Below are 56,992 nucleotides of genomic sequence, written 5' to 3'. Positions count from 1 at the left end.
GGCTCGTCACTGGTGGAAGGCCGCCAGAACGGGCTTGGCTATGACACGTCCAGCCTGTCGGCGCTTCGCTCCAACACCGGTATCGCGGGGCTGGAGCGGGCGGACGTGATCCTGCTTGCAGGCACGAATCTTCGCTGGGAAGCGTCGCTGCTGAACACGCGCGTGCGCAAAGCGATCCGGCGCGGCAAGGCGAAGGTCTTCGCGATCGGGCGGGAAGTGGACCTGACCTACAAGGCGACATGGCTCGGCAACGACCTGGGCCTTCTCGCCAGCCTCCCCGCCGAAGCCGCCGATGCGCTGAAAAATGCCGAACAGCCTGTGCTGCTGGTTGGCGAGACGGTACTTGGCGCAGAGGGCGGGTTCGCCGCCGCGCTGAAGCTGGCGGCCGATCTCAAACTCGTGCGAGACGACTGGAACGGCTTCAACATCGTCCACACCGCCGCAAGCCGCATGGGCGCGCTGATGCTTGGCTTTGCAACGCCGGGCGGCCTGCCCGCAATTGCCGCCAAGGCGGAAAGCCTTAAGGCGCTGTTCGTGCTTGGCGCGGACGAGGCCGATCTTTCGGCATTCGAGGGCACGTTCAAGATCTATGTCGGCCATCATGGGGATCGCGCAGCGCACAGCGCCGATGTGATTCTGCCGGGGGCGGCCTATACCGAAAAGCCCGGAACCTGGGTGAACCTTGAAGGCCGTGTCCAGTTCAGCGAGCGCGCCGTCTTCCCGCCCGGAGACGCGCGGGAAGACTGGACGATCTTCCGCGCGCTGTCCGAAGTGCTTGGCGCAAAGCTGCCGTTCGACAGCCCCGGCCAGCTTCGCGCTGCAATCGCTGCCGATCATCCGGCGCTTGCCGAAGAAGGGGTGCAGCCGCTCGACTGGTCGCCGCCCAAGCTCGATGGCGCCGCGCCAAAGGGCGAAATCCGCTATCCGATCGAGGATTTCTACCTCACCAACGCCGTTTGCAGGGCAAGCTACACCATGGAGCGCTGCTCGGCCGAGATCATCCACAAGCAGCCGATGCTGGAGGCCGCCGAATGACGCCGTGGTTCCAGAATCTGCTGGGCGAGGGGTTTGGCTGGTTCGTCGCGACGACGATCCTGATCCTGCTGATCGTCCTGCCGCTGCTGTTGGCCGTTGCCTTTTCGGTCTATGCCGACCGCAAGATCTGGGCCGCGATGCAGATGCGGCGCGGGCCAAACGTCGTCGGACCCTGGGGCCTGCTCCAGAGCTTCGCCGACGGCGCAAAGCTGTTCCTCAAGGAAACGATCATCCCGTCGGGCGCGAACCGCGTCATCTTCCTCATTGCGCCGATGATCACCTTCAGCCTTGCCCTGGTGGGCTGGGCGGTCATCCCGTTCGATGCGGGCGTGGTGCTGGCCGACATCAATATCGGCGTGCTCTATCTGTTCGCCATCTCCTCGCTTGGCGTTTACGGCATCATCATGTCGGGCTGGGCGTCCAACTCGAAATATCCGTTTCTGGCCGCCCTGCGCTCCGCCGCGCAGATGGTGAGCTATGAGGTGTCGATCGGCTTCGTCATCGTATGCGTGGTGATGTGGGCGTCGAGCTTCAACCTGTCGGAGATCGTGACAAGCCAGGTCGGCTACGCCTTTGGCCTGCTGAACGGCAATGTCTTCAATCCGCTGCTGTTTCCGATGGCGGTGGTGTTCTTCATCTCGGCCCTTGCCGAGACGAACCGCCCGCCGTTCGACCTTGCCGAGGCGGAGTCGGAGCTGGTCGCCGGCTACCAGACCGAATATTCATCCATGGCGTTCGCGCTGTTCTTCCTCGGCGAATACGCCAACATCCTGCTGATGTGCGCGATGACTGCGATACTGTTCTTCGGCGGCTGGCTGCCCCCGGTGAACTGGGAACCGCTCTATGCAGTGCCGGGCTTCATCTGGCTGCTCCTCAAGATCGCGTTCTTCTTCTTCGTCTTCGCCTGGGTGAAGGCGACGGTGCCGAGGTATCGCTATGACCAGCTCATGCGTCTGGGCTGGAAGGTGTTCCTGCCGCTGTCGCTTGCGTGGGTTGTCCTTGTCTCCGGGTGGCTGATGCTGACCCGCTATAAGGTGCTCGGATCATGAGTGTCGCGTCTGTCGTCAAATCCTTCTTTCTCATAGAGTTTGTGAAGGCGCACTGGCTGACCTTGAAGTATTTCTTCAAGCCCAAGGCGACGATCAACTACCCCTATGAGAAGAACCCGGTGTCCCCCCGTTTCCGGGGCGAGCATGCGCTGCGCCGCTATCCCAACGGGGAGGAGCGCTGCATCGCGTGCAAGCTGTGCGAAGCCGTGTGCCCCGCGCTGGCGATAACGATCGAAGCCGAACCGCGCGAGGACGGCAGCCGCCGCACCACGCGCTACGACATCGACATGACCAAGTGCATCTACTGCGGCTTCTGCCAGGAAGCCTGCCCGGTGGATGCGATCGTCGAGGGGCCAAACTTCGAATTTGCCACCGAGACCCGCGAGGAACTGATCTACGACAAGGACAAGCTGCTGGCGAACGGCGATCGATGGGAGCGGGCGATTGCGCAGAACCTTGCCGCCGACGCCCCCTATCGTTAAGCGCCACAGCCGAGTGAGCGGGGAACGTCGCAAGTGATCCAGGCCATAGCCTTTTATCTGTTCGCGGGCATTGTCATCGCATCGGGCGCGCTGACCATCCTCGCCCGCAATCCGGTGCATTCGGTGCTGTGGTTGATTCTCGCCTTCTTCAACGCCGCCGGGTTGTTCCTGCTGCTGGGGGCGGAGTTTCTGGCGGCGCTGCTGGTGATCGTCTATGTCGGCGCGGTCGCGGTGCTTTTCCTCTTCGTCGTGATGATGCTGGATATCGATTTCAGCGAGCTGCGCGCCGGTTTCGCGCGCTATCTGCCGTTCAGCCTGCTGCTGGCCGCCGTGCTGGGCGCCGAGCTGATCTTCGCTGTCGGCGCATGGAACGCCGGGCTGATAGAACCGGCCGCGCGCGCCGCCGTGCCCAGCCCGCATATGAGCAATACCGAGGCGCTGGGTTCGGTGATCTACACCCGCTACGCCTATGTGTTCGAGGCAGCCGGCCTGGTGCTGCTCGTCGCGATGATCGGCGCGATCGTGCTGACGCACCGCCAACGGGGCGGCGTGCGGCGGCAGAACATCGGCAAGCAGGTCGCGCGCCGTCCGGAAGACGCGGTGCGGCTTGAAAAGCCGGAAACGGGGCAGGGGGTTACGCTGTGACGATCGGACTGGGCCATTATCTGGCCGTCGGCGCGATCCTGTTCGTGCTTGGCGTGCTGGGCATCTTCATCAACCGCAAGAACGTCATCATCATCCTGATGTCGATCGAGCTGATCCTGCTGTCGGTGAACATCAACCTCGTCGCCTTTTCCAGCTATCTGGGCGATCTCGTGGGCCAGGTGTTCGCGATGTTCGTGCTGACGGTGGCGGCGGGCGAGGCCGCCATCGGCCTTGCAATCCTTGTCGCCTATTTCCGCAACCGTGGGACCATCGCGGTTGAAGATATCAACATGATGAAGGGCTGACCGCCCAATGATCCAGGCACTCGTCTTCCTGCCGCTTGTCGCGGCGCTTATCGCCGGGCTGGGCAATCGCGCGATCGGCAATGTTCCCGCCAAGCTGCTGACCACCGGCGCGCTGTTCATCTCCTGCGCGCTGGCCTGGGGCATCTTCCTGCCGATGATGGGGGGGCAGACGCAGCCCTATGTCGCGCATGTGCTGGACTTCATTCATTCGGGCGACCTTAATGTCGCCTGGTCGCTGCGCGTGGACATGCTTACGGCGGTGATGCTGGTGGTGGTCACCACCGTGTCCGCGCTCGTCCATCTCTATAGCTGGGGCTATATGGCCGAAGATCCGGACCAGCCCCGCTTCTTCGCCTATCTCTCGCTGTTCACCTTCGCGATGCTGATGCTGGTGACGGCGGACAATCTCGTCCAGATGTTCTTCGGCTGGGAAGGCGTGGGGCTCGCCTCCTATCTGCTGATCGGCTTCTGGTATCACAAGCCCAGCGCCAATGCGGCGGCGATCAAGGCGTTCGTCGTCAACCGCGTCGGCGATTTCGGCTTTTCGCTGGGCATCTTCGGCACCTTCCTGGTGTTCGGCACCGTATCGATCCCGGCCATTCTCGCAGCCGCGCCGGACATGGCGGGCTCGACCATCGGCTTTCTGGGCATGCGGATGGACACGATGACGCTGCTCTGCCTGCTGCTGTTCATCGGCGCGATGGGCAAATCGGCGCAGCTTGGGCTCCACACCTGGCTGCCGGACGCGATGGAAGGCCCCACACCAGTGTCGGCGCTGATCCATGCGGCGACGATGGTGACGGCAGGCGTGTTCATGGTCTGCCGCCTGTCGCCGATGTTCGAGACGAGCGTGACCGCGACCAACGTCGTCATCTATGTCGGGGCGGCGACCGCTCTGTTCGCCGCGACGGTGGGCACGGTGCAGAACGACATCAAGCGCGTGATCGCCTATTCCACCTGCTCGCAGCTTGGCTACATGTTCTTCGCGGCGGGCGTCGGCGCATATAGCGCAGCGATGTTCCACCTGTTCACCCACGCCTTCTTCAAGGCGCTGCTGTTCCTGGGCGCAGGCTCGGTCATCCACGCGATGCATCACGAGCAGGACATGCGCTTTTACGGCGGGCTTCGCAGGCACATTCCGCTCACCTTCTGGGCGATGACGGCGGGCACGCTCGCCATCACCGGCGTCGGCGTCATTGGCGTGTTCGGCTTTGCCGGCTTCTATTCGAAGGACGCGATCATCGAGGCGGCCTTCGCGGCGGGCGGGCAGGCGGGATATGCCGCCTTTGCGGTTGGTGTGTTCGCGGCGCTCCTTACCAGCTTCTACTCATGGCGACTGGTGTTCCTGACCTTCTTCGGCCAGCCGCGCTGGGCGGCGTCGGAGCATATCCAGCACGCGGTCCATGGCGATCATCACGATCACCCCGACGCCGAGGACGCGGGCCAGGAGACGGAAGCGCACAGCCACGGCCATCATGTCCATCCAGCCAAGGGAACGGCGGGCTATCATCCGCACGAAAGCCCGTGGACGATGCTCGTTCCGCTGGGCGTGCTGGCGCTTGGCGCGGTGTTTGCCGGCTTCATCTTCCACCACGGCTTCATTGACGTGGAGGGGAACTTCTGGAACGGCTCGATCGCATTCGACGCGCATCTGATGCACGCGATGCACGAGGTGCCCTTGTGGGTGAAGCTTTCGCCCGCTGCCGTGATGCTGCTGGGCCTGTTCCTGGCCTGGAACAGCTATATCCGCAATCCGGCGCTGCCGGGCGCGTTCGTCGCGCAGTTCCGGGGGCTTTACGCCTTCCTGCTGAACAAATGGTATTTCGACGAGCTGTACAACGTGCTGTTCGTGCGGCCGGCGCTCGCCATCGGCCGGTTCTTCTGGAAGAAGGGCGACGTCGGCACGATCGACCGCTTCGGCCCCGACGGCATGGCCGCCGTGGTGGCGGGCGGCAGCGTCGCGGCCCGGCGGCTCCAGACCGGCTATGTCTATACCTATGCGCTGGTGATGCTGCTTGGCATTGCCGCTGCCGCAACCTGGGCGATGGTACGATAAAGATATGAACGCGCTCGGCTTTCCGATCCTCTCCGTCCTGCTTGCGGTGCCGCTGGCCGCAGCGCTGTGGATATTGTTCGCACCCGGCAGCGAAGCAGGCCGTGCACAGAATGCGCGGGTGATCGCGCTTGGCGCGACGCTGATCGACTTTGCGCTGGGCATTCTGCTGTGGCTCAACTTCGACAGCAGCACCGCCGCCTTCCAGTTTCAGGAAGACGTGCCGCTGTTCGCGCCCTGGTTCTCGTGGAAGCTCGGGATAGACGGCATTGCGCTGATGCTGATCCAGCTCAGCGTTTTTCTGATGCCGATCTGCATCCTCGCCTCGTGGCGCTCCATCGAGAGGCGCGTGCCTGAATATATGGCCGCCTTCCTGCTGATGGAAACGCTGATGCTGGGCGTGTTCGCGGCGCAGGATCTCTTCCTGTTCTACATCTTCTTCGAGGCCGGCCTCATCCCGATGTATCTCATCATCGGCATCTGGGGCGGCGCGCGGCGCATCTACGCCAGCTACAAGTTCTTCCTCTATACGCTGCTCGGCTCGGTGCTGATGCTGATCGCGATGCTGTGGATGGTGAACCAGGCGGGCACCACCGACATCCCGACGCTGATGGGCCATGATTTCCCGGTCGGCGCGCAGACATGGCTGTGGCTTGCGTTCTTCGCATCGTTCGCGGTCAAGATGCCGATGTGGCCGGTCCATACCTGGCTGCCCGACGCGCATGTCGAAGCGCCGACCGCAGGCTCGGTGATCCTGGCGGGCGTGCTGCTGAAGCTGGGCGGCTATGGCTTCATCCGCTTTTCGCTGCCGATGTTCCCGGAAGCCTCGGCGCAACTCGTCTGGCTGGTCTATGGCCTGTCGATGGTCGCGGTGGTCTATACCTCGCTCGTCGCGCTCGTGCAGACCGACATGAAGAAGCTGATTGCCTATTCGTCCGTCGCGCACATGGCGTTCGTCACCATCGGCCTGTTCGCCTTCAACACCCAGGGCATCGAAGGCGCGATGATCGTGATGCTCAGCCACGGGCTGGTGTCGGGCGCGCTGTTCCTTTGCGTGGGCGTGATCTACGACCGGCTGCACACCCGAGAGATCGCCCGCTATGGCGGCCTTTCCGACAATATGCCGCGCTATGCGCTGCTGTTTCTGCTGTTCACCATGGCCTCCGTCGGCCTGCCGGGGACCAGCGGCTTCGTCGGCGAGTTCCTGGTGCTGCTGGGTGCTTATGAGGCGCATAGCTGGGTGGCGTTTGTGGCCACCACCGGCATCATCCTTGGCGCGGCCTATATGCTCTACCTCTATCGCCGCATCGCCTATGGCAAGCTCGACAAGCCCGATGTCGCGGCGATGCCCGATCTGTCGGCGCGCGAACTCTGGCTGCTTGCGCCGATCGCGGCGGTGGTGCTGTGGATGGGCGTCTACCCCGAAAGCTTCCTGAAGCCGATGCGGGTGTCGATCGCCAGCCTTGTCGAACGTGTCGAGGGCGCAGCGCCCGAGGGCGACGCCCATCTCGCCGCCGGTGAGCCCGCACCTGCCGCCGCCCAATCAGCCGAGGCCCATCACTGATGCAATCGTTCACCCAATCCCTCGCGCTTTCGCTGCCCGAAGCCATTCTGGCGGTGGGCGCGCTCGTCCTGCTGCTGATCGGCGCGTTTCGTGGCGACCGTTCGCTGGGGCTGCTGAGCTGGCTGTGCGTCGGCCTTTATGCAGCGGCGGGGCTGGCGCTGCTGGGGCCTGAGGGCGTGGGCTATGACGGGCTTTATGTGGCCGACGGCTTTTCCACCTTTCTGAAGGCGCTGATCTTCCTGTCGGCAGCGGCCGCGACCATATTGGCGCTGCCCTATATGAAGCGCAGCCACTCCGCGCGCTTTGAATATCCGGTGCTGCTGCTGCTTGGTGCGACCGGCATGGGCATGATGGTGTCGGCCAGCGACATGCTGTCGCTCTATGTCGGGCTGGAGCTGCAATCGCTTGCCGCCTATGTGCTTGCCGCCTTCCATCGCGGCGAGGTGCGTTCGTCCGAGGCGGGCCTCAAATATTTCGTCCTCGGCGCGCTTGCGTCGGGCGTGCTGCTTTACGGCGTGTCGCTGGTCTATGGGTTTACCGGCACGACGTCCTTCCAGGGCATCGCATCCGCAGTCGCGGCCGAGGGACGCTCGGTGGGCGTGCTGTTCGGCCTCACCTTTGTGCTGGCGGGTCTTGCGTTCAAGATTTCGGCCGTGCCGTTCCACATGTGGACGCCCGATGTCTATGAGGGCGCGCCGACCCCGGTAGCGACCTTCTTCGCCACCGCGCCGAAGGTGGCCGCGATGGGCCTTTTCGTGCGCGTCGCGGTAGAGGCGTTCGGCGGTGCGGTCGCCGACTGGCGGCAGATCGTGATCTTCTCCTCGCTTGCATCCATCGTGCTTGGCGCGGTGGGCGCGATCGGCCAGTCCAGCATCAAGCGGCTGCTCGCCTATTCGTCGATCAACAACATCGGTTTCGCGCTGATCGGCCTTGCCGCCGCCTCGCCCGAGGGTGTGGCCGCCGTGCTGTTCTACATGACGGTCTATGTCGCTATGACGATGGGATCGTTCATCTGCGTGCTCCAGATGCGTGATCTCGACGGTCGGCCGGTGGAGACGATCGCCTCGCTTTCCGGCCTGTCGCGCACGCGGCCGGGGCTGGCGGCGGCGCTGGCGGTGTTCATGTTCTCGCTGGCCGGTATCCCGCCGCTGTTCGGCTTCTGGCCGAAGTTCCTTGTCTTCAACGCAGCCGTCGCGGCCGATCTTGTGCCGCTGGCGGTGATCGGCATCGCCGCCTCGGTCATCGGCGCCTTCTATTATCTGAAGGTGGTGAAGACGATGTACTTCGACGAGCCCGCCGAAGCCTATGGACCGGCAGACAGCCGCATCAACATGGCGATGGTGGCGGCAACTGGGCTGTTCGTCTCCCCGCTGGGTTATCTGGCGATCCCGCTTCTGTCGGCGGCGACCGCCAACGCGGCGAGGGCGCTGTTCTGACCGGGGACACGCGCTTTCGGGCCTTTGCCGAGCTTGGCTCGACCAACGACTGGCTGGCCGACGCTGCCCGCCAGGGTGCTCCCGAAGGGCAATGGGTCCGCGCGGACCGGCAGACGGGAGGGCGCGGACGCAGGGGGCGGACCTGGGTGTCGGAGCCGGGCAATCTTTATGCAAGCACGCTCATCCGCTTGCGCGAAGACGATCCGCCAGCCCAGGAGCTTGGCTTCGTCGCGGCACTTGCCCTTCACCGGGCGCTTTCCGCCTGGGTCGCGTCGGCAAGGCTATCGCTCAAATGGCCCAACGACCTGCTGATGGACGGCGCGAAGCTGAGCGGCATTCTGCTGGAGCGGGAAGGCGACGCGGTGATCGCGGGTTTCGGCGTCAATCTCGCGCATCATCCGGGGAATGTCGAACGCCCGGCTATATCACTTTCCGCCGCCGGGATCGCAGCGCCATCCCCGGACTCCCTGATGCAGGCGCTGGCGGAGTGCTGGGAAAAGGAAGTCGCCGGCTGGCGGTCGCAGGGCTTTGCCACCGTGCGCGAAGCCTGGATGGCGCGGGCGCACGCGCCGGGCACGCTGCTCGCCGCCCGTTTGGCCAATGGCGAAGACTGTCAGGGGCGCTATGATGGCCTGGATGCCGATGGGGCGTTGCTGCTGCGGATGACGGACGGTTCGGTTCGTGTCATCCATGCAGGCGATGTCTTCCAGCTCTAACGCGGGCGAGGCGATCATGAGGGACAGGGCCGATGCTGCTCGCGATTGATGCCGGAAACACCAATGTCGTCTTCGCGCTGGTTGAAGGCGACGAGATCCGCCAGCGCTGGCGGATCGCGACCGACCCGCGCCGCACCGGCGACGAATATGCCGTCTGGCTGTTCCAGCTGCTTGAAATCGCCGGGCTGGACCGGAGCGTCATCGACGCCGTAGTGATCGCGACGGTGGTGCCGCGCGCGCTCCACAATCTGGAGGTGCTGGCCAGCAAATATTTCGGGCAGCAGCCCGTCATCGTTGGCACGCCCGGCGTCGACCTGGGCATGCGGATCGATCTGCCCGCGCCGGAGGAAGTGGGCGCGGACCGCATCGTCAACGCGCTTGCCGCGCACCATCTCTATGGCGGCGATCTGGTGGTCGTCGATTTCGGCACGGCGACGACATTCGACGTGGTCGATTTCGCAGGGGCCTATAAGGGTGGAATCATCGCGCCGGGAATCAACCTGTCGCTCGATGCGCTGGCGGCGGCCGCCGCCCGGTTGCCGAAGATCGTCATAGAAGCGCCGGAACAGGGCCAGCCGGTGATCGGCCGCACCACGGTGGACGCGATGCACAGCGGCGTCTATTGGGGCTATATCGGCCTGATCGAAGGGCTGATCGGCCGCATCCGCGCGGAAGTGGGGCGGCCCGCCAAGGTCGTCGCCACCGGAGGCCTCGCGCTTCTGTTCGAAAAGCACACCGCCATCTTCGATCATGTCGATGGCGATCTCACAATCAAGGGGCTGGCGCTGATCCATCGGCGCAATACCTCCAGCTAAGAGTTTGCAAATCATGGTTCCTGGTGACGAGCTGATCTTCCTGCCGCTCGGCGGGTCGGGCGAGATCGGAATGAACGTCAATCTATACGGTTGTCGCGGCAAGTGGCTGATGGTGGATCTGGGCCTTACATTCGGTGATCCGACCGTGCCGGGCATCGATCTGGTTTTGCCCGATCTCGCCTTCATAGAGGAACGGCGCAACGACCTGCTGGGCGTGGTGCTGACCCATGGCCATGAAGATCACATCGGCGCGATTCCCTATCTGGTGGAGGATCTGGGCGATGTGCCGCTTTACGCCACGCCCTTCACGGCCTCTCTCATCCGGTCCAAGCTGGAGGAAGAGGGCATCGCCAACCGGGTGAAGCTGAACATCATCGAGCTTGGCGGGACTGTGAACCTGGGGCCGTTCTCGTGCCGCTATGTCGCGCTTGCCCATTCGATTCCGGAGGGCAATGCGCTGTTGATCGACACGCCCTTCGGCAAGGTGTTCCACACCGGTGACTGGAAGCTGGACGAGGATCCGGTGCTCGGCTCCCCCTCCACCGCCGCGGAGTTGACCGCCATCGGCGCGGAAGGCGTGCTTGCGGTGATCGGCGACTCCACCAACGTCTTCAATCCCGAGGCGTCCGGATCGGAGAGCGATGTGCGCGCCGATCTGGACCAGATCATCGCGGATGCGCCGGGCCGGGTGGTGGTGACCACCTTTGCGTCGAACGCGGCCCGCCTTCACACGCTGGGCCAGGTCGCCCGCGACACCGGTCGCGAGCTTGCGATCGCCGGTCGTTCGCTGGAGCGGATCACGAAGGCGGCAAAAAGCGTCGGCTACCTCACCGACTTTCCCGAAACGATCGACTTCGACACGGCGATGAACCTGCCGCGCGATCAGGTGATGATCATCGCGACCGGCGGGCAGGGGGAGCCGATGGCCGCGCTTGGCCGGATTGCGGGCAACAACCATCCGATCAAGCTGACGGCGGGCGATACGGTCGTCTTTTCGTCAAAGCAGATACCGGGCAATGAAATCGCCATCGGGCGCATCCAGAACCAGCTGGCCGAGGCGGGCGTGCAGATGGTGACGGACCGCCAGGCCCTGATCCATGTGTCGGGCCATCCGGGCCGTCCGGAGCTTGCCGCCATGTACGGCTGGCTGAAGCCGCATATCGTCGTGCCGGTGCATGGCGAGATGCGGCATATGGTGGAACATGCCCGTCTTGCGCTGGCGCAGGGCGTCCCGGAAACGGTGGTGCCGAAGAACGGTTCCGTGATCCGTCTCGCGCCAGGCGCTCCCCAGGTGATCAGCCATGAGAAGGTGGGTCGACTGGTGCTGGACGGCGACGTCATCCTGCCCGCCGATGGTGCGACGATCAACGCCCGCCGCCGCATTTCCGTGCACGGCTATATGGCGGTCACGGTCGTGCTTGGCCGCAACGGCAAACTGGCGGCCGCCCCCGTGGTGACGGCGCAAGGCGTCCCCGTGGAGGAGGATCGGGACGCCTTTCTTGAGGAAGTGCGCGAGAAACTCGCCGCTACCGTCAAATCCGATGGCGACAAGAGCGACGACAGGTTCCGCGAGGCGTTGCGCCTTGCCGCCCGCCGCACCGCCACCGCATGGACCGGCAAGAAGCCGATCATGGAAGTCAGCATCGTCAGGCTGGACTGACCGCCGATGAAGCTCACCTCCATCCTCGCCATCTACGCGCTGTTCTGGACGCTGTCGCTGTTCGTCATCCTGCCGATCGGGGTGAAAACCAGCGAGGAGATGGGGGAAGAGCGCGGCAAGGGCCATGCGGACAGCGCACCCCATCGGCACGATCTGAAACGCAAGGTCGTGTGGACGACGCTGCTGGCGAGCGCGCTGTTCGCGGTGTTCTACGCCAATTACGTCTACGGCTGGGTGACGCTCGGCACATTTCCGGTTCCCGAGCCGGCAGGGTTCAACACGGCCGATTGACCATGCCGATCGGCAAGGGGAGCTGTCAGTTCGCCCGCAGCCGCTCGATCGCCTGGGCGAGCGCCACATAAAGCTTGCCCACGTCGGAAGAAAGCATCGCCACCGCCATGGGGCCGCCGTCACGCTCGGCCAGGACGCGGCGGATCACCGCCTCGAAATCGTGGATATAGCGGTTCACCTGGTCGCGGAACTCGGGCTCTTCCTCATAATGCCGCAGGATGGCCTTGGCTTCGCCGCTGTCCAGCAGGCGGACGGCGCGCCGCGCGAAGACGCTGCGATCGCCCTTCAGATAGGCGGCCCAAGTCGTGTCCGTCACCTCGTTCGACATGATCTTGGCGATGTCGATCGCGGTGGAATTGAGCGATTCGATGAGCAGGGCGGAACGGCGGGAAAACTCCTCCTTGTTCTGTTCTTCGACCTGCGTGTTCACCTCGGCGATGCGCGCCTCGACGCTGGCGGTGGTGTCGGCGATCGTCAGCATCTGCCGCGCTAGCCGCTCGGCCGCGCCCTGCGCCGCCGCCACAGCTTCCTCGCTCGCGGTCTTGAGGTCGGCGAGCCGCGACACGACCGCTTCATCAAGCACGGACTTCAGGCTTTCCTCGTTCGAGCGCGCGAAGGCAGCCTGCGCCTCTTCGGCGACGCCAGCGAACACAGCGCGCGCGTGATCGGCAGCCTGGCTGGCAGCCTCGCGGGCGCGGCCGATCGCCTCGATCAGCGTCGACGCCGCCTTGAAGCCGACATCCTCGGATTCGCTTTCTATCGCGGTCAGGCGGCTGCGGCTCTCCTCCAGCCCGGCCGTGAGCGCGGCCAGTCGCTCCGCCGCGCCAGCGACGCCGCTGTCGAGCACGCCGAGGCTGTCGCGGGAGACGTCCCGCATCGCGTCGGCGGCGCTGCGCAACTGCATGAGCCTTGCGTCGACCTCGGCAATCTCGGCCTGCGCGTCGGCAAGCGCCGCGCGCGTCTGTGCGGCCACATCATTGGCGGCGACCAGATTCTGCGGAAGACTGCCGTTCGCGATCTCGTTCACCTCCCCAAGCGTCGTCCGCATCTGGCCTATGCGCTCGATCAGGCGACTGGTTCCGGTATCGCTTTCGGATAGCGGCTGCGAGATGCTGTTCAGCGCCTCCTTCAGCTGCGAGACCGACACGCCGAGTTGTTCGGTCTGCACGACGCCCGCGTCGCCCAGCGCCGCAACCTGGGCCTCCACCTCGGCCAGCCCGGTGCTCAGATGGGAGATCATCGTCCGGACGCGGCTGTCCTGTTCGTCGACAAGCCGCTCAAGTCCGGCGAACTGGACGGAAAGCTGCTCGACATTCCCCGCCAGCTTCCGCGACGCCTCGTCGCCGATCTCCGCCAGGGTGAGCCTTGCCGATTCCACCGCGCCAAGCATTGCTTCGGACTGCAGATTGACGCTGTTGCGCGTTGCTTCCACGGCCTCGGCGGTGCGGACGAGTGCACTGTCGACATTCTCGTTCAGCCGGGCGGTCAGCGTTTCGATCTGGTTGCCGGTCCGTTCGGTGGCCAGCTCGATCTGCGTCACCTGCGTGGTGATGCGCTGCGTCGCGATCGCCGACGCTTCCTGTGCCGCACTTGATTCCTGAGCAAGCCGGCTCAATCCGACTTCCAGATCGCCGGCCTGGGTGCGCGCCTCGCTTCCCAGCGTCCGAATGGTTTCGCCGACCGAGCGAGCCAGCGTCTCCACCCGGGGAAGATCGGCAATGACGACGCCCATGTCGGCCTTGGCCTGGGCGGCGCTCTGATCCAGCGCCTCGGCCACTTTCAGCAGCCTGTCCGTCTCGCCGGAAAGATGGCCCGTGGTCTGGCTCATCTGTTGCGAAAAGCCGTCGCCTGCGGCCAGAAGCTTCTGCGCCTGCTGATCCACCTCTGCCCGGCGTCCCGCAATTTCATTGTGCATGGTGGCAAGCGCGGTGCGCAGGCTGTCGATCTCGGCATGCATGGAGGAACTGGCGTTGTCGAACAGCGCCTGGGCATGGCCGACAAGCAATGCGCCGCGCGCCGCGTCGATCCTGAGCCCCACCATCACAGCAACACCGATCAGCGCCAGCGGCCCGCAGACGGCAGCGATGACGGCCGCCCATTCGACCAGGTCAAGGCGGCTTGCCGGGCTGTCGAAATTCAGCAGGTAGAGCGCCGCCGTGGCCAGCGCCAGCCACAGAAAGCCGGCCACCGCGCCAAGCTTCAATATGGTGCCGGTCAACGACCGTGGCGGCGGCAAATGAAGGGTGCTTCGCCCATAGCCGGAGTTGTAATCATCCGCATCCATCTCCCTCAGGCTATGAATGTCGACGGGTGCGCTGCCTTGCGCGTTGCGCCCGAGTGCTTGTTTTCCAGCCCCGCTCATATAGAATGTTTACCATCATTGGTGCGACATTCCAGCCCATTTGGCCGAATTATCATGCGGTTCCACGCAAGATTTCAGTCGCGAACCCGATTTTCGGCCCATCTGTGCCAGAAAATCGCGAGGATAGCGACCAGGGTCAGCGGCCCGATCTGGAACCACCAGAACAGGCGCGGATCGCCCGCGACGGCCGCCAGAAAGACGGTGAACGCCCGCGCATTGGAGCTTAACAGCGACATCAGCTTCATCGGCGGCCGCGCCGCTTCGCGGTAATGACGGGCAAGCCCCGGAGGATCGGCGCTGGCGGCCATTCGCCTGTCGAAAGGGGCGGCCCAGCGGTCCAGCGCGTGAAAGACCTTGTCGTAAAGGCCCACTCCGGTGACTTGCGGTTTGATACGGTCGGGAGCCCCGACGCCCGCCCTGATCCGCCGGTGATAGCGCGCCCGCTCGCTTTCATAGAGGCTTGACTGAATTGCGTGGAACAAGCCCGCGACGGCGGCGAGCCAGGCCCATGAGGCAAAGCCCAGCGAAAACGCCAGCGAGACATAGATGCAGATGAACACGCCGTGGTCGCATATGCCGTCCAGCACCCGGCCCGCAGCGCTGCTGGTGCCGGTGGCGCGGGCGATCATCCCGTCGAGGCCGTCCGCCACCAGCCAGCCGAGCGAAAGCAGCAGGCCTGCCGCAGCCCAGAGCGGGTTTTGCCAGTGAAAATAGGCGAGGGCGGAGGCAATCCCCAGCAGCAACCCCGCGATCGACACCATATTGGCAGAAACGCCACGCCTCAGCGCCCAGCCCAGCCCTGCGCGCGAGAGCGGGTGGATAAGCCACAGATTGCTGACGGACTCGATCGCGGGATCGCGGGAGCCATCGGATGCCAGTGCAGTCATCATCACCGCTTTTTCTTCCCCGCGGGCCATGACAGATCAAGTCAATGCTTGGCAATCCTCATCAGAGGCGACTAGGAAGTCGCTCATTCTTTCCATCTGGGCAAGGAGGCGGCGTTGCCGCTGACGGCGCTTCTGTTCGCACATCATGAAATGCCGGAAAATCGGACCCCCGCCGGGCTCCTTCCGCTTGCCGGATGGACCGTGGTGGAACGGCAGGCGCGCCTCGCCGCGCGCGCAGGCGCTGAACATCTCGTGATCTGCGCCGACCGCGCCTCGCCCGAGCTGAATTCTGCGCTCGCCCGGCTTCGCGGCGAGGGGATCAATCCCGAAATCGCACGCAACGTCGCAGAGGCGGGAGATCTGATCCAGCCTGACTGCATGGTCGTGGTGTTCGCCGAAGGGCTGGTCTGCGACGACCGGCTGCTGACGCGGCTGGTCGAGGAATCGGGCGCACCGGTGCTGATGGTGCGCGAGGATGACGGCGACGAGGGGTTCGAGCGGATTGATGCAACCGCCCGCTGGGCGGGCCTGGCGCTGCTTCCCGGAACGATGGTTCGAGAGGTGTCGCGCCGCTTCGGCGATTGGGACCTGCAATCCACGCTGCTGCGCACCGCCGTGCAGTCGGGGGCTGCGCGCATGCCCTGGGACGACGTTCCCCTTTACGTGCCCAACCGCCGGCGCGAAGTGCCGCTGGTGCTTGAGATGCCGCGCAACCGGGCAGAGTCGGCGGCGTGCGGCGATGCGCTGCTCGCACAGGCGCAGAAGGGCTGCCTGGACTGGCCGGCGCGCTTCATCCATCCGCCCATCGAGAACATGATGGTCCGGCTTTTGCTGCCGACGCCGATCACGCCCAATATGGTTACGCTGATAACGGCGGTCGTGGGTTTTGCCTCGATTGCCGCATTTGCGACGGGCTGGCTCTGGACAGGGCTGCTCCTGATGCTGTTCCTTGGTCCGCTGGATGGCGTGGACGGAAAGCTGGCGCGCACGCGGCTGCAATATTCGCGCTGGGGGGATCTGGAGCATGTCGCCGACAAGATCGTCGAATATGGGGCCTTCATCGCGCTTGGCGGCTATTTATCCAGCACGGCGGGCCATTACGGGCCGTGGGTGCTTGCCGGGATCACCATCGCCTTTGCGCTTGCCGAAGCCGTGCAGGGCGAGTTCTTCAACCGTTATACCGGGCGTCAGCTCGACGATGCGGGCGTCTGGCAGCGCCGTGTCCGGCTGGTCGCCGGAAGGCGGAACACCTTCTTTTGGCTGCTCGTTCCCTTCGCCGTGTTCGGCGCGTGGGAATCGGGCTTTATTGCAATCGCCGTTTACAGCGCCGTGACATTTTTTATTGCGCAGGGATTCTTCTTTTCCACTATGCGCAGCTATGCGCTAGAGCACCTGCCGCCTGTCGCGGAAAATTTCAGGAAGTCCAGATACGCGTTCCTGCCAAAGCAGGAACGACCCGTTAACTAAAAAGCGTGTCACGGTCTGACGTGTGGTGAATGGAAATCGGTTCATGGGAATAAAGGTAGCAATCGTCGGTGTCGGCAACTGTGCCAGTTCGCTCGTTCAGGGCGTCGCGCACTATTCCAATGGCGGGGCAAACGAAGCTATCGGCCTCATCCACTGGGATATGGCCGGATACCGGCCGCGCGATATCGATATCGTCGCGGCGTGGGACGTCGACAGGCGCAAGGTCGGCAAGGACGTGTCCGAGGCGATTTTCGCCCGTCCGAACTGCACGACTGTGTTTTGCGACCATGTTCCGCCCACCGGAACCACCGTGCTGATGGGCCGCATCCTTGATGGCGTGGCCGACCATATGGAGGATTATCCGATCGACCGCACGTTCGACGTCGCGGACGCTCCGGAACCCGACAGGGCGGAGGTCGTGCGCGTGCTGAGGGAAAGCGGGGCCGAGGTTCTGATGAACTATCTGCCGGTCGGAAGCCAGGAAGCGACCGAGTTTTACGCGGAATGCGCGCTGGAGGCTGGCGTCGCATTCGTGAACAACATCCCCGTCTTCATCGCCAGCGATCCGGTATGGGCGAAGCGTTTCACCGAGGCCGGCGTTCCGATCATCGGCGACGACATCAAGGCGCAGCTTGGCGCGACGATCGTCCACCGGGTGCTGACCGACCTGTTCAACAAGCGCGGCGTGCGTCTGGACCGGACCTATCAGCTCAACACCGGCGGCAACACCGACTTCCTCAACATGACCAACCGCAAGCGGCTGGCGTCGAAGAAAAAGTCAAAGACGGAGGCCGTGCAATCGGTCGCCGAACAGCGGCTGGAGGACGAGAATATCCATGTCGGCCCATCCGACTATGTCGCATGGCAGAACGACAACAAGGTCTGCTTCCTGCGAATGGAAGGCCGTATGTTCGGCGGCGTGCCGCTGAACCTGGAACTTCGCCTGTCGGTGGAAGACAGCCCCAATTCTGCCGGAGTGGCGATCGATATGATCCGCTGCGCCAAGATTGCCCGCGACCGGGGCCTTGGCGGACCGATCCTCGCGCCCGCCGCCTATTTCTGCAAGCATCCGCCTGAACAAATGCCCGACGACAAGGCGTTCAACGCGGTCGAAGCGTTCATCGCCGACGCCGCCGCGTGATCCGGACTGCGATCCTGCTGGCGGCCGGAGAGGGAAGCCGGCTTCGGGAGGCAGGCCCTTCCAAGCCACTTTGCCCGGTGGGCGGCGTGGCCCTGCTGGACCATGCGCTGAAAGGGCTGGCCCAGGCGGGGCTTGGCCGCGCGATCGTGGTGACCGGCTATAGGGCGGATGACGTCGAGGCGCATCTGGCGGGGCGGAACACGCCCCTCCCGGTCGAAACGGTCCGGACGCCCGACTGGCGCTTGCCGAACGGCGTGTCCGCCCGTGCCGCGAGCGCTCTTGTGGGCGGCCAGCCCGCGCTGCTCGCCATGTGCGACCATCTGGTCGATCCGGCGCTCTACCGGCGCATGGCGGAAGCGGGGGCGGGGCAGGGGCTGCGCCTTGGTGTCGACCGCCGCCTCGGGCATCCGTGGATCGACCCGGACGACGTCACCTGCGTGGAGACGGACGGCACGCGCATCGTCGCGATCGGCAAGGGTATCGAGCCGCATAATGCTTATGACACCGGCGTTTTCGCAGTGACGACGCCGTTCTTCGACGTGCTGGAGCGTCTGGAATCGCCGTCCATCAGCATGGCGGTTGACGTTCTTGCGGAATATCGCCGCGCGGAAACGGTCGATTGCAGCGATCTTGACTGGATCGACGTTGACGATCCACGGGCGATGGCGCAGGCCGCTGCGTGGCTTTCAGGTCAGGATCAGGCCGGCCAGGGTCATGCCGTACTGAGAAAAGCCGGTTAAAAAGGGGGTTTAGATGCGTTGGTCCTTGTTGATGGCGGCCGCCATGCTGTCTGTTTCCGCGCCCGCTCTGGCAGGTCCGTGGATCGAGCCCGGCGACGTCCAGGTGCGCGAGGATGTGGAGCGGTTGAAGGCCGCGCGGATCATCAACGGCCCGACCAATGCCTGGCCCTTGCCCTGGGCCGTCATGTCCGACCTCGCCCGCGCGGCGGACGACGCACAGCTTCCGCCTGATCTGCGCGCCGCCGCGCAAAGGCTGCAGCGCGTCGCCGAACTTGCCGACCAGCCGAATGGCGGCGAAGCGACCGTGACCTATACCGACCGTCCGGCGCTGATTCGCGACTTCGGCGCAGGCGCGCGCGAGGATTTTGACGGCGAACTGCGCGTGACCCAGCAGCTCGGCAACCTCTACATCAGCCTGGGCGGCGGCTATCGGCGACATCAGCTTGGGAACGACTGGCATCTGGACCAGACCTACGCCGCCTACAAGCTGGGCAACTGGGCGGTCTATGGCGGGTTCGTGGAGCATTGGTGGGGGCCGGGCAACAGCGGTTCGCTGCTTTTCTCCACCTCGGCCCGGCCATTCCCCAAGATCGGTTTCAAGCGGCTGGCGGCGCATCCCATCGACTTTCCGGTGCTGCGCTGGCTCGGGCCGTGGCGGTTCGACATGTTCGTGGGCGACCTTGGCAACCGGCGCGATTTCGACAATGCTAAGGTGATCGCAATGCGCTTTGATTTCGCGCCCGCGCCGGGCCTCGAAATCGGTCTCAACCGTGCGCTTCAGCTGTGCGGCGATAACCGGCCTTGCGGGTTCAACACCATCGGCAAGGCGCTGACCGGGTTCGGTAATGCCGACAACACGGGCACCCCGAACGAGCCGGGCAACCAGATCGCCGGGTTCGACCTGAGCTACACCACCCGCATCGGCCCCGTCACTGCGCGCCTTTATGGCGAGATGGAGGCGGAGGATGAGGACAACATCATCATCGACAAGTTCGCGCGCATGGCGGGTGCGAAATTCTCCGGCCCGCTGGGCGGCGGCGGCGCAAGCTGGGAACTGGGCGGCGAATGGACCGACACCTATGCATGGGAACTGACGACCGGCGATCGCAAACCGGGCATCGTCTATCGCAACTTCATCTATTTCGACGGCTTCACCTACCGCGACCAGCCGATCGGAAATTCGGTCGACACCGACTCGGAACTGCTGAGCTTTGACGCGGCAGTCACCGACACCGCCAACCGGCGCTATTACGGGTCGTTCCGCAAGGCGAAGCTCAACATCACCGCGCGCGCGGATCACCGGCTTTCGGCCAATCCCGAGAATATCAGCATCGGCACGCTTGGCGTCATGGTGCCAACGCAATTCGGCGATCTGCGACTGGAAGGCCGCTATATGAACGACTTGCCAGGCACGCCGGGGCGTTCACCCAACGCCATCGATTTCGAGGCAAGCTGGCGCACCCGCTTCTAGCTCTTGAGAGGGCGCACCGGGCCATTGGTATCTACCCTTCAGGGTTAGGCTCGCTTTAACGCAATTGCGAGTAAACATTTGCCTCGTTGGACAATTTCGACGGGTGAATGGCGAAGAAACTGGGCGATACGGTGAATGTCGACCGGCTGCTGGATCTGGCGGCCGACCGTTCGCGCGCGGCCAAGACAGAACTGACCAATGCGATCGTCGATCTGTTCCTTCCCGAGCGCCATCGCCTGTCCGATCACCAGCGCGCGATGATGACCGATGTGCTTCGCAAGCTCATCGGATCGCTTGAGATCGAGGTTCGGCAGTATCTGGTCGAGGCGTTGCTGCGCGGGCCGGACCCGCTGCCCGAGCTTCAGTCCGTGCTCGCCAATGACGAGATCGAGGTCGCCCAGGCGGTGCTGGAACGAAGCAAGGTGCTTCAGGACCAGGACCTGATCGACGTTGTGCTGCGCCGGGCGGAAGAGCACCGCATGGCGATTGCGCTTCGCAACGACGTGTCCGCCGCCGTGGCCGAGGCGCTGGTCGAAAAGGCGGGACCGGATGTGATCGAGGCGCTGATCCGCAATCCCGACGCCACGCTATCGCGCCGGGCGATGGAGATGCTGGTCGCCGAAAGCAAGCGTTTCGACCGCTTTCAGGAACCGCTGCTCTCCCGTGCCGACCTGCCGCCGGAGCTTGCCTATCGCATGTACTGGTGGGTCTCGGCGGCGCTGCGCGATTATATTCTGAAGCGGTTCGAGATCGACCCGGGCAAGATCGACGCCCTCATCCAGTCCGCCGCCCGTCGCGGCATCGCCGCCCATGAGATCGACAACAAGCTTGAAGAACGGGCCATGCGGCTGGCCGAGCGACTGCACGAACTGGACGATCTGACCGACGATTTCATCCGCGCGTCGCTCCGCCAGTCGCGCATCAGCCTGTTCGTCGCCGGACTCGCGGTTCGCGCCAAAATAGATTTCGCCACCAGCTGGGCGATCGTTTCCGATCCGGGCGTCGATTCCATGGTGGTGTTGCTCCGCGCCATCGACATGCCGCGCGACATGGCGGCTTCGATATTGATGCTGATGCAGCGGCTGCGCGACGGCACGCATCCGCAACCGCCAGAGGCGCTGGTGATCGCGATGGAAGCGTTCGACCGGATGGAGATTGCCGGCGCCCGTTCCGTTCTCCAGCTCTGGCGGCTTGACCGGCAATATCGGACGGCAATTGACGAAGTTGCGGCGGGGGCGAACTGATGGCCACCGCGACGATCGAAGCCCCTGCCATATATTCGGGCCGTTTCCACGCCGATGGACGGGCCGTCACGGTCACGCCGGAGCTGCTCGCCCTGCATCGCCGCTGTGGAGGCGGGGAGGGGGATCCGATCGCGCTGCCCGGCCTGCCGTCGCTGATCCGCCGCGCGGTGGCACTTTCCATGCCCCTGAGCGCGCCGGTGCTTCTGGCGGACGGGCCGAACAACGTCACCTATTGGGCGCGCGTGATTCCCGACGGCGAAGAGGCCGATCTGCAGCTGTTCGACTGGAACGGCACCGGCGGAGCGATGGAACATGCGCTTGAGGGTGCGGTCCGGGAGCAGGATTTTCTGCGCGCTTCGGCCGATTGGCTGTGGGAAGCGGACGCCAGCCTGTGTTTCACCTCGCTGTCGGAAACGGTGACTGCGGTGTTCGGCCAGCCTGCGGCGATCCTTGTCGGAAGGCCCATGGCGGCGCTGTTGTGGCCTTTTCCCGCCACGGCGGACGGAGATACGGATTTCCGGTCATCGGCAGACCCGGCCGAGTGGTTCAGCAATCGCATCGTCGAGGTAAAGGACCATGCGCCAGCCCGCTTCTATCGGCTGAACGCCCGGCCCGTTTTTGACGGGGAGGAGCTGGCGGGCTTTCGCGGCACCGCCGTGGAGGTGGAGCGCCCTGTCGCCCCGCCGGCCGCTTCGAAAACACGAGCGGCGCCGTCACCCATGGCAGAGGGCGAGGCCGAACCCGACGGCGCGTTCCCCATGACGGACGTGCTTCGCGCACCGCTGGAGAAGATCACGCGGCAGGCCGAGGCGATCCGCTCCCAAAGCTTCGGCCATCTGAAAAGCGTATATACGGACTATGCGGGTGACATTACGACCGCCGCGCGCCATCTGCGGACGTTGATCGACGATGTTTTCGATGTCGCAGCGATCGAGTCCGGCACGGTTTCATTGCTGATCGAGAATGTCGATCTGACGACCCTGGCGGAAGAGGCGCGGGCGATCGTTTCCCAACGCGCGGCTGCAAGCGGCTCCAGCATCATATGGCGCTCACCCCCGGTGTCGGTGATCGTAAGGGCCGATCGCGGCCGCGCGCTCCAGATACTCATCAACCTCATCCAGAACGCGGTGAAGTTTGCGGGCGACGCCGGTCCTGTCCGGCTGGCTCTGGAGGTGGGGGAAGGTGAGGCGAGAATATCGGTCGACGATCAGGGCGGCGGCGTGGCCGAAGCCGACCGGGAGCGGGTTTTCACCAAGTTCGAGCGGCTCCGCCAGAATGCGGAAGGCAGCGGGCTGGGGCTCTACATTTCCCGCGCGCTCGCCCGCGCGTTGGGGGGCGACATTCTGGTGACGGAATCGCCCGAAAGCGGCGCGCGGTTCACCCTGAGGTTGCCGCGCGCCTGAGCCGTTTCTAGCGCTTGTCGACGGGCACATAGTCCCGCTGCGTATGGCCGGTGTAGAGCTGACGCGGGCGGCCGATCTTCTGCGCCGGGTCCTCGATCATCTCGTTCCACTGCGCGACCCAGCCCACGGTGCGGGCCAGCGCGAACAGCACGGTGAACATGGTGGTCGGGAAGCCGATCGCCGACAGGATGATGCCCGAATAGAAATCGACGTTCGGATAGAGCTTCTTGTCGATGAAATAGGGGTCGTTGAGCGCCATGTGCTCCAGCTCGCGCGCGACGTCGAAAACCGGGTCCTTCACGCCCAGCTTTTCGAGCACTTCGGCGGCCGTCTTCTGCATCACCGTGGCGCGGGGATCATAGTTCTTGTAGACCCGGTGGCCAAAGCCCATCAGGCGGAACGGATCGTCCTTATCCTTGGCGCGGGCGACATATTCCGGAATCCGGTCGGGCGTGCCGATTTCCCGCAGCATGTTGAGCGCAGCCTCGTTCGCGCCGCCATGCGCGGGGCCCCACAGACATGCGATGCCAGCGGCGATGCAGGCAAACGGGTTCGCGCCCGATGAGCTGGCGAGACGGACGGTCGACGTGGATGCGTTCTGCTCATGGTCGGCATGAAGGATGAAGATCCGGTCCATCGCCTTTTCGACCACGGGGTCGACGACATATTCCTCCGCCGGAACGCCAAAGGTCATCCGCAGGAAATTGCCGGTATAGCTGAGGCTGTTGTCCGGATAGAGGAACGGCTGACCGACGGAATATTTATACGCCATCGCCGCGATCGTGGGCATCTTCGCGATCAGCCGGTGGCTGGCGATCATCCGCTGCACCGGATCGTCGATGTCGGTGGAATCATGGTAGAAGGCGGACAGCGCGCCCACCACGCCGCACATGATCGCCATGGGGTGCGCGTCGCGGCGGAAACCGCGATAGAACATGGCAAGCTGCTCATGCACCATGGTGTGGCGCGTGATGGTGTGGATGAAGCTGTCCAGTTCGGTCTTGCTCGGCAGTTCCCCGCGCAGCAGCAGATAGGCCACTTCCATGAAGCTGGACTGTTCGGCCAGCTGGCCGATCGGATAGCCGCGATGGAGCAGCACGCCCTCGTCGCCGTCGATATAGGTGATCTTGGATTCGCAGCTGGCCGTGGAGGTGAAGCCCGGATCATAGGTGAACGCGCCGGTTTCGCCGTAGAGCTTGCGGATGTCGATGACGTCCGGCCCGACCGAGCCGGATAGAACAGGGTAGCTCTTTTCGCTGTCGCCGATCTTCAGCGCCACAGTCTTGTCCGCCATACACCTACCCTCCTTGAATAATGCACCGGCCCATAACGGGCCTAAAGTTGATCGTCCATCCTGCCCAGGCTTTCCTCGCGCCCCAGCTGGAGGAGCACATCGAAGATACCGGGCGATTTGCTTTGGCCGGTCAGCGCGGCACGCAACGGCTGCGCGACCTTGCCCAATCCCGTGCCGGCCGCCTCCGCCGCGCCACGCACTGCCGAATCCAGTCGCTCCGCGGTCCATTCGGGAAGCTCGCCAAGAGCATTGCGGGCCTGGGCCAGCAGTCTGCGTCCATCGCCCTCTAGCAACTTCTGAGCCCCCTCGTCGAGATTTAAGGGGCGAATGCGAAAGAGGTAGAGCGCGCTCTCGGCTAACTCATTCAAATCCTTTGCTCTTGGCTTCAACTCCGGGATGCTGCGAAGCAGAAGCTGCCGGTCCGAATCGGTTAGCGGACGATCAAGCAGCGCGGCGATGCGGGGAGCGACAAGCGCCGCCAGGCGCGCGTCGTCCGCAGCGCGGATATAATGCGCATTCACGCTCTCCAGCTTTTTGGCGTCAAAGCGCGCCGGCGCACGTCCGACCGCCTCCAGCGTGAACCATTCTATGGCCTGGGCGCGGCTGATGATCTCGTCGTCGCCATGTCCCCAGCCAAGGCGGAGCAGATAATTCTCCAGCGCTTCGGGGAGGATGCCCAACTCGTCGCGATAGGCCTCTACCCCCAATGCCCCATGGCGCTTGGACAGCTTTGCCCCGTCGGCTCCATGGATCAGCGGGATGTGCGCATAGACCGGCTCCGCCCAGCCCAGGGCGCGGATGAGTTGAAGCTGTCGGAAGGCGTTGTTCAGATGATCGTCGCCACGGATCACATGGCTGACGCCCATATCGTGATCGTCGACCACCACCGCCAGCATATAGGTGGGCGTGCCGTCCGAACGCAGCAGGACCATGTCGTCGAGTTCGCTGTTCTGCACGGTGACGCGGCCCTGCACCTTGTCTTCTATCACCGTCTCGCCCTCGTGCGGGGCCTTGAGGCGGATGACGAAGGGCGCGTCCGGACCGGCTTCGGAAGGATCGCGGTCGCGCCAGCGGCCGTCATATCGCATCGGCTGCCTGGCGGCGCGCTGGGCGGCGCGCATCTCCTCAAGCTCCTGCGGAGTGGCAAAGCATTTATAGGCATGGCCGCCGGCCAGAAGCTGATGGGCGACTTCGGAATGACGGGCTTGGCGGGCGAACTGATAGACGGTCTCGCCGTCCCAATCGAGGTTCAGCCAGCGCATCCCGTCAAGAATGGCGGCAATGGCTGCATCCGTCGAGCGCGCGCGGTCGGTATCCTCGATCCGCAGCTTGAATTCGCCGCCATGATGCCGGGCGAACAGCAGGTTGAACAGCGCCGTCCGCACGCCGCCGATGTGCAGGAAACCAGTGGGCGAGGGAGCGAACCGGGTCACGATTCCATTATTCTTCGCGCTTGCGGACACGCAGGCTTTCTCCAGCTATCACCGGCCTGTTAAGGAAGCGGCGGGGGTAAGGCGGCGGGTGTCTAGCATAGCGTCCAGATGGGCACAAACCGGCTTTTCGACGGTTGGTGCGCGTGCGCTTTGGCAGCGTGCGCGGAGCCTTGCCGATGGCTGGCTGACGGAGCAGGCACCGCAGTTCGCGCTGTGGCTTCCGGTCTCGCTCGGGCTTGGCGTTGCACTATGGTTCGTCCTGCCTTCGCCTGGGCTGTGGATCGCGGCTCTGGGGGCGTTTGGCGCAATCGCGGCAGGTGGATCGGCGCTTGGCGGCAGGGTGGGAAGGCTCGCCCTGTGGTTCGGCCTCGTCGCCGCCATCGGCCTCGCCCTGGTCTGGATGCGGGCGGAGCGGGTGGCCGCGCCCCGGCTCGATAGGCCGGTTACCACATCCGTCACGGGCAAGGTGGAACGTGTCGAGCGGCTTGTCGGGCGAGGCGTGACGCGGATCACGCTGGTCGATGAGGGCGAGCATCCCGGCCTCAGGGTCCGCGTCTCCTTTCCCGACAGCGATGCGGCAGCGGTTCAGTCCGGCGCGCGGATCAGCCTTCGCGCCCGGTTGATGCCGCCCGCGCCCGCGTCAGTGCCGGGCGGTTATGAGTTCGCGCGGCTTGCGTGGTTCAAGGGCATCGGCGCCACCGGGCGTGGGTTCGGCGAGCCACGGACGCTTTCGCCACCCAGCGGCGGCTTCTGGGCGTGGCTCGATCGCGTTCGGGGGCGGCTGACCGCGCATGTTCAGATCAGCGTGGGCGACGCGGAAGGGGGGGTCGCCGCCTCATTTGTGACCGGCGATCAGGGCGGCGTTCCCGACGATGTCGCGCAGGCGCTGCGCGATTCGGGCCTTACCCATTTGCTGTCGATCTCCGGCCTCCATGTGACGGCGGTGGTCGGCTTCGTCATGATCGCCACGCGGAGATTGCTTGCGCTTTCGATGCACGCCGCGACGCACTGGCATCTGTCGTTGATCGGCGCAATCGCGGCCGCGGGGGCGGGCGTCGGCTACAGCCTGCTTGCGGGCGGGGAGGTGCCGACCGTGCGTTCCTGCATAGCAGCGCTGCTGGTGCTGCTGGGGCTTGCCCTGGGACGGGAGGCAATCACGCTCCGGCTGGTGGCGGCGGGCGCTTTCATGATCCTGCTGATCCTGCCCGAGGCGCTGATCGGCGCGAGCTTCCAGCTATCCTTCGCCGCCGTCACCGCCATTGTCGCTCTGCACGAGGTTCCCTGGGTGCGCGAGCGGCTGATGCGGCGCGAGGAGCCATGGTGGGCGGCGTTCCTTCGGCTGCTTGCAGGGCTGCTGCTGACCGGCATTGTCGTCGAGGCGGCGCTCGCGCCGATCGGTCTCTATCACTTCAACCGAATGGGCGCTTATGGCGCGTTCGCCAACATCATCGCCATTCCGCTCACCACCTTTGTCATCATGCCGCTGGAGGCGGTTGCGTTGCTGCTCGATCCGCTCGGGCTCGCCGGCCCGGTGTGGCTGCTCGTCAAATGGACGCTGTCGCTCTTGATCGCGCTGGCCGAATGGACCGCCACGCTTCCCGGCGGAGTGACGCTCGCCCCGGCGATGCCACAGGCGGCGTTCGGGCTGATGGTGGCAGGCGGGCTATGGCTGGTGCTGTGGCGCGGATGGACACGGCTCGCTGGTGTGGTTCCGTTCATGGCTGGCGCCATGTGGGCCTGGGTTTCGCCCGTGCCGGATATTCTCATCACCGGCGTCGGGCGGCACGTCGGCGTCGTCGCAAACGGAAAGGTCCACCTGCTGCGCACCCGAACGGGCGATTATGTGCGTGATCTGATGTCGGGCGTAACCGCAGCTCCCGACATCATGCCGCTTCAGGACAGCCGGTTCGCCCGCTGCGGCAGGGATTCGTGCGTGGCGGACATATGGAAGCATGGCCGCCGTCTGCGCCTGCTCGCCACCCGCAGCAGCGTCTTCATCGACCGCCGTCGTTTCGAACCGGCCTGCGCCGATGCCGATATCGTCGTGAGCGACCGCAGGCTGCCATATTGGTGCGCGCCTCGCTGGCTGAAGGCGGATCGGACGTTGCTTCAACGAACCGGCGGGCTGGCGATCGATACCTCGACCGGAGTCGTCAGGAGCGTCGCCGAAGAGAACGGCCGCCACCCCTGGGCGCACCGCCGCATCGGTCGCCAGCCTCAGTAGCGGCGCAGCAGCCCGGCGAGCTTGCCCTGAATGCGAATCCGCATCGGCGGATAACGCTGCGGCTCATGATTGCGATTGGCCGGATCGAGGCGGATCATCGAGCCTTCCCGCCGGAAGTATTTGAGCGTGGCTTCCTCGTCGTCGATCAGCGCGACGACGATCTCGCCGTCACGCGCAACATCGGTGCGCCGGACAAGCGCGTAATCCCCGTCCAATATGCCGGCCTCCACCATGGAGTCGCCCGAAACCTCCAGCGCATAATGCTCGCCGCTGCCGAGCAGGGCGGCGGGAACGGAAAGGCTGCTCTGCCCCTCCAGCGCCTCTATCGGGAGACCTGCCGCGATCCGTCCGTGCAGTGGGATTTCAACGACATCATTTGCGATCTTCGTCGCACGAGTGAAATCGGGGCGGATGATATTATCCGCCTTCGCTTCGCCCTTGACGGCCGAAGGCTCCGGCATCTTCATCACTTCAAGCGCTCGCGCCCGGTTGGGCAGGCGGCGAATGAAGCCGCGCTCCTCCAGCGCGCTGATCAGCCGGTGCACGCCGGATTTCGATTTCAGATCAAGCGCTTCCTTCATTTCCTCGAAAGAGGGGGAAATGCCCGACGTGCTCAACCGTTCGTTGATGAAGCTCAGCAACTCATGCTGTTTGCGTGTCAGCATCTGTCATGCCCCTGCAATTAAGGAACGTACAGGGAACGTTTAGGCAACCTTTGTCCGCTTGTCAATCCAGCCGCAGCGTGTCCACGATCGTGCCCGCCGGGACGGCTTGCGCGCCTGCATTGCGCCGGATGAGGATGGCCGCCTCGGCGAGCAGCGCCAGCGCGGCGCTGTCCTGATTGCGGAACGGAAGGGCGCGGCCGTCCTCGATCTTTCCGCGAATGAACTCGGTGCGGTTACCGACAGCCGGCATTGCAGCGCCGAGCGGGAGGGGCAGGACCGGAGCCAGGGGGGTGGCTGCGCCCATGAGCTTGCGGACAAGCGGAAGCGCAAAGAGGAAGCAGGTGACATAGGCCGATACGGGATTGCCCGGCAGGCCCAGCACCAGCGCGTTGGCCAGCCTGCCCGCCATCAGCGGCTTGCCGGGCTTCAACGCCACCTTGATGAAATCGAGCGTGGCCCTGCACGCCAGAAATGCAGGCTTTACAAGATCATGGTCGCCCACCGAAGCGCCGCCAATTGTAAGGATGACGTCATGGCGTCGGGCAGCATCGACCGCGCCCTTGATCGAGTCCAGATCGTCGCCGACGACGCCCATGTCGTCGACATCGCAGCCCGTTGAGCGGAGCATTGCGGCCAGCATCGGCCCGTTGGATGCCGGTATCTGATGCGGGCCGGTCACAGCGCCGGGCGCGGCCAGCTCGTCCCCGGTGGAAATCAGGGCTATGCGGGCGCGCCGGTGTACCGGGACCGTGCCATGCCCGCCCATGATGGCCAGTGCGATCGCTGCGGGCGTCATCCGCGCTCCTCTGGCGACGAGCAGCGCGTGCTCGCTGAAATCGCTGCCACGGACGCGGATGTCGCGACCGGGGGCGGGCGGCTGTGCCGTCAACCGCAGCGTGTCGCCCTCACGCGCGCAATTTTCCTGCATGATGACGGTGTCGGCGCCTTCAGGAACTGCCGCACCGGTAAAGATACGAACGGCCTCAGCCGCACCTGGCGATCCAGGAAACCCTTTCCCTGCAGCGCTTTCGCCGATGATCCTGAATGGCCCCGGCAAATCCATGTGACGCACCGCATAGCCGTCCATCGCCGACAAGTCGGCGGCGGGTTGCGACCGGCGGGCGATGATGTCGCTTGCTGCCCAGCGTCCGCCAGCCTCGGCCACCGCGATGGTTTCAATCGGCAAAGCCTCAGCCAGCGCAAGCAGTCTCGCCTGGGCTTCGTCCAGAGGAAGCAGCCCGGCCATGCCGTTCAACGTTTCCAGTCGCCGGAACGGCCGCCGGACTTGGAAACCAGCCTCACCGCCTCGATCGTCATTCCACGATCAATCGATTTCACCATGTCGTATACAGTAAGCAATGCAACAGAAGCTGCTGTCATTGCTTCCATTTCTACGCCCGTCATGTGAGTGGTCCGTGCGCTCGCATTCACGAGAACGGCGTCCTCCGTCACTTGCAGATCGACGATGACCCCGGACAGGGGCAGCGGATGGCAGAGCGGGATAAGATCGGCCGTCTTCTTTGCCGCCATGATCCCAGCGATCCGGGCAACCGCAAGCACATCGCCCTTGGCAGCGGCCTGGTTGCGGATGGCGTCGGCCGCCTCGCGCGACATTCTGATCCGTCCTTCGGCCGCGGCCTCGCGCACGCTGACCTGCTTGGCGGACACATCGACCATGTGTGCCGCGCCCTTTTCATCCAGATGGGTGAGCCTGCTCATTGCCCGGTCAGCAGCCTGCGGGTCGCCGCTTCCACATCCGCCTCGCGCATCAGCGATTCCCCGACGAGGAAGCTCGTCACGCCCACCTCGGCCAGTGCATCAAGATCGGCCTTCGTCCTGAGGCCACTTTCGCCCACCAGGCGGTGCGTGTCCGGCACCATCGCTGCATAATCTCGCGCGACGGAAAGATCGACCTCCAAGGTCTTGAGATTGCGATTGTTTATCCCGAGAAGGCTACTTTTGAGCTGAAGCGCCTCCTCCATTTCGGCTGGATTGTGGACCTCCACCAGAACATCCATGCCCAACTCGAGTGCGGCGGCTTCCAGCTCGCGCATCTGCAGCAGGTCCAGACAGGCGACGATCAGCAATATGCAGTCCGCGCCAAGGGCCCGCGCCTCTGTCACCTGCCAGGGGTCGATCATGAAATCCTTGCGGAGCACCGGCAGATCAACTTCCGCCCGCGCCGCGACCAGATATTCATCCGCCCCCATGAACCAGGGCTCATCGGTCAGAACCGAAAGGCAGGATGCGCCGCCCGCCTGATAGGCGCGGGCATGAGCCGGCGGGTCGAAATCTTCCCGTATCAATCCCTTGGACGGGCTTCCTTTCTTCACTTCCGCGATCAGCCCATAGCGTCCTTCGGCATGGGCACGATCAAGCGCTGCCTTGAATCCGCGCGGCGGCGACGCTTCTCTCGCGTGCGCCTCAAGCGCTGCAAGCGAGACCTGCGTCTTGCGGATGGCGATGTGATTTCGCTTGTCGGCAATGATCTGGGCGAGGGTGTTGCTCATCGAAATGCAATCCATCTGTCAAGCAGCGCTGCCGCGCGCCCGCTGTCTATCGCTTCTGCGGCCCGCTCTGCGCCATCATGCCATGTACCCGCGGCATCGGCCACGATCAGCGCGCCCGCGGCGTTCATCAGCACCGCGTCTCGATAGGCTGATCGTTCGCCCGCAAGCAGCTTCCGGAGCGCCTGCGCGTTGAACGCCGCGTCGCCCCCCCTTATCGCATCGCGGTTGTGCGCGGGCAGCCCGGCGGCCTCGGGCGTGATCCGGTCGCGAGCGATGTCACCGCCAGATAGCGTTGCGATCCGCGACGGGCCGCAGATGCTGATCTCGTCCAGCCCTTCCTCGCCATGCACCGCCATTGCCCGTTCAGCGCCAAGCGTCTTCAATGCTGCGATGTGCGTTTCTACATAGGCGGGCGAGGGGACGCCGATAAGCTGCCGCCTGACGCCCGCCGGGTTGCAGAGCGGCCCCAGCAGGTTGAAGATCGTTCGCCGCCCCAGCGCCCGCCGCAGCGGCCCCAGCCGCCCGAGCGCCGGATGGTGGCGCGCGGCGAATAGAAAGGCGATGCCAAGCTCGGCAAGGCTGCGTTCGGCCGTCTTCTCGGCGATATCGAGATCCAGCCCCAGCGCCTCCAGCGTGTCGGCCGCACCGGCGCGCGAGGATGCGGCGCGGTTGCCGTGCTTCGCCACCGGTGTTCCGGCGGCGGCAACAACCAGCGCCACGGCTGTCGAGACGTTCAGGCTATGGCTGCCGTCGCCGCCCGTGCCGCAAACGTCGATCGCATCAGCCGGAGCCTCGATCGCCACCATCCGCGCCCGCATTTCCCGTGCGGCGGCCGCGATCTCATCGGCCGTTTCACCACGGTCGTTGAGCGCGACCAGAAATGGCCCGACCTCCTCATCAGGATATTTCCCGTCGAGGATCGCGGCGAAAGCGTCGGCCGCGGCTTCGCGCGACAAGGGTTGGGTGACGTCGGGCAGCATCGTCAGGCGGCGTCAGGAAGTCGGGCGGAGATTCCGGCTGCCCGCAGGAAATTGTGGAGCATCTGGTGACCGTGCTGGGTGGCGATGCTTTCCGGGTGGAACTGCACGCCATGGATCGGCAGATCGCGGTGGCGCATGCCCATGATGAGGCCATCGGGGCTGGTCGCGTTCACCACCAGCGCGTCCGGCAGGCTTTCAGCCTCGACGATCAGCGAGTGATAGCGCGTCGCGGTGAAGGGAGAGGGAAGGCCCGCGAACACGCCGGTTGCGTCATGGCTGATCTCGCTGGTCTTGCCGTGCATGAGTTGCGGCGCACGGACCACCTTGCCGCCGAACGCCTGTCCGATGGCCTGATGACCAAGGCAGACGCCCAGCAGCGGGCGCTTCTCGGCCGCGCAGGCCAGCACGAGATCGAGCGAGATTCCCGCCTCATTGGGCGTGCAGGGGCCGGGCGAGATGAGGAACCCTTCGGCCCCGCCGGACATGGCCTGATCCACCGAAATGCGGTCGTTGCGCGCCACTTCCACCGCGACGCCCATTTCCTGGAGGTAGTGGACGAGATTCCAGGTGAAGCTGTCGTAATTGTCGATGACCAGGATCATGGGGTGCGACTTAATCTTTCGATGGACCGGGCGCCAGCGTCTCTATTGACCATAGCCTGCTTCGGCGGCGCGCGCGATGGCTTCGCGGGCGGCGGCGATGAGAGCGCCCGATTTCGCCTCGCACTCGCGCTGTTCATAGGCCGGATCGGAATCGGCGACGATGCCTGCGCCCGCCTGAACATGCATCACGCCGTCCTTCACCACCGCCGTACGCAGGACGATGCAGCTGTCCATCGAACCGTCGGGGGAGAAATAGCCGACGCCGCCGGCATAGGGCCCGCGCTTTTCCGGCTCAAGCTCGGCAATGATCTCGCACGCCCGCACCTTGGGCGCGCCCGAAACCGTGCCGGCAGGAAAGCCCGCGAGCAGCGCGTCGATCGCATCCCGGGCCGGGTCCATCTCTCCCCGCACGTTCGACACGATATGCATGACATGGCTGTACATCTCGACGCTGTAGCTTTCGGTCACCTTGACGGTGCCGCTTGCAGCCACCCGGCCCACATCGTTGCGGCCAAGGTCCAGCAGCATCAGATGCTCCGCCCGTTCCTTGGGGTCGGCGAGCAGGCTTTCGCGGTTCTCCGCATCCTCCAGCGCCGTCTTGCCGCGCGGGCGGGTGCCCGCAATCGGGCGGATCGTCACTTCGCCGTCGCGGACGCGGACAAGGATTTCGGGCGAGGAGCCGATCAGGGCAAAGCCCGGCAGGTCCAGATAATAGAGGAAAGGCGAGGGGTTGATCCGCCTGAGCGCCCGGTAAAGATCGATCGGCGGCAGCGGAAAGGGCGTGGTGAAGCGCTGCGCCAGCACAACCTGAAATATGTCGCCCGCCGCTATATATTCCTTCGCCCGCATGACCATGTCGCCATAGACTCCGGGCGCCAGTACGGGCGACGGTGCGGTAAGCTCCGCCGGTACGGCGGCATGCGCAGGAGGCGGGACAGGCTGGGCCAGACGGGCGGCCGCCGCCTCTATCCGCTCCCTCGCGCGTGCTTCCGCCCTGGCCCCTTCCGCCCAGAGCGGCGCGACCAGGAACAGCTCGTCCTTCAGCCTGTCGAACACCAGCAGCAGCGAGGGCCGGACGAAGGTCATGTCCGGAACGCCGATGGCGTCGGCATCCGGCACTGGCAGGTCTTCGACAAGGCCGATGGTTTCATAGCCCATATTGCCGACGAGAAGCGCAAGCGCAGGCGGCAGCGCGTCGGGCACGTCGAGGCGGCATGAGGCGACCAGCTTGCGAAGCTCGGCAAGCGTATCGCCTTCGCAGCGGACAAAGGCCGCGCGGTCCACCTGCCATGCCCCGTTGATTTCGGCTGTCCGGCCATTGGCGCGAAACACCAGATCGGGGTCCAGGCCGATCAGCGAATAGCGGCCGCGCGCAGCGCCGCCTTCCACCGATTCCAGCAGAAAATCACCGCGTCCCGGCTGGGTCAGCTTCAAAAGCGCCGAGACCGGGGTTTCGGTGTCGGCCACCATCCGGGTCCAGATCAGCCGGGGAGCGGTTCGGCCTTCATGCGACGATCTGCTGTCGTGCGGCTGCGCGGTCACTGCTCGCCCGCTGCTCCGCCAGCGAGTTCCTGCCGCAGCTGTTCGATCGCCTTGTCGTTGCGCTCCAGGCCGACTTCGGCGGCGACGGCGCGCGCGAACTGCGCCGCATATTCCTCACCCGCGAACTGATTAAACTGCGCCCTGGTCGATTCCACCATCGCCGGGGCGGTGCTGAGGTCACCCTTTTTCACCTCGTCCACCTTCACCACGAACCAGCCCTGCTCGCCGGGCGCGGCAAGGGTGCGGACCGCATCGGCGGGCATGGTGAACATCATGGCGAGCGGCGGCGGAATCCTCTCGCCCTGCGAGGCGACATCGATGCGGCGATTGGTGACCGTCTGCGGCGCGGGCAGCTTGGCGTCGGCCAGCACCTGGCGCAGCGGCAGGCCCGCCTTCACCTTTGCGACCACCATCTCCGCCTGTTCCTTGGCCTTGTCGAACGCGCGGCTGCGGACAAGGTCGGCGGCGACTTGCTCACGAATCTGGTTCAATGGCCGGGGGGCGGCTTCAACGACCTCGCCGACCGCGACGATGGCGTAATTATGCTGGCCCAGATCCTCAACCACCGGATCGTCGTCGGGCGCAAGCGTGAACGCCGCCTTCACGACGGGCTGGAGCGCCGGCGGCAACTGGAAGTCCGCATGATCCGGAGCCTGACCACCCGTGGTGAGCGGCGGCGTGACGGTTTCCGAAAGATTGTTCGCCTTCAGAACCTCGGCCATGCTGTCGCCTTTGGCGAAGCCATCCTCCACCCGCGCGATGAGCTCGGCCATCGCGTCTTCTCGCTTCTGCGCGGTGAGCTTTTCGACGATCTCGGGCCGCGCCTGTTCAAGCGACTGGCCGGGCGTAGCGGCGATATTCTCGACGTGGAGAACATGCCAGCCGAAGTCGGACCGGACCGGGTCGGTGGTCCCATTGGCAGGCGCTGCGAACGCAGCCGCCGCGACCTCCGGCGTTGTGGCTGAAGCCAATGCGTCCTTCGTCTGCTCGCCGATCGCGATGTCGGCTGCGGTGAAGCCCTTGTCGGCGGCGATCTTCGCGAAGTTCTCGCCCTTGCGTGCCCGTTCGGTCACATCGGCGGCGGCAGCTTCGTCGGGCAGGATGATCTGCGCCAGCGTGCGGGTTTCCGATGGCCCATAGACGGCCTTGTTCGCCGCGTAGAACCGCTGGATCTCGGCATCGGTCGGAGCGACGGCCGCACCGAGTGTGTCATAGGTGATCGGCGCATATCGCACGACCCGCCGTTCCGGCACCATGTAGCGCCGGCTGTTCTTGGCGTAAAAGGCCTGAACGTCCGCATCGCTGGGCGGCGTCTTTTCGGCAAAGGCTTCCGACGGAATGATTCCGATGCTGCCGGTGCGCTCTTCCAGCAGCAGCTCGGCGTAGGGCTTCACCAGCCCATCCGGGACGGACGCTGCCAACGAGACCGGCATCAGCACCTGCCTGCGGAGCAGGTCTCCCGTCAGGCCCTTGCGCAATTCGCGGTCGGAAAGGTTCTGCTGGGCAAGGGCCGCCTCATAGCTCGCCTGATCGAATCGGCCGCCGATCTGGAAGGCCGGGATGGAGGCGATTTCGGCGTCCACCTGCCGGCGGCTGACGCCAAAGCCGTGCTTCTCGGCCCATTGGCTGATCGCTTCGGCGACGATCGACTGGCTCAATATCTGGTCGAACCCGCCCGCGCGTACATAAGTCGCCGTATCGACCTGCGGATCCTGCTGGCGCGCGGCGCGAACCGCGCGGTCGAGCTGCTGGCGAACCTGCGCGTCGGTGATGGCGGCACCACCCACCTTCGCAAGCCTGCTCCCGCCGCCGCCCATGCTGCCAAAGGGGTCGCCGACACCGGTCACTATGAATGCGATCAGCACCAGGCCCAGCAGGCCCAGCACGATCCATGACGACATGGCGCGGCGAATAAGTCCGATCATCTCTGACGCATACCTCAAATCTGGCGGACGCAACGCATCCGGGCGCGGACCATAGAAGCGGGCCACCAGAGCCGCAAGCGCGGAAAGCCGGACGCGCGCCCGCTTTTTATCTTCGCAAAGCTTTGCTACTGCCCTCGCCGACAGGTGACGGGAGACGTGAAATGCGGCGCATGCTGGTGGCGGGAAACTGGAAGATGAACGGCAGCCATGCGGCGCTTGCCGAGCTGGATGCCATCGCCGCGTCCGCGGTCGCGAGCCCTGTGATCGACGCCGCGATCTGTCCGCCCTTCACGCTCATCGAGCGGGCGGTTGCGCGGGCAGGGGCGCTGCCCATCGGCGCACAGGATTGCCACGCGGCGGACAAGGGCGCGCATACCGGCTGCGTCTCCGCGCCGATGCTGAAGGAAGCGGGCGCGCGGCTCGTCATCGTCGGCCACAGCGAGCGCCGCGCCGACCAGCATGAAACCAGCGAAGAGGTGCGCGCCAAGGCCGAAGCCGCGATCCGCCACGGCCTGACAGCCATCGTCTGCGTCGGCGAGACGGAAGCGGAACGCGACTCCGGAAAGACGCTGGACGTGGTGGGCGGCCAGCTTGACGGCTCCGTCCCGCCCGTCGGCACGGGCGCGACGCTCGTCATCGCCTATGAGCCGGTCTGGGCCATCGGCACCGGCCGAACGCCTTCGGTGGCCGATGTCGCCGAGGTCCACGGCTTCATCCGCAAGCGCCTGGGCGCGCTGCTGGGCGATGAAGGCGCCAAGGTGCGCATCCTCTACGGCGGCTCGGTCAAGGGCGAGAACGCGATCGAACTGCTGGGGGTCGCTGACGTCGACGGCGCGCTTGTCGGCGGGGCCAGCCTCACGGCCGCCCAGTTCGTGCCGATCATCGAGGCGGCGGTTGCCTTGAGCAAACAGTCGGCCTAGAGAGCGGCTGGCTTTACGGATTATCGAACCGATGTTTCACACGCTCCTGCTCGTCATCCAGATTCTCATCGCCGCCGCGCTGGTGGGCGTCATCCTCATGCAGCGTTCCGAAGGCGGCGGGCTGAGCGGTGGCGGGAGCGCCAGCGGCCTGATGAGCGCGCGCGGCGCGGGGGATTTCCTCACCCGCACCACCGCAGTTCTGGGCGCTCTCTTCGTGCTGAACAGCATTGGGCTGGCGGTGCTTGCAAGCGTCGACCGCAACCCGCGCCAGATCGACACATCGTTGACTGCTCCGGCAGCGCCCGTGCCGAGCCAGCTTCCGCCCGTACCGGTGACCGATGGCGGCGACACGAGCGTGACCTCGCCCGCAACCGCCGATGAAGCCGCGCCGGCCCCGCAGGACAGCCCCGTTCCGCTCGCGGAATAAGCGTTAACCAGGCTTATCCCCAACTAAATCGTTCATCGCCGCAAGTCGGGGTTTCCGACTCGCGATCCAATAGGCTAGACCCATTCTCCCATGGCGCGGTTCATATTCATCACCGGCGGCGTGGTCTCATCGCTTGGCAAAGGTCTTATGGCGGCAAGCCTCGCGGCTCTGCTGCAGGCGAGGGGCTATCGCGTTCGAATCCGCAAGTTCGATCCCTATCTGAACGTCGATCCGGGCACCATGTCGCCCTATCAGCACGGCGAGGTGTACGTCACCGACGACGGGGCGGAGACGGACCTGGACCTGGGCCATTATGAGCGCTTCACCGGCGTTCCGTCACGCCAGTCGGACAATGTCACTTCAGGACGCATCTATCAGGAGATCATCGCCAAGGAACGGCGCGGCGATTATCTGGGCGCGACCGTGCAGGTCATTCCGCATGTGACCGACGCCATCAAGAACTTCGCCCGCGCCGATACCGACGGCCTAGACTTCGTGCTGTGCGAGATCGGCGGCACCGTCGGCGACATCGAAAGCCTTCCCTTCATGGAGGCGATCCGCCAGCTCAGGAACGATGTCGGGCGCGAGAACGCCGTATTCATCCACGTCACGCTGGTGCCGTTCATCGCGGCGGCGGGCGAACTCAAGACCAAGCCCACCCAGCATTCGGTGCGCGACCTGACCTCGCTCGGCATCCAGCCCGATGTGCTGGTCTGCCGGTGCGAGCAGCCGCTGCCCGACAGCGAGCGGGCGAAGATCGCGCTGTTCTGCAACGTCTCCAAGGAAGCGGTTATCCCCGCGCTGGACGCAAGCAGCATCTATGGCGTGCCGCTGCAATATCACGCCGAGGGGCTGGACGATCAGGTGCTTGCCGCCTTCGGCATCAAGGACGCGCCGCCGCCCGTGCTTCAGCGCTGGGAAGAGATCATGGAGCGGCTCGATCATCCCGAAGGGGAAGTGACGATCGGCGTGGTCGGTAAATACACCGGTCTGAAGGACGCCTATAAATCGCTGCAGGAGGCGCTGGTCCATGGCGGCATCGCCAACCGCGTCACCGTCAATATCAAATGGCTCGACGCCGAGATGTTCGAACAGGGCGAGGACGTCGCCCAGCAACTTGAGCCGATGCACGGCATCCTGGTGCCCGGCGGCTTTGGCGAACGCGGGTCGGAAGGCAAGATCGCCAGCGTCAGCTTCGCCCGCAAGAAGAAGGTGCCGTTCTTCGGCATTTGCCTTGGAATGCAGATGGCCTGCATCGAAAGCGCGCGCAGTACCGGAATCGACAAGGCCTCGACCACCGAGTTCGGCCCGACGACCGAACCTGTCGTCGGCCTCATCACCGAATGGGATTCGCCGCGCGGGCGCGAGATCAGGGCCGAGGGCGGCGACCTGGGCGGCACCATGCGGCTGGGTGCGTTTCCGGCAAGGCTTTCAGGCAACAGCCATTCGGCCGCCATCTATGGGGCAAGCGAGATCAGCGAGCGGCATCGCCACCGCTATGAGGTGAACATCCACTACCGCGAACCGCTGGAAAAGGACGGGCTGGTCTTTGCGGGCATGTCGCCCGACGGATCGCTGCCCGAAATCGTCGAGCGGCCCGATCATCCGTGGTTTGTCGGCGTGCAGTTCCACCCTGAGCTGAAATCAAAGCCGTTTGACCCGCACCCGCTGTTCGCCAGCTTCATCGAAGCGGCGGTGAAGCAGAGCCGGCTGGTCTGAGTCTCTCGCTATTGGTCCGCCGGTCGGGGACCGGCGGTTCAAAGCCCGAGCAGCGAGGGCATGGCGGTCGAGGCAGGCACGTTGAGGCTCTGTCCCGGCTCCAGCGCCTGAAAGCGCCGCGGCTCTATCCTTTCGCGCTTCAGGACTTCATCCAGCACCTCGCGCGGCTCGTTCACCGCCTCGCTTGAAAGCTGGAACGTGCCCCAATGGACGCCGATGGCGCTTTCCGCGCCAAGCGCCTTGAACACGTCCACCGCTTCTTCCGGGCCGATATGGTTGCCGCTCATCAGCTCGCGCGGGCGGAAGGCACCGACTGCGATCAGCGCCAGCCGTGGCCGCCCCCGCTGGGCGGCTTCAGTCACCCAGCTTCCATCGCCCCAGCCGGTGTCGCCGGTGAAGAACAGATTGCCGCCCGGAAGCGTGACAGTGAATCCGGACCAGAGCGCCCGGTTGCGGTCGCTCATCCAGCGCGATCCCCAATGATGGACGCGCTCGACGATCACCTCCACGCCGGGCTTGACCGGCACCCGTCCGCCCCAGTCCCTGACCACCGAAGGAATGCCGTTGCGGGCGAGAAGGGTATCATTGCCAAGGCCGGTGACGATCAGCGGCCGGTCGCGCTCCCACAGCCGCTTGAGCGTAGGCATATCCATGTGATCGTAATGATTGTGGCTGAGGAGCACGATGTCGATCTTCGGCAGATCATCGAACTTCACGCCTGGCGCGCGCACCCGTTTCGGTCCCGTGAAGGTGAAGGGAGAGGCGCGTTCCGACCAGATCGGGTCGGTCAATATGTTGAGGCCCTGGGTCTGCACCAGCACCGTCGCATGGCCCACCCATGTGGCGACCATCTGCGGCCCTTCGATGTGGCGGGCGGGGACCGTGGGCGACACCGGAATATGCTCCGGCCAGACGGCGCGCTCGCGTCCCAGCATGAAGGAGACGATCCGGCCCAGGCTTGGCCGCTTGCTGCCTCCGGTGCCGAACTGGCCATCGGGGTTGAAGAAGCGGTCGCCGTCGAAATGCTCCGAGATCGGCCCGCGATAATAGACATTGTCCAGAAAGCCCGGCAGCGCAGGCGGCAGCCAGAGCAGCAGCGCGAGCAGGGCGACCAGTGCGCCGCCCAGCCTCTTTGCCAGGCGGCTCTGCGTGCTAATCGGGACGGTCGTGGTCATCCCCTCGTACTGTCGGCCTTCTCGCGAGCCAACCCCCGTTGCGTCGCGGGCCGCGCCTCGACCCGTTCCGCCCATGCCGCCATGTTCCGGAAACCCATGGCGTCGAAGCCGGGCAGTTCAATCGCGCCGCGCCACACCCAGAACAGATAGGCATCCATCGCCGACCAATCACCATGCCAGAACGGCCGCTCCGCGAGCCGGGCGTCGGCCAGTCCGAAATCTGCGGCAAGCGACTTCAACCCCAGCGCGCGCACCTCGTCCTGCTTTTCCTCGCCGTCAATGAAATAGCGCGGCATCCGGCAGCGGCGGAAATCGATGTGCACCGTCGAGCCCACCCAGGCGAGATCCGACAGCACCTTGGCTTCGTCGAGCGCTTCGCCCCCGGGCAGCAGCCTCGCCTCGGGGAAAACCTTGTTCAGCCAGCTTATGATCGCGACATTCTCGGTCAGGGGACGCCCGTCCACTACTAGCGTCGGCACCTTTCCCTTAGGATTCACCGCAAGATATTCGGGCGTTTTCTGCGCCCCCTGCATCAGATCGACAAAATGCGTGGCGTATTCCGCGACCGCTTCCTCAAGCAAGATCATTGTCGCGCGCGAGCAGGCACCCGGGTAAAAGTGAAGCGTCAGTTCGGTCATTGTTCAATGATCCTTTTCTTAAGTCAGACATCAAGCAAGCGCCGCTTCCCTTGCCTTCCGAATCTTCTCTTTCCAGACGAGCGGGGCCGTCTGGTGAACGCTTTCGCCGGTCGCATCGACGGCCACGGTCACCGGCATGTCCTGCACCTCGAACTCGTAGATGGCTTCCATGCCCAGGTCTTCAAACCCCAGCACCTTTGCGCCCTTGATCGCGCGCGCGACCAGATAGGCAGCACCACCCACCGCCATCAGATAGGCGGCCTTGTGCTTCCTGATCGCCTCGATCGCGACCGGTCCGCGCTCGGCCTTGCCGACCATCGCGATGAGGCCGGTCTGCTCCAGCATCATGTCGGTGAACTTGTCCATGCGAGTGGCGGTGGTTGGGCCGGCCGGGCCGACCACCTCATCGCCCACGGGATCGACGGGACCGACATAATAGATAACGCGATTTCTAAAGCTTACCGGCAGCTCTTCACCGCGTGACAGCATATCCTGAATGCGCTTGTGGGCGGCATCCCGGCCGGTCAGCATCTTGCCGTTGAGCAGAATGCGGTCGCCGGGCTGCCAGCTCGCGACTTCCTCTTTCGTCAGCGTGTCGAGGTTGACGCGCTTCGCCGCCTTGTCCGGAGTCCAGTTCACATCCGGCCATTCGGCGAGGTTCGGCTGTTCCAGATAGGCGGGGCCTGAACCGTCCAGCACGAAATGGGCGTGGCGGGTTGCGGCGCAATTGGGGATCATCGCCACCGGCTTCGACGCCGCATGGGTGGGCGCATCATAGATTTTCACATCAAGGATGGTCGAAAGCCCGCCAAGGCCCTGCGCGCCGATGCCGAGCGCGTTGACTTTCTCATAAATCTCGACGCGCAGCTTCTCGATGTCGGTCTGCGGCCCGCGCTGAAGAAGCTGGGCCATGTCGATCGGCTCCATCAGCGATTCCTTGGCCATGACCATCGCCTTTTCCGCCGTGCCGCCGATGCCGATGCCGAGCATTCCGGGCGGGCACCAGCCCGCGCCCATCTTCGGCACCATCTCCAGCACCCAGTCGACAATCGAATCGCTGGGGTTCAGCATTGCGAACTTGGTCTTGTTCTCCGACCCGCCGCCCTTGGCCGCCACGGTGATGTCCAGCCTGTCGCCCGGCACGACGCGCGTGTGGATGACGGCCGGCGTGTTGTCCTTCGTGTTCGTGCGGCTGAATGCCGGGTCGGCGACGATCGAGGCGCGCAGCCGATTTTCCGGATGCATATAGGCCTGGCGGACGCCTTCGTTGATCATGTCCTCAAGACCCATGGTCGCGCCATCCCAGCGCACATCCATGCCGACCTCTACAAAGACAGTGACGATTCCGGTGTCCTGACAGATCGGTCGGTGACCCTCGGCGCACATGCGGCTGTTGGTGAGGATCTGAGCGATCGCGTCCTTGGCGGCGGGGCCTTGTTCGGCGTCATAGGCCGCGCCCAGCGCACGGATATAGTCCATCGGGTGATAATAGCTGATGTACTGCAGAGCATCCGCTACGGATGCGATCACATCGTCCTGCCGGATCGTCGTCACGCCTGTCTCCAAACCTTGCCGTATCGCTTTTGAAGCGCGCTTTAGCGGGTGCGCAACGCGGCGTCCACGGCGGGTTTGTATGTCAAGTTCATTTAGCGGCTTGAAATCCAAATCTTCTGTGGCACTATCCCTAGCGGTCGGACAGGGGGAAGACCCTACAACTTGTGCTTGACGGCCCGCATGCCTATCTTGCGGGATAAGGAGACTTGTCTCTGAACGGTGCACAGGCTGTGGAACACGGGGATAACCTCCGGGCGAAGCCAATGTGCGCTGGACGATGTCCTGTGCTAGGCTAGGCTCACCTCCGGCGCGATGGAATAAGGTGCCGACGGAAGTGTCGTCGGCAGAACCGGGGAGTTGGCACCATGGATTTTTCAGGCGGAAGCGAGATGACCGTGGCGGACGGCCCAACCACTATCGAAAACCCGGAATCGGAATCCAGGCGCGTACACGAGCCGCGTTTTCCGGTGACGGTGGATCGTGACCGTGACTCGCTGCTGACGGATTTCGGCAGGGAAACGCTGAACGACCGTTATCTGCTGCCGGGCGAAAGCTATCAGGACATCTTCGCCCGCGTCGCCGCCGCCTATGCCGATGACGCCGAACACGCCCAGCGCGTCTATGACTATATCTCGAAGCTCTGGTTCATGCCTGCGACGCCGGTGCTGTCGAACGGCGGCACGGGCAGGGGCCTGCCGATTTCCTGCTACCTCAATTCTGTGGACGACAGCCTTGAAGGCATCGTCAACACCTGGAACGAGAATGTCTGGCTCGCCTCGCGCGGCGGCGGCATCGGGACCTATTGGGGCAGCGTGCGGGGCATCGGCGAGCCGGTCGGCCTCAACGGCAAGACCAGCGGCATCATTCCCTTCGTGCGGGTGATGGACAGCCTCACGCTTGCGATCAGCCAGGGCTCGCTGCGGCGCGGCTCGGCTGCCTGCTATCTCGACGTCTCGCATCCCGAAATCGAGGAGTTCCTCGAAATCCGCAAGCCCAGCGGCGACTTCAACCGCAAGGCGCTGAACCTGCATCATGGCGTGCTGATCACCGACGCCTTCATGGAAGCGGTGCGCGAGGGCGCGACCTGGGATCTGGTGTCGCCGAAGGATGGTTCCAAGCGCGCCGAGGTGGATGCCCGCGCGCTGTTCCAGAAGCTGGTCGAAACCCGGCTTGCGACGGGCGAGCCCTATATCGTCTTCATCGACAAGGTGAACGCGACGATGCCCACGCATCACCGCGAGCTTGGGCTCAAGGTCTCGACATCGAACCTTTGTTCCGAAATCACGCTGCCGACTGGCCGCGACCATCTGGGGAACGACCGCACGGCCGTGTGCTGCCTGTCGTCGCTCAACCTTGAAACCTGGGATCAGTGGAACGGCGACAAGCAGTTCATCGAGGATGTCATGCGCTTCCTCGACAATGTGCTGCAGGACTATATCGACCGTGCACCCGACGAGATGGCCCGCGCCAAATACAGCGCGTCGCGTGAGCGTTCGGTCGGCCTTGGCGTAATGGGTTTCCACAGCTTCCTCCAGGCGCGCGGCATCCCTTTTGAAAGCGCGATGGCCAAGAGCTGGAACCTGAAGGTCTTCAAGCACATCAACGCCAAGGTGAACGAAGCCTCGATGATGCTTGCGCAGGAGCGCGGCCCGTGCCCGGACGCGGCCGACATGGGCGTGATGGAACGCTTCTCGTGCAAGATGGCGATTGCGCCGACCGCGTCCATCTCGATCATCTGCGGCGGCACCTCCGCCTGCATCGAGCCGATCCCCGCCAACGTCTATACGCACAAGACGCTGTCGGGCAGCTTCGTCGTCCGCAACCCCTATCTGGAAAAGCTGCTGGTCGCCAAGGCCAAGAACGGCGAGCAGACGTGGAACTCCATCCTGGAGAAGGGCGGCTCGGTCCAGCATCTCGAGTTCCTGACCCAGGAGGAAAAGGACGTCTTCAAGACCAGTTTCGAGATCGACCAACGCTGGATATTGGAACTGGCGGGCGACCGCTCCCCATTCATCGACCAGGCGCAGTCGCTCAACCTCTTCATCCCCGCCGATGTCGAGAAATGGGATCTGCTGATGCTCCACTTCCGCGCGTGGGAACTGGGCATCAAGTCGCTCTATTATCTGCGGTCCAAATCCATCCAGCGCGCGGGATTCGCGGGCGGCGTCGAGGCGGACAACACGATCGACCTCCGCCAGATCGAGGTGGAGACCAGGGACTATGACGAATGTCTCGCGTGTCAGTGATCTGACCTCGCGCCGGCTGGAAGGCCGGGCCTGACGCCCGGCCGCTCCGCCCTTACGGGCATACCCCGTTCGCGCCGTTTACAAGACTGCGCCGCCGAAGGATCGTCTGTTCGTCTTGGACAGCCGGTTGTGAAAGGCGTGTGCGATGGGAATCGAATTCACGGAGCATCCGCCGCGCACGGAGCGCGCCGGGCCCGCCGATTATCTCGCGATCATGCGGCTGGACCATGCGACCAAGCACATCTTCATCGTGCCGGGTTTTGCGCTGGCCGTGCTGCTCAGGCCCGAACATGGCGAATTCCGCCTCTATCCGATCATCACCGGCCTCGTCATGGCGGTGCTGATCGCATCGGCCAATTACGTCATCAACGAATATCTCGACCGCGATTTCGATGCGCTGCACCCCACAAAATCGCTACGCCGCGCGGTGCAGCGCCAGATGGACGGGCGCATGGTGTGGCTGCTCTGGCTGGCGCTGGTGGTGGCTGGCGTCGGAATCGCGCTTGTCACTAGCAAGATGATGACGGCGATCGCGCTCGCCTTTGCAGCGCAGGGGCTGGCGTACAACGTCCCGCCCATCCGCACCAAGGACGTGCCCTATCTGGATGTGCTGTCCGAATCGGTGAACAACCCGCTGCGGCTCGCGATCGGCTGGGCGATGATCGACCCCGGCTCGCTGCCGCCCGTCAGCATCATCATCGCCTATTGGTTCGGCGGCGCCTTTCTGATGGGCACCAAGCGCCTGTCCGAATATCGCGAGATCGTCGCGTCGCACGGCGCCGCTCTGCTCGCGCGCTATCGCAAGAGCTTTGCCGGCTATGATGAGGTGACGCTCACTGCTTCCTGCTTGTTCTACGCGCTGTTGAGCGTGATGGCGGTGTCGATCTTCCTCGTTAAATATCGGATCGAATATGTTCTGCTGCTGCCGGCGCTTGGTCTGCTCTTCGCAACCTATCTGGCGCTCGCCATGCAGCCCGGCTCCACCGCGCAAAAGCCCGAGCGCCTCTTTGCGGAGCGCGGCCTGATGCGGCTGGTCGCGGTGCTGGTGCTGTTGTTCGTCGCGCTGACCTTTGTGAATATCCCCGGGCTTGCGCCGCTCGCCGAGCCGCACTTTGTTGAATTGAGGCGTTAGCGGGTGCTGGAAGTCGACTGGTCTTCCGTCCGGCTGGTGGTTTTCGATGTCGACGGAACGCTTTATCGCCAGCGCCCCGTGCGGCTTCGCATGGCCGCCGCGCTGGTGGCCGATGGCCTGCGCCGCCGTAGCCTTTCCACGATCCGCGCGCTTGGCGCATATCGGCGGCTGCGCGAGGAACTGGCCGATAACGGAATCACTGCGTTCGAGACGGAGCTTGTCCGCGCCGTTGCTGCCGTCACCGGCCTTTCCGAATCCGGCGTTTCTGCGCTCGTCGAAGAGTGGATGAACCGGCGGCCGCTGCCGCTGCTGATGAAGGCGCGCTACCCCGGCGTGGAGCGGCTGTTCGACGCGATTCGCGTTTCGGGGCGGAGCATCGGCGTACTCTCCGACTATCCCGCTATCGCCAAGCTCGAGGCGCTTGGGCTTGCCGCCGATTTCATTGTCGCGGCCGCCGATGAGGGCGTTGGCGTCATGAAGCCTAGCCCCGCCGGATTGATTCACCTGATGGAGCGGGCGGGCGCATGGCCGCGATCGACCATCCTCATCGGCGACCGGCCCGAACGCGACGGCCAGGCGGGCAGGCGGGCAGGGGTGCGCACCTATATCCGTTCGTCACGGCCGATTGCGGGACACAGCTGCTTTGCAAGCTTTGCCGAGTTTCCGCTGCCCGATGGAGAGCCACGGCCGTGAACCGGCTACCGCGCCTTCGCGATATGTCGAGAAAGGCGGCGGGCTATCTGCTGTCGGGCGGGGGCGCGGCCGTCATCGACATCAGCCTGTTCCGCCTGTTCGCGCCCGTGATGGGGGTGATGGCGGGCGCGACGCTCAGCTTCCTTGTCGCTGCCGTCGTGAACTTTCTCGTCAGCTCGCGCTATGTCTTCGGCGGCGGAGGGGGCGCGCGCAAGGCCGTGCTGTTCCTCGTCTTCGCGGGCGTGGGCCTTGTCATCAACGTGACCGCGACGACGCTCATCTGGCAGGCGTCGGACCTGCCGCTCATCCTGTGCAAGACAGGCGGCGTGGGAATCGCGTTTCTGTTCAACTTTGCGTTCAACTTTCTGATCGTCTTCCGCGCCCGCCCCGCGCATCGCTGAAACGACATCCTGCGGCTGTCGCAGAAGCTATCCACAATCGGTTGTGGGTTTATCCCCATATTTATCGCAAGCGGTGCGGCTTTGTGGTAGAAACGCCTGCCGCTTTGGCATAGCATCCGGCCATATGCCGCATTGCCCCGGCTGCGGGGCCAGAAAGACCCAAGGAGTCCTTCATGTCGCTTCTCCAGGCCTCCCGCACCTACAAGCCCTTTGAATATCCCTGGGCTTTCGATTTCTGGAAGCGCCAGCAGCAGATCCACTGGATGCCGGAGGAAGTGCCGCTGGGCGAGGACTGCCGCGACTGGGCGCAGAAGCTCACCGACCATGAGCGCAACCTGCTGACCCAGATCTTCCGCTTCTTCACCCAGGCGGACGTGGAGGTGCAGGACTGCTATCACGACAAATACGGCCGCGTGTTCAAGCCGACCGAGATCAAGATGATGCTGACCGCCTTTTCCAACATGGAGACGGTGCATATCGCCGCCTACAGCCATCTGCTCGACACCATCGGCATGCCCGAGAGCGAGTACAGCATGTTCCTTCAGTACAAGGAAATGAAGGACAAGCACGATTATCTCGCCACCTTCGGCGTCGATTCGGATGAGGATATCGCAAAGACGCTCGCCATGTTCGGCGGCTTTACCGAGGGGCTTCAGCTTTTCGCCAGCTTTGCGATGCTGATGAACTTCCCGCGCTTCAACAAGATGAAGGGCATGGGGCAGATCGTGAGCTGGTCGGTGCGCGACGAGAGCCTGCATTGTGAAGGGATCACGCGGCTGTTCCACGCCTTCGTGAAGGAGCGCGACTGCCTGACCCCGGCCGTGAAGAAGGACATTCGCGACGTCTGCCACCACACGGTGGACCTGGAGGACGCCTTCATCGACCTTGCGTTTGAACAGGGGCCGGTGACGGGCATGACGCCCAAGGAAATCAAGAAGTATATCCGCTATATCGCCGACTGGCGGCTGAGCCAGCTTGGCCTGAGGCCGATGTTCATGGTGGACGAGCACCCGCTGCCGTGGCTTGCGCCGCTGCTGAACGGCGTGGAGCACGCCAATTTCTTCGAGACCCGCGCCACCGAATACTCAAAAGCTGCCACGCGCGGCAACTGGAACGAGGTGTGGGACAATTTCGACCGCCGCCAGAATGCGAAGGCGGTGGCCGCCGCCAACGAGGATACGCAGGAAGGCGGCTTGTTCGACAAGTCGGGCGTTGCTGCGGAGTAGGGCGCCCTCCGCCCTGATGGTCATGCGATGACGGCATTATCGATTCTTGAGCTTGGGCGCGTCCGGCAGGGCGGCGACCGGCGCATGGCGCTGGACGAGGCGAGGGCGCTTGCCCGTCACGCCGAAGGCTGGGGCTATCAGCGGTTCTGGGTGGCCGAGCATCACAACATGCCGACGGTCACGACGGCGGCGACATCACTTGTCATCCAGCATATCGCCGCCGGGACGACGACGATCAGGGTGGGCGCGGGCGGCATCATGCTGCCCAACCACGCGCCCTATGTCATTGCCGAGCAGTTCGGCACATTGGCCACGCTGTTCCCCGGACGCATCGATCTGGGCCTGGGACGCGCGCCCGGAACCGACCAGATGACGCTGCGCGCCTTGCGCCGTGACCCGGCCAACGCCGATCGTTTTCCGCAGGATGTGCTGGAGTTGCAGGCATTTCTCGGCCCGGTTCAGCCGAACCAGAGGATAGAGGCCGTACCCGGCTCCGGCACCAATGTGCCCTTGTGGATATTGGGCTCCAGCCTGTTCGGAGCGCAGCTGGCGGCGGAACTGGGGCTGCCCTATGGCTTTGCCTCGCACTTTGCACCGCAGGCGCTCGACATGGCCATCGCCATTTACCGCGAGCGTTTCAAGCCGTCGGACCAGCTCGCCAAGCCCTATGTGCTGGTTGGAATGAACGTCATCGCTGCCGAAAATGACGATGAGGCGCGGCGGCTGGCGACCACGCAGCAGATGTCCTTCGCCAATATTTTCAGGGGCACCCGCTCCCTGAGCCAGCCGCCGATCGATGATATCGACAGCTATTGGTCGCCGCAGGAAAAGATGCAGGCATCGCAGATGCTCGCGTGCAGCGTCATAGGCAGCCCGGAGACGGTGCGCCGCGGCCTGAAGGACATGATCGAGCGGACGAATGCGGACGAACTGATGATCGTCTCCGACATCTTCGACCCGCAAAAACGGCTGCGATCATTCGAGATCATCGCCGAGGCCAACGGCTGAGACTTGCGCGTGCGCGAGCGGAGGTGCCCTTCGTCCAGAGCGACCATGTGCAACGCCGGTGTCAATCTCGGCAAGGCGGACTACGTCACGCACATGCTCGCCTTTCTGCGGCCAGGCACATTGCCCTCGCATTGAGTGTTGGCCGTCGTCTATCCATGCACCAATGGAGGCGAGGGAGCGGGAAAATGCCAGGGCATCGGATCTATTCAGCCAGTGTTGCAAGTGTCTATCCCTTCTACATCGCCAAGGCGGAGAAGAAGGGGCGCACGAAGGGCGAAGTTGACGAAATCATCCGTTGGCTGACGGGGCATAGCCAGGAAACGCTTGAGCAAGAGCTGGCCTCCAAGACGTCGTTCGAGGATTTCTTTGCGAACGCGCCTCGAATGAATCCTGCACGCTCATCGATCACCGGTGTGATCTGCGGGGTGCGGATTGAAAATATCGAAGAGCCTACCATGCGCGAAATCCGCTACCTCGACAAATTGGTCGATGAGCTCGCCAAAGGCAAAACGATGGAGAAAGTCCTCCGCAGATAGGAGGCTCGCCGGCAAAGCCGCCATTACGACACTGGTGGTGCTTCCCTGATAAACTGTTCAGTTGCCGGCCTTCGTCGCCAGCCAAATGAGGTGATGCCCGCCCTTACCCGCGTGAGCGCGAGCCTTCACTTCCCTCACGTCGAAGCCTGCCTTGCGCAGGCGCTGGGTGAAGGCAGAGTCTGGTGCTGAAGACCAGACCGCCAGCACTCCCTCCGGCCGAAGTGCGGCATAGGCCGCGTTCAGTCCGCTATTGCCGTACAGTCGATCATTTGCCGCACGTGTGAGGCCGTCGGGACCGTTGTCGACATCGAGCAGAATCGCATCGTAGAGCGACGCAGCTTCCCCGATCAACCGGCCGACATCGGCCACCTCAAGCGTGACGCGCGGATCATCCAGGCTCCCGCCAATGATGTGCGCGAGCGGCCCCCGCGCCCAGTTTACGACCGCAGGTACAAGCTCGGCGACGCGGACCGCGGCATCCTTGCCTAGTGTCGCCAGAGCCGTGCGCAGCGTGAAGCCCATACCAAGCCCGCCGATCAGCACGCGCGCCTTTGGCTGGTGCGTAAGTCGAGTGCAGGTGAGCGTCGCCAACGCCTCTTCCGAGGCGCTGCGCCGGCTGTTCATCAATTCGTCTCTATCGAGGAAGATCGCAAATTCGGTGCCGCGACTGAGTAACCGCAAGTCACCCTCGCCACCGGGAATTTTGCCCGTATCGATGTGGACCCAGGGAAGCATAGGCCTGCGTCAGTAGATCATGGAGTTCAACGCGATTTACGCTGCTTGCGAGCGGCGTAGCGCGCATCACGGGCGGCGCGTTGCTCGGCCTCGCTGGGGCCTGGGGGCGGCACGGATGCCTTGGCCGCTTCGATTGCCCGCGCTTTCTCCTCCGCCTTGGCCAGGTCGCGCGCGGCACGTATTGCCGCTCTCTCATCGGCCTTGGCCTGCTCGCGTGCGATCCGTGCGGCATTGCGCTCGGCCAGCACCGCTTCATCGGCCGGCGGCTTGGCCTTCAACTGATCCAGCGCTTTCTGGCGGGCTTGTCGGGCAAGCGCCGTGCGCTCCTGAAAACTCGGATCCTTATAGGCGGACATCAACAAACCTTCATGGCAAAAAAAGGAAGGAGCGAACGCACTGGCAGGCGCTCGCTCCCGAATTCCGGCTAAGCTTAGGCGGCTTGGAGATTGACCGCAGATGTCTTGCCGCGCTGGTCCTTCTCCAGCTCGTATGAAACGCGCTGATCCTTGTCCAGCGTGTGCATGCCGGCGCGCTCCACCGCGGAGATGTGAACGAATGCGTCGTCCCCTCCGCCCTCAGGCGCGATGAACCCATAGCCCTTGTCGGCATTGAAGAATTTTACAGTTCCGGTGATCATGTGGGCATCCTTTATCCCAATATGACAGGCATGCGCCAAAGGCGACGCATCCCGGCTTCGGTGAGGCTAGAAAGGGACAAAAGGAACCGACTTGCCGGCCCCATATCCGTCGCAGGCGACGTCAGCGGAGCGAGCTTTAGCCGATTTCATGTCAAAAAGCAAAATCGGTCGCCCCGCCGGCGCAGCCGCCATTCACGCTAGATGTTCGGTTTCCCCGGATGGGTGGAGGTTCTGCTTGCTGGCGGTGTGCTGGATCATGTCCGAAAGTCGCGCGTTAGGATTGGCGATGTCGGAGGCTTTGCAATGATCCATCACGTATCGCTCGGTACCAACGACGCCGCTCGCGCGGTTCGCTTCTACGATCCCGTGCTCGCAGTAATTGGACTGTGGCGCCAGAGCATGGAGGGTGGGTCGGTTGGCTATGGCAGCGCCGCGCATGAATATCTATTCGCCCTGGAGAAGCCGGTCGATGGCAGGGAGGCGACCGCTGGCAACGGTGTGCACATCGCATTCGCGGCTGCTCATCGGAACGTGGTCGATGAGTTCTATCGGGTCGCGCTCGCAAATGGCGGCACCGACGGCGGCGCACCTGGGCTACGGCCTAGATATGACGGAAATTATTACGGAGCCTTCGTTCACGACCTCGATGGCAACAAGATTGAGGTTGTCACCTACTCGGCAAGCTAGCCTTGGCCCGGAGGCGCGAACATTGCTGTCGTCCCGGCTGTCGGTACCCGGGGTCATTACCCGCCGATGGTTCATGTGAAGGCGCCAGCGTCAGCTTTCTGACGGCCTTTCGCTTCCGCTCGCAATTACCGGACACCATGCTAAGGTGGAAGCATGTCGCTGATGGAAAGTCTTGGTGTTCCGCTCCCAATCGTACAGGCGCCGATGGCGGGCGTGTCCACTCCGGAACTGGCCGCCGTCGTCAGCAATGCGGGCGCGCTTGGTTCGATAGGCGTTGCCGCTACCGACGCCGCCGGCGCACGGGAGATGATCGCCGGCGTGCGCGCCCTCTGCACCCGGCCGTTCAACGTCAATGTCTTCGTCCATCAGCCAGTGCAGCAGAATGACGCCCGCGAAAAGGCATGGCTCTCGGCAATGGCGCCACTGTTCGACAGATACGGTGCGCAGCCCCCGACAGCGCTTCGTCCGATTTACAGAAGCTTCATCGAGGACGACGAGATGCTGGCGCTGCTGATCGATACTGCGCCAGCCGTTGTCAGCTTTCACTTCGGGCTGCCCGATGCCGGACGGATCAGCGCGCTCAAGGACGCCGGTTGCGTGTTGCTGGCGACTGCCACAAACCTCGACGAGGCGGTTGCCGCGACGAAGGCAGGGATCGACGCGGTTGTGGCTCAGGGATGGGAAGCGGGCGGCCATCGCGGCGTCTTCGATCCAGACGCGCCTGACGGTCGCCTTGGCACAATGGCGCTGACCCGCTTGCTGGTGCAGCGATGTGGCTCGCCGGTCATCGCGGCTGGGGGAATCATGGATGGCCGGGGCATCCGCGCCGCGCTTGATCTCGGCGCCATCGCTGCCCAGCTGGGCACCGCCTTCGTCGCCTGTCCCGAAAGTAGTGCCGACGCTGCCTATCGCGAGGCGCTTGCCGGTCCTGCCGCGATGAGCACGGTCATGACCTCCGCAATTTCCGGACGGCCCGCACGGGGTCTGCCCAACCGCTTTACAGAATGGGGCGATAGCGTCGGCCTGCCGCATCCCGGCTATCCGATGACGTATGACGCGGGCAAGGCGCTGATTGCGGCGGCCAAGGCGGCAGGTGAGACCGGCTACGCCGCTCAGTGGGCTGGACAAGGCGCGCCGTTGTCTCGCAACCTGCCAGCTGCCGAACTCGTCGCCCTTCTAAGTGCGGAGTTGCATTCTCAGAATTGAGAGAAACGACAGAAATCGCCGACATCGCCGTCGTTCCGGCCCCAAGCCGTGACGCTTCAAAGACGCCCAGGGCACGCACGACGACGGCCCTTGAGCGCTTCAGCCTTTGCATGATTAGTCGATTGACGGCTCGAGCCGATCGACGACATCGACAGCTATTGGTCGCCGCAGGAAAAGGCGCAGGCATCGCAGATGCTGGCGTGCAGCGTCGTGGCATCTCCCCCCAAAGGGGAATGGCGCGCGGGCGATCCGGCGGGCAGTCTTGCGGCCATCATGGGGGGAACGTCTGTCAGGCGCGGATTGATTGCGCCGGCCGTAGGGCTGGCGCTGCTGGCGGCCGCCTGTGCAGCGCCGTCGAGCTATAACGGCATCGCGCTTGCGCGTGGCGCCGCATCGCCCGAACTTCAAGACCTCGCCCTAGTATTTTAGGCTGCAACGAAAAATGGAACGGTCCGGTATCACCTGGGACACTGTTCTGGCGGACAGGGTGGGATTCGAACCCACGGTGGGCTTGCACCCACGGCGGTTTTCAAGACCGCTGCCTTAAACCACTCGGCCACCTGTCCATCCGGCCTGCCTCATTCACCATCGCGGCGGTCGGTGCAAGCCCAAGGATAAGGAGGATTCACATTGCCGCGATCCTGTGGCAGTAAAGGGCTTGAGTAAGCGTAACAATTTTGGGGGGCGATCGTGAACGGGCGGCTGGCGAAACGGATGTCGCTTGTTCTGCTGGGCTGGATCGCGGCGTGCACCGCGCCATCGGCCGGCATTTCCCAGCGCGCGCCTGTGGCGGAGAGCGCTGTGGCCCAGCCACAGCCAGCACCTGCCGCACCGGTCGCCGCACCATCACCCGCGACGCCGCCCAATCCGGGCCAGCCGGTCAGCTATCCTAGCGCCGAGGCCGGGTTCCGGGCCTTTCTCACCAGCATTCGCGGCCAGGCGCTGGAACGGGGCGTGCGTCCGGCGACGCTCGACATGATCCTGCCGGGACTGAGCTTCAACGAGCGTGTCGTCGCTCTGGATCGCAATCAGCCTGACGACAGCAGCCCCGGCCAACCGCCATCGATGGCAGGCTATCTGGCGCGGCGGCTGGACGATGCGCGCATTTCAGGCGGACGCGACAGATATGCCCGGATGCAGCCGCGCCTGATGGCGTTTGAAAGCCGCTTCGGCGTGCCGGGGCCGATCTTGCTCGGCATCTGGGGAATGGAAACCAACTATGGCGGCTATACGGGCAATTTCGATGTGCTGCAGTCGCTTGCAACGCTCGCCTATGACGGGCGGCGGCGAAGCCTGTTCACCAATGAACTGATCGCCGCGCTGGAGATCGTGGACCGGGGGCTTGCGCCGCGTTCGGCCCTGACCGGCTCATGGGCGGGAGCGATGGGCAACCCGCAATTCCTGCCCAGTTCCTATCTGAAGACTGCGGTCGACGGCGACGGCGACAGCAGGGCGGACATCTGGAACAGCGAGGCGGATTCGCTCGCCTCCATCGCCAATTATCTGGTGAAGGCCGGATGGAAGCGGGGCGAGCCGTGGGGGCTGGAAGTGGGCGTTCCGGCGACGATGGACAGGCGCGCGATCGCGGGCACGGCGGTGTCGCCGACCTGCCCGCGGGTCCATGCGCGCCATTCCCGCTGGATGACCGTGGCCGAATGGAAAGCGCTGGGCCTGACGGCGGTGGGCAAAGGCTGGCCCGCCGACCATCTGCGCGCCACGCTGATCGAGGCGGACGGGCCTGGAGGGCGCGCCTTCCTGACGTTCGACAACTATCGCGCGCTGCTCGATTACAACTGCTCCAACTATTACGCCATCTCGGTAGGACTGCTCGCCGATGCGATTTCACGCTAGCATAGCCATTGGCGCGTCGCTCGCCCTTGCGGCCTGCGGCGGATCGCCGCGAATTTCCAATGTGCCGCGCGCTCCTTCGGCCTCCGGTCCGGTGAGCGACTGGCCGGTGAAGGTCGGCAATCCCTATCAGGTGCTTGGGCAATGGTATTATCCCAGGGACGATCGGGACTACGACCAGACCGGCATCGCATCATGGTATGGGCCGAAGTTCCATGGCCTGAGCACAGCCAATGGCGAGACCTATGACATGGACAGGGTTTCCGCCGCGCACAAGACGCTGCCGCTGCCAAGCTATGTGGAAGTGACCAATCTGGAGAACGGCCGCAGGATCATCGCGCGCGTGAACGACCGTGGCCCCTTCGTCGGCGACCGGGTGATCGATCTGTCGCGCAGATCGGCCGAGCTTCTGGACGTGGTGCGAAAAGGGACCGCCAGGGTCCGCGTGCGGCGTGTCTATCCGCCCGAAGACGTGCGGCTCGCGCTACGCGGCGGGGGCAAGAGTGCGGGCGCGGTGCAGATGGCTTCGGCCGCGCCTAAGCCGGTCCGCCAGCCCGTTCCCGCGCCAATATCGCAAACCGCCGCTCCCACGCCGGTTGCGGCTGACGTCATGACGCCCGCGCCGGTCGCCATCCGGACGGTGAGCCTCCCAGCGAGCAGCGCCACCGGCCCCGCCCGGCCGCCGGCTTCACCCGCGCCCGTCGCTGCGACATTCGCATATGGCGGGCCAAGCTTCATCCAGGTCGCCGCCGTATCCGACAATGGGCGGGCGGAATGGCTGGCGAATTATCTGAAGCCGTTCGGAACCCCGGTGATGCAGCCCATGGCATCAGGCATGATCCGGGTCAGGATCGGTCCCTTCACCTCTGTGGAGGACGCGCAGGCCGCACTGGCGAAGGTCCACAACGCGGGCTATCAGGAAGCACGTATCGTTGTGGATGCGCCGGCCGGTTGAGTCGGGAAGCCGTTTACGCAAACTGTCGTCTGAAAGGTCCTGAAACCCACATGAAGCGCCGTATCGCCGCCCTTGTCGCCCTTGCTTCCATGACCACGGCGATCACCGCGCCGGTTCTTGCCGCTCCTCCGCCGTTCGAGACCGTGGCGCCCATCGCCTATATGAAGGACCTTTCTTCCGGACAGGTGCTTTTCTCCAAGAGCGCCGATCAGCGGATACCGCCCGCCTCGCAGGCGAAGATGATGACGGTCTATGTCATTTTCGACATGCTCAGGAAGGGTGAGCTGAGCCTTGACCAGATGATCACCGTCCGGCCTGAAACATGGCGGAATTGGCATGGCCCGTCGGCAGGCTCGACGATGTTCCTGTCACCAGGCGAGCAGGTGAGCGTGAAGAACCTGCTTCATGGCATCGTCACCCTTTCGGGCAATGACGCCTGCGTCGTGCTGGCGGAAGGGGTGGCGGGCACCGAAGCCGCCTTCGCTGACATAATGAACCGGACGGCGCGGCAGATCGGGGTCACCAATTCCGTATTCACCAATTCCAACGGCTGGCCCGACCCGGCGGAGCATGTGACCGCGCATGACCTCTCCCTCATCGCCGAACGGACGATCCGCGATTTCCCCGACCTCTACCTGGAATTCTACGGGCAGAAGGAGTTCACCTGGGGCAAGACGATGGGGGAGGGCGCCGCCATCACCCAGTCGAACCGGAACCCGTTGCTGGGGCGGGTCGCGGGCGCTGACGGATTGAAGACCGGCCACACCGAGGCCGCGGGCTATGGATTTACCGGCTCGGCCGAGCAGAAGGGCCGCCGTCTGGTGATGGTGGTGGCGGGGCTTTCATCCTTCAACGAGCGGATCGCCCAGTCGGTGGCGTTCATGGAATGGGGGTTCAACGCCTGGAAGAGCGTGCCGCTCGCCAAGAAGGGCGCACGGCTTCAGACGGCCGAGGTCCAGCTTGGCGACAAGCGCGAGGTCGCCCTGATCGCGCCGCGCGACCTTGCAGTGACGCTTCCCCGCGCCTCGCGGAACAGCGAAATCAAGGTGTCGGTGGCCTATAACGGCCCGATCAAGGCGCCGATCGCCAGGGGACAGCATATTGCGGACCTGGTCATCCGAACGCCCGACATGCCGCCGCAGCGTCTGCCGCTGGTTGCGGCCGAAGCGGTGGACGAGGCCGGCATCTTCGACCGGATCGGCGCCGGTTTCCGCTCCCTGTTCGGCTTTTGAGGGCCAAGCCCTTGGCAGGGAGGCTGATCACGCTTGAAGGCGGGGAGGGGGTGGGCAAATCCACCCAGGCCCGCCT

Annotated in this window: 54 protein-coding genes and 1 tRNA gene (2 of these 55 running past the window's edge); 36 read left to right on the top strand and 19 right to left on the bottom strand. The window is 64.4% G+C overall.

The features are described 5' to 3' along the window. The 12 genes in view from nuoG to BSL82_RS01720 are tightly spaced (at most 33 nt apart) and all read left to right on the top strand, a layout consistent with a single transcriptional unit that may run on beyond the window. Positions 1-1,035, top strand: partial view of an NADH-quinone oxidoreductase subunit NuoG gene (gene nuoG / locus BSL82_RS01775; protein ID WP_072595762.1) — the 3' portion only. 993 nt of this gene lie to the left of the window's left edge; the window shows 1,035 of its 2,028 coding nt (coding positions 994-2,028); the start codon falls outside the window, past its left edge; it ends in the stop codon at positions 1,033-1,035. Continuing rightward, positions 1,032-2,084 carry an NADH-quinone oxidoreductase subunit NuoH gene (gene nuoH, locus BSL82_RS01770; RefSeq protein WP_072595761.1) on the top strand — a complete coding sequence of 351 codons (1,053 nt, stop codon included), beginning with the start codon at positions 1,032-1,034 and terminating at the stop codon, positions 2,082-2,084. The genes nuoG and nuoH overlap by 4 nt, the downstream gene beginning before the upstream one ends. Further along, complete coding sequence (gene nuoI, locus BSL82_RS01765; RefSeq protein WP_072595760.1) at positions 2,081-2,566, top strand: NADH-quinone oxidoreductase subunit NuoI; 486 nt, start codon at positions 2,081-2,083, stop codon at positions 2,564-2,566. Before nuoH ends, nuoI begins: the two co-directional genes overlap by 4 nt. 33 nt (positions 2,567-2,599) lie before the next feature. Then, the gene (locus BSL82_RS01760) at positions 2,600-3,211 is read left to right on the top strand and encodes an NADH-quinone oxidoreductase subunit J (protein WP_072595759.1); all 612 of its coding nucleotides are present in this window, start codon (positions 2,600-2,602) and stop codon (positions 3,209-3,211) included. Beyond that, on the top strand, positions 3,208-3,516 hold the full coding sequence (gene nuoK, locus BSL82_RS01755; protein ID WP_072595758.1) for an NADH-quinone oxidoreductase subunit NuoK: 309 nt from the start codon (positions 3,208-3,210) through the stop codon (positions 3,514-3,516). The genes BSL82_RS01760 and nuoK overlap by 4 nt, the downstream gene beginning before the upstream one ends. 7 nt (positions 3,517-3,523) lie before the next feature. After that, the gene (nuoL, locus tag BSL82_RS01750; RefSeq protein WP_072595757.1) at positions 3,524-5,572 is read left to right on the top strand and encodes an NADH-quinone oxidoreductase subunit L; all 2,049 of its coding nucleotides are present in this window, start codon (positions 3,524-3,526) and stop codon (positions 5,570-5,572) included. A gap of 4 nt (positions 5,573-5,576) precedes the next feature. Next, positions 5,577-7,133: an NADH-quinone oxidoreductase subunit M gene (locus tag BSL82_RS01745; protein ID WP_072595756.1), complete on the top strand. Its 1,557-nt coding sequence runs from the start codon at positions 5,577-5,579 to the stop codon at positions 7,131-7,133. After that, positions 7,133-8,569, top strand: a complete 1,437-nt coding sequence (gene nuoN, locus BSL82_RS01740; protein WP_072595755.1) for an NADH-quinone oxidoreductase subunit NuoN — start codon at positions 7,133-7,135, stop codon at positions 8,567-8,569. The genes BSL82_RS01745 and nuoN overlap by 1 nt, the downstream gene beginning before the upstream one ends. Continuing rightward, the gene (locus BSL82_RS01735) at positions 8,566-9,285 is read left to right on the top strand and encodes a biotin--[acetyl-CoA-carboxylase] ligase (protein WP_072595754.1); all 720 of its coding nucleotides are present in this window, start codon (positions 8,566-8,568) and stop codon (positions 9,283-9,285) included. Before nuoN ends, BSL82_RS01735 begins: the two co-directional genes overlap by 4 nt. A 32-nt stretch (positions 9,286-9,317) precedes the next feature. Continuing rightward, positions 9,318-10,100, top strand: a complete 783-nt coding sequence (locus BSL82_RS01730) for a type III pantothenate kinase (protein ID WP_072595753.1) — start codon at positions 9,318-9,320, stop codon at positions 10,098-10,100. A gap of 13 nt (positions 10,101-10,113) precedes the next feature. Continuing rightward, positions 10,114-11,760 (top strand): ribonuclease J, encoded by a 1,647-nt coding sequence (locus BSL82_RS01725; protein ID WP_072595752.1) that lies wholly within the window; start codon positions 10,114-10,116, stop codon positions 11,758-11,760. A 6-nt stretch (positions 11,761-11,766) separates the two neighbouring features. Continuing rightward, positions 11,767-12,051: a DUF1467 family protein gene (locus BSL82_RS01720; RefSeq protein WP_072595751.1), complete on the top strand. Its 285-nt coding sequence runs from the start codon at positions 11,767-11,769 to the stop codon at positions 12,049-12,051. Positions 12,052-12,076: 25 nt separating this feature from the next. Here BSL82_RS01720 and BSL82_RS01715 read toward each other — a convergent pair whose 3' ends face one another. After that, on the bottom strand, positions 12,077-14,335 hold the full coding sequence (locus BSL82_RS01715) for a coiled-coil domain-containing protein (RefSeq protein ID WP_072595750.1): 2,259 nt from the start codon (positions 14,333-14,335) through the stop codon (positions 12,077-12,079). Between the two features lie 152 nt (positions 14,336-14,487). Further along, positions 14,488-15,330: a CDP-alcohol phosphatidyltransferase family protein gene (locus BSL82_RS01710; RefSeq protein ID WP_158010605.1), complete on the bottom strand. Its 843-nt coding sequence runs from the start codon at positions 15,328-15,330 to the stop codon at positions 14,488-14,490. An 84-nt stretch (positions 15,331-15,414) separates the two neighbouring features. Here BSL82_RS01710 and BSL82_RS01705 point away from each other — a divergent pair, with 84 nt between their 5' ends. The 6 genes from BSL82_RS01705 to BSL82_RS01680 all read left to right on the top strand — a co-directional run bounded on the left by BSL82_RS01705 (position 15,415) and on the right by BSL82_RS01680 (position 22,766). Continuing rightward, a complete protein-coding gene (locus tag BSL82_RS01705; RefSeq protein WP_072595749.1) occupies positions 15,415-16,767 on the top strand; it encodes a CDP-alcohol phosphatidyltransferase family protein in 1,353 nt (450 codons plus the stop codon). 43 nt (positions 16,768-16,810) lie between these two features. Continuing rightward, on the top strand, positions 16,811-17,908 hold the full coding sequence (locus BSL82_RS01700; RefSeq protein WP_072595748.1) for an inositol-3-phosphate synthase: 1,098 nt from the start codon (positions 16,811-16,813) through the stop codon (positions 17,906-17,908). Next, complete coding sequence (locus tag BSL82_RS01695; RefSeq protein ID WP_072595747.1) at positions 17,905-18,648, top strand: phosphocholine cytidylyltransferase family protein; 744 nt, start codon at positions 17,905-17,907, stop codon at positions 18,646-18,648. The genes BSL82_RS01700 and BSL82_RS01695 overlap by 4 nt, the downstream gene beginning before the upstream one ends. A 13-nt stretch (positions 18,649-18,661) precedes the next feature. After that, positions 18,662-20,119, top strand: coding sequence for a capsule assembly Wzi family protein (locus tag BSL82_RS01690; protein WP_072595746.1), 1,458 nt, complete (start codon positions 18,662-18,664; stop codon positions 20,117-20,119). A 107-nt stretch (positions 20,120-20,226) separates the two neighbouring features. Then, the gene (locus tag BSL82_RS01685) at positions 20,227-21,363 is read left to right on the top strand and encodes a DUF2336 domain-containing protein (RefSeq protein ID WP_072595745.1); all 1,137 of its coding nucleotides are present in this window, start codon (positions 20,227-20,229) and stop codon (positions 21,361-21,363) included. Then, positions 21,363-22,766, top strand: a complete 1,404-nt coding sequence (locus tag BSL82_RS01680; protein ID WP_072595744.1) for a sensor histidine kinase — start codon at positions 21,363-21,365, stop codon at positions 22,764-22,766. The genes BSL82_RS01685 and BSL82_RS01680 overlap by 1 nt, the downstream gene beginning before the upstream one ends. Positions 22,767-22,773: 7 nt before the next feature. On the opposite strand, the gene BSL82_RS01675 is transcribed toward BSL82_RS01680, so the two are convergent. Together BSL82_RS01675 and gltX are read right to left on the bottom strand one after the other, a co-directional pair. Continuing rightward, positions 22,774-24,060 carry a citrate synthase gene (locus BSL82_RS01675; RefSeq protein ID WP_072595743.1) on the bottom strand — a complete coding sequence of 429 codons (1,287 nt, stop codon included), beginning with the start codon at positions 24,058-24,060 and terminating at the stop codon, positions 22,774-22,776. Positions 24,061-24,101: 41 nt separating this feature from the next. After that, complete coding sequence (gltX, locus tag BSL82_RS01670) at positions 24,102-25,523, bottom strand: glutamate--tRNA ligase (protein WP_072595742.1); 1,422 nt, start codon at positions 25,521-25,523, stop codon at positions 24,102-24,104. 58 nt (positions 25,524-25,581) lie between these two features. On the opposite strand from gltX, the gene BSL82_RS01665 reads away from it, so the two are divergent. Further along, a complete protein-coding gene (locus BSL82_RS01665; RefSeq protein WP_162274363.1) occupies positions 25,582-27,717 on the top strand; it encodes a ComEC/Rec2 family competence protein in 2,136 nt (711 codons plus the stop codon). Here BSL82_RS01665 and lexA read toward each other — a convergent pair. From lexA to BSL82_RS01625, 8 genes are all read right to left on the bottom strand, one after another. Continuing rightward, complete coding sequence (lexA, locus tag BSL82_RS01660; RefSeq protein ID WP_072595741.1) at positions 27,711-28,382, bottom strand: transcriptional repressor LexA; 672 nt, start codon at positions 28,380-28,382, stop codon at positions 27,711-27,713. The genes BSL82_RS01665 and lexA overlap by 7 nt on opposite strands. Positions 28,383-28,443: 61 nt before the next feature. Next, the gene (locus tag BSL82_RS01655) at positions 28,444-29,628 is read right to left on the bottom strand and encodes a molybdopterin molybdotransferase MoeA (RefSeq protein WP_072595740.1); all 1,185 of its coding nucleotides are present in this window, start codon (positions 29,626-29,628) and stop codon (positions 28,444-28,446) included. A 5-nt stretch (positions 29,629-29,633) separates the two neighbouring features. Then, the gene (moaC, locus tag BSL82_RS01650) at positions 29,634-30,101 is read right to left on the bottom strand and encodes a cyclic pyranopterin monophosphate synthase MoaC (protein WP_072595739.1); all 468 of its coding nucleotides are present in this window, start codon (positions 30,099-30,101) and stop codon (positions 29,634-29,636) included. Continuing rightward, on the bottom strand, positions 30,098-30,892 hold the full coding sequence (gene trpC / locus BSL82_RS01645; protein WP_072595738.1) for an indole-3-glycerol phosphate synthase TrpC: 795 nt from the start codon (positions 30,890-30,892) through the stop codon (positions 30,098-30,100). The genes moaC and trpC overlap by 4 nt, the downstream gene beginning before the upstream one ends. After that, positions 30,889-31,872, bottom strand: coding sequence for an anthranilate phosphoribosyltransferase (gene trpD, locus BSL82_RS01640; RefSeq protein WP_072595737.1), 984 nt, complete (start codon positions 31,870-31,872; stop codon positions 30,889-30,891). The genes trpC and trpD overlap by 4 nt, the downstream gene beginning before the upstream one ends. A gap of 2 nt (positions 31,873-31,874) precedes the next feature. After that, the gene (locus BSL82_RS01635) at positions 31,875-32,474 is read right to left on the bottom strand and encodes an anthranilate synthase component II (protein ID WP_072595736.1); all 600 of its coding nucleotides are present in this window, start codon (positions 32,472-32,474) and stop codon (positions 31,875-31,877) included. 42 nt (positions 32,475-32,516) lie between these two features. Then, positions 32,517-34,016 carry an anthranilate synthase component I gene (trpE, locus tag BSL82_RS01630; protein WP_072595735.1) on the bottom strand — a complete coding sequence of 500 codons (1,500 nt, stop codon included), beginning with the start codon at positions 34,014-34,016 and terminating at the stop codon, positions 32,517-32,519. Then, entirely contained in the window at positions 34,013-35,941 is a 1,929-nt protein-coding gene (locus BSL82_RS01625) for a SurA N-terminal domain-containing protein (protein ID WP_072595734.1), read from the bottom strand. The genes trpE and BSL82_RS01625 overlap by 4 nt, the downstream gene beginning before the upstream one ends. Positions 35,942-36,102: 161 nt before the next feature. On the opposite strand from BSL82_RS01625, the gene tpiA reads away from it, so the two are divergent. The 3 genes from tpiA to pyrG all read left to right on the top strand — a co-directional run bounded on the left by tpiA (position 36,103) and on the right by pyrG (position 39,007). Beyond that, positions 36,103-36,861 (top strand): triose-phosphate isomerase, encoded by a 759-nt coding sequence (tpiA, locus tag BSL82_RS01620; protein ID WP_072595733.1) that lies wholly within the window; start codon positions 36,103-36,105, stop codon positions 36,859-36,861. Positions 36,862-36,892: 31 nt separating this feature from the next. Then, a complete protein-coding gene (gene secG / locus BSL82_RS01615) occupies positions 36,893-37,288 on the top strand; it encodes a preprotein translocase subunit SecG (RefSeq protein ID WP_072595732.1) in 396 nt (131 codons plus the stop codon). A gap of 90 nt (positions 37,289-37,378) precedes the next feature. After that, entirely contained in the window at positions 37,379-39,007 is a 1,629-nt protein-coding gene (gene pyrG / locus BSL82_RS01610) for a CTP synthase (protein ID WP_072595731.1), read from the top strand. Positions 39,008-39,045: 38 nt separating this feature from the next. On the opposite strand, the gene BSL82_RS01605 is transcribed toward pyrG, so the two are convergent. The 3 genes from BSL82_RS01605 to BSL82_RS01595 are packed head-to-tail and all read right to left on the bottom strand — an operon-like array spanning position 39,046 to position 42,374. After that, the gene (locus BSL82_RS01605; protein WP_072595730.1) at positions 39,046-40,182 is read right to left on the bottom strand and encodes an MBL fold metallo-hydrolase; all 1,137 of its coding nucleotides are present in this window, start codon (positions 40,180-40,182) and stop codon (positions 39,046-39,048) included. Beyond that, complete coding sequence (locus tag BSL82_RS01600) at positions 40,179-40,820, bottom strand: glutathione S-transferase family protein (RefSeq protein ID WP_072595729.1); 642 nt, start codon at positions 40,818-40,820, stop codon at positions 40,179-40,181. The genes BSL82_RS01605 and BSL82_RS01600 overlap by 4 nt, the downstream gene beginning before the upstream one ends. A 30-nt stretch (positions 40,821-40,850) precedes the next feature. Next, positions 40,851-42,374, bottom strand: coding sequence for a fumarate hydratase (locus BSL82_RS01595; RefSeq protein ID WP_072595728.1), 1,524 nt, complete (start codon positions 42,372-42,374; stop codon positions 40,851-40,853). Between the two features lie 389 nt (positions 42,375-42,763). On the opposite strand from BSL82_RS01595, the gene BSL82_RS01590 reads away from it, so the two are divergent. The 7 genes from BSL82_RS01590 (at position 42,764) to BSL82_RS01560 (ending at position 49,616) form a co-directional block, all read left to right on the top strand. Then, entirely contained in the window at positions 42,764-44,620 is a 1,857-nt protein-coding gene (locus BSL82_RS01590) for a ribonucleoside-diphosphate reductase subunit alpha (protein WP_418361285.1), read from the top strand. Positions 44,621-44,765: 145 nt separating this feature from the next. Next, on the top strand, positions 44,766-45,752 hold the full coding sequence (locus BSL82_RS01585; protein ID WP_072595726.1) for a UbiA family prenyltransferase: 987 nt from the start codon (positions 44,766-44,768) through the stop codon (positions 45,750-45,752). A 3-nt stretch (positions 45,753-45,755) separates the two neighbouring features. Then, positions 45,756-46,445 (top strand): HAD family hydrolase, encoded by a 690-nt coding sequence (locus BSL82_RS01580; protein ID WP_072595725.1) that lies wholly within the window; start codon positions 45,756-45,758, stop codon positions 46,443-46,445. Next, positions 46,442-46,846, top strand: a complete 405-nt coding sequence (locus BSL82_RS01575) for a GtrA family protein (RefSeq protein WP_083578976.1) — start codon at positions 46,442-46,444, stop codon at positions 46,844-46,846. The genes BSL82_RS01580 and BSL82_RS01575 overlap by 4 nt, the downstream gene beginning before the upstream one ends. Positions 46,847-47,019: 173 nt before the next feature. Continuing rightward, a complete protein-coding gene (locus BSL82_RS01570) occupies positions 47,020-48,072 on the top strand; it encodes a ribonucleotide-diphosphate reductase subunit beta (protein WP_072595724.1) in 1,053 nt (350 codons plus the stop codon). 27 nt (positions 48,073-48,099) lie between these two features. Then, complete coding sequence (locus tag BSL82_RS01565) at positions 48,100-49,080, top strand: LLM class flavin-dependent oxidoreductase (RefSeq protein ID WP_072595723.1); 981 nt, start codon at positions 48,100-48,102, stop codon at positions 49,078-49,080. A 185-nt stretch (positions 49,081-49,265) separates the two neighbouring features. Next, a complete protein-coding gene (locus BSL82_RS01560) occupies positions 49,266-49,616 on the top strand; it encodes a DUF2200 domain-containing protein (RefSeq protein WP_072595722.1) in 351 nt (116 codons plus the stop codon). A gap of 57 nt (positions 49,617-49,673) precedes the next feature. Here BSL82_RS01560 and BSL82_RS01555 read toward each other — a convergent pair whose 3' ends face one another. The 3 genes from BSL82_RS01555 to BSL82_RS01545 form a co-directional block, all read right to left on the bottom strand. Then, positions 49,674-50,351: a spermidine synthase gene (locus tag BSL82_RS01555; protein ID WP_072595721.1), complete on the bottom strand. Its 678-nt coding sequence runs from the start codon at positions 50,349-50,351 to the stop codon at positions 49,674-49,676. A 26-nt stretch (positions 50,352-50,377) separates the two neighbouring features. Then, positions 50,378-50,707: a DUF6481 family protein gene (locus BSL82_RS01550; protein ID WP_072595720.1), complete on the bottom strand. Its 330-nt coding sequence runs from the start codon at positions 50,705-50,707 to the stop codon at positions 50,378-50,380. Between the two features lie 74 nt (positions 50,708-50,781). After that, entirely contained in the window at positions 50,782-50,988 is a 207-nt protein-coding gene (locus BSL82_RS01545) for a cold-shock protein (RefSeq protein WP_072595719.1), read from the bottom strand. Between the two features lie 303 nt (positions 50,989-51,291). Between BSL82_RS01545 and BSL82_RS01540 the strand changes: the two genes are divergently transcribed. The 3 genes from BSL82_RS01540 to BSL82_RS01530 all read left to right on the top strand — a co-directional run bounded on the left by BSL82_RS01540 (position 51,292) and on the right by BSL82_RS01530 (position 53,310). Further along, positions 51,292-51,675 (top strand): VOC family protein, encoded by a 384-nt coding sequence (locus tag BSL82_RS01540; RefSeq protein WP_072598541.1) that lies wholly within the window; start codon positions 51,292-51,294, stop codon positions 51,673-51,675. Positions 51,676-51,828: 153 nt separating this feature from the next. After that, positions 51,829-52,881 carry an NAD(P)H-dependent flavin oxidoreductase gene (locus tag BSL82_RS01535; protein WP_072595718.1) on the top strand — a complete coding sequence of 351 codons (1,053 nt, stop codon included), beginning with the start codon at positions 51,829-51,831 and terminating at the stop codon, positions 52,879-52,881. A gap of 210 nt (positions 52,882-53,091) precedes the next feature. Further along, on the top strand, positions 53,092-53,310 hold the full coding sequence (locus BSL82_RS01530) for a hypothetical protein (RefSeq protein WP_158010604.1): 219 nt from the start codon (positions 53,092-53,094) through the stop codon (positions 53,308-53,310). 47 nt (positions 53,311-53,357) lie between these two features. On the opposite strand, the gene BSL82_RS01525 is transcribed toward BSL82_RS01530, so the two are convergent. Then, positions 53,358-53,447, bottom strand: a tRNA-Ser gene (locus BSL82_RS01525). A gap of 148 nt (positions 53,448-53,595) precedes the next feature. Between BSL82_RS01525 and BSL82_RS01520 the strand changes: the two genes are divergently transcribed. The 4 genes from BSL82_RS01520 to tmk form a co-directional block, all read left to right on the top strand. Then, positions 53,596-54,732, top strand: a complete 1,137-nt coding sequence (locus tag BSL82_RS01520; protein WP_083578975.1) for a lytic murein transglycosylase — start codon at positions 53,596-53,598, stop codon at positions 54,730-54,732. Positions 54,733-54,823: 91 nt separating this feature from the next. Next, positions 54,824-55,684, top strand: a complete 861-nt coding sequence (locus BSL82_RS21590) for a septal ring lytic transglycosylase RlpA family protein (protein ID WP_269466289.1) — start codon at positions 54,824-54,826, stop codon at positions 55,682-55,684. A 50-nt stretch (positions 55,685-55,734) separates the two neighbouring features. Continuing rightward, a complete protein-coding gene (locus tag BSL82_RS01510; RefSeq protein WP_072595715.1) occupies positions 55,735-56,916 on the top strand; it encodes a D-alanyl-D-alanine carboxypeptidase family protein in 1,182 nt (393 codons plus the stop codon). Between the two features lie 11 nt (positions 56,917-56,927). Beyond that, positions 56,928-56,992, top strand: partial view of a dTMP kinase gene (tmk, locus tag BSL82_RS01505; protein WP_072595714.1) — the beginning only. The gene runs 562 nt beyond the window's last position; 65 of the gene's 627 nt are visible here — the first part of the coding sequence; its start codon is at positions 56,928-56,930; its stop codon lies off the right edge, out of view.

Source organism: Tardibacter chloracetimidivorans (assembly GCF_001890385.1).
Taxonomy (GTDB): domain Bacteria; phylum Pseudomonadota; class Alphaproteobacteria; order Sphingomonadales; family Sphingomonadaceae; genus Tardibacter; species Tardibacter chloracetimidivorans.
The sequence above is the reverse complement of the archived record's forward strand: the minus strand, read 5'-3'. Positions and strand labels throughout refer to the sequence as shown.

Coding starts and splice junctions, on each gene's coding strand:
- BSL82_RS01680 (WP_072595744.1), top strand. CDS start 21,363: ATGGCCACCGCGACGATCGAAGCCCCTGCCATATATTCGGGCCGTTTC.
- nuoL (WP_072595757.1), top strand. CDS start 3,524: ATGATCCAGGCACTCGTCTTCCTGCCGCTTGTCGCGGCGCTTATCGCC.
- nuoI (WP_072595760.1), top strand. CDS start 2,081: ATGAGTGTCGCGTCTGTCGTCAAATCCTTCTTTCTCATAGAGTTTGTG.
- BSL82_RS01545 (WP_072595719.1), bottom strand. CDS start 50,988: ATGATCACCGGAACTGTAAAATTCTTCAATGCCGACAAGGGCTATGGG.
- moaC (WP_072595739.1), bottom strand. CDS start 30,101: ATGAGCAGGCTCACCCATCTGGATGAAAAGGGCGCGGCACACATGGTC.
- nuoN (WP_072595755.1), top strand. CDS start 7,133: ATGCAATCGTTCACCCAATCCCTCGCGCTTTCGCTGCCCGAAGCCATT.
- lexA (WP_072595741.1), bottom strand. CDS start 28,382: ATGCTGACACGCAAACAGCATGAGTTGCTGAGCTTCATCAACGAACGG.
- BSL82_RS01685 (WP_072595745.1), top strand. CDS start 20,227: ATGGCGAAGAAACTGGGCGATACGGTGAATGTCGACCGGCTGCTGGAT.
- BSL82_RS01655 (WP_072595740.1), bottom strand. CDS start 29,628: ATGGCCGGGCTGCTTCCTCTGGACGAAGCCCAGGCGAGACTGCTTGCG.
- BSL82_RS01600 (WP_072595729.1), bottom strand. CDS start 40,820: ATGACCGAACTGACGCTTCACTTTTACCCGGGTGCCTGCTCGCGCGCG.
- BSL82_RS01555 (WP_072595721.1), bottom strand. CDS start 50,351: ATGCTTCCCTGGGTCCACATCGATACGGGCAAAATTCCCGGTGGCGAG.
- BSL82_RS01730 (WP_072595753.1), top strand. CDS start 9,318: ATGCTGCTCGCGATTGATGCCGGAAACACCAATGTCGTCTTCGCGCTG.
- BSL82_RS01550 (WP_072595720.1), bottom strand. CDS start 50,707: ATGTCCGCCTATAAGGATCCGAGTTTTCAGGAGCGCACGGCGCTTGCC.
- BSL82_RS01625 (WP_072595734.1), bottom strand. CDS start 35,941: ATGATCGGACTTATTCGCCGCGCCATGTCGTCATGGATCGTGCTGGGC.
- BSL82_RS01605 (WP_072595730.1), bottom strand. CDS start 40,182: ATGACCACGACCGTCCCGATTAGCACGCAGAGCCGCCTGGCAAAGAGG.
- BSL82_RS01520 (WP_083578975.1), top strand. CDS start 53,596: ATGTCGCTTGTTCTGCTGGGCTGGATCGCGGCGTGCACCGCGCCATCG.
- BSL82_RS01675 (WP_072595743.1), bottom strand. CDS start 24,060: ATGGCGGACAAGACTGTGGCGCTGAAGATCGGCGACAGCGAAAAGAGC.
- BSL82_RS01715 (WP_072595750.1), bottom strand. CDS start 14,335: ATGGATGCGGATGATTACAACTCCGGCTATGGGCGAAGCACCCTTCAT.
- BSL82_RS01720 (WP_072595751.1), top strand. CDS start 11,767: ATGAAGCTCACCTCCATCCTCGCCATCTACGCGCTGTTCTGGACGCTG.
- trpD (WP_072595737.1), bottom strand. CDS start 31,872: ATGCTGCCCGACGTCACCCAACCCTTGTCGCGCGAAGCCGCGGCCGAC.
- BSL82_RS01745 (WP_072595756.1), top strand. CDS start 5,577: ATGAACGCGCTCGGCTTTCCGATCCTCTCCGTCCTGCTTGCGGTGCCG.
- BSL82_RS01535 (WP_072595718.1), top strand. CDS start 51,829: ATGTCGCTGATGGAAAGTCTTGGTGTTCCGCTCCCAATCGTACAGGCG.
- nuoH (WP_072595761.1), top strand. CDS start 1,032: ATGACGCCGTGGTTCCAGAATCTGCTGGGCGAGGGGTTTGGCTGGTTC.
- BSL82_RS01690 (WP_072595746.1), top strand. CDS start 18,662: ATGCGTTGGTCCTTGTTGATGGCGGCCGCCATGCTGTCTGTTTCCGCG.
- BSL82_RS01585 (WP_072595726.1), top strand. CDS start 44,766: ATGGGAATCGAATTCACGGAGCATCCGCCGCGCACGGAGCGCGCCGGG.
- tpiA (WP_072595733.1), top strand. CDS start 36,103: ATGCGGCGCATGCTGGTGGCGGGAAACTGGAAGATGAACGGCAGCCAT.
- BSL82_RS01560 (WP_072595722.1), top strand. CDS start 49,266: ATGCCAGGGCATCGGATCTATTCAGCCAGTGTTGCAAGTGTCTATCCC.
- pyrG (WP_072595731.1), top strand. CDS start 37,379: ATGGCGCGGTTCATATTCATCACCGGCGGCGTGGTCTCATCGCTTGGC.
- BSL82_RS01565 (WP_072595723.1), top strand. CDS start 48,100: ATGACGGCATTATCGATTCTTGAGCTTGGGCGCGTCCGGCAGGGCGGC.
- BSL82_RS01710 (WP_158010605.1), bottom strand. CDS start 15,330: ATGGCCCGCGGGGAAGAAAAAGCGGTGATGATGACTGCACTGGCATCC.
- BSL82_RS01635 (WP_072595736.1), bottom strand. CDS start 32,474: ATGATCCTGGTCATCGACAATTACGACAGCTTCACCTGGAATCTCGTC.
- BSL82_RS01540 (WP_072598541.1), top strand. CDS start 51,292: ATGATCCATCACGTATCGCTCGGTACCAACGACGCCGCTCGCGCGGTT.
- secG (WP_072595732.1), top strand. CDS start 36,893: ATGTTTCACACGCTCCTGCTCGTCATCCAGATTCTCATCGCCGCCGCG.
- BSL82_RS01570 (WP_072595724.1), top strand. CDS start 47,020: ATGTCGCTTCTCCAGGCCTCCCGCACCTACAAGCCCTTTGAATATCCC.
- BSL82_RS01510 (WP_072595715.1), top strand. CDS start 55,735: ATGAAGCGCCGTATCGCCGCCCTTGTCGCCCTTGCTTCCATGACCACG.
- BSL82_RS01725 (WP_072595752.1), top strand. CDS start 10,114: ATGGTTCCTGGTGACGAGCTGATCTTCCTGCCGCTCGGCGGGTCGGGC.
- trpC (WP_072595738.1), bottom strand. CDS start 30,892: ATGAGCAACACCCTCGCCCAGATCATTGCCGACAAGCGAAATCACATC.
- BSL82_RS01590 (WP_418361285.1), top strand. CDS start 42,764: ATGACCGTGGCGGACGGCCCAACCACTATCGAAAACCCGGAATCGGAA.
- BSL82_RS01700 (WP_072595748.1), top strand. CDS start 16,811: ATGGGAATAAAGGTAGCAATCGTCGGTGTCGGCAACTGTGCCAGTTCG.